This is a genomic window from Weizmannia acidilactici (genome assembly GCF_008974185.1).
GTDB lineage: Bacteria > Bacillota > Bacilli > Bacillales > Bacillaceae_C > Weizmannia > Weizmannia acidilactici.
Map to the genome: position 1 here is coordinate 1 of NZ_BKZP01000008.1, position 57671 is coordinate 57671.

The window sequence follows — 57671 nt, forward strand, 5'->3', positions numbered from 1 at the left end:
TTAATAAGGGTTTTTTTGCTTATTCCATTATTGACGATAATGAAATCATTTAGGCTACAGGCCAATACTCGTTTTCATGTAGTGGTGTTTACTTAGACATGAAGTTGTTTGGGACAGGCTCTTTTTTACAGGCGGAAAAATTTGTCTGGTTACCGGTTTCCCGCGAAAAAATCGATTATAATAGAGAAGACTATATTGAATAGAGTTGAGGTTGAGTCGAGTGAACAGACAGAAAAGCAAATACAGATGGGCAGTTTTCGCCGTGGTGCTTTTTTCTTACATGGTCATTGTCAGCCAGCGGACAGCGCCGGGGTTGATCCCGGATAAGCTGATGAGCGAGTTCCACATTACAGCATCCGTCATCGGTTTGTTGACGGGCGTGCAGTTTTTAGCTTATGCCGGCCTGCAAATTCCAATCGGGATTCTATCCGATCGTTTTGGACCCAACGTTTTTTTAATCACAGGGACATTATTCAGCGGGATCGGCACGTTTTTATACAGCATTGCGCCGAATGAAGCCGTTTTGCTCATATCCCGCCTGCTTACTGGGATGGGCGATGCGACGATTTGGGTCAATCTTGTCCTGATTTTAAGCCAGTGGTTTTATGCTAATGAGTTTGTCGGCCTTGTCGGATATGCCGGCATGACTGGAAGCGTCGGCTCTTTGCTGGCAACGGTTCCATTAACGGCATGGATATCGCTTGCGGGGTGGCGGCCTCCGTTTTTTGTGACCGGCATTATCCTGATCTTAAGCGCAGTGATGCTTTATGTTGTGCTGATTCAGCGGCCGAAAAAATGGGCTGAGCCGAAGAAGGCTTCTTCAAACGATAAGCATGAAAAAATGCTTTCGGTTTTGCGCCGTGTGCTTGCGAGCAGGCAGGCATGGGCTACTTTTTTATGCCACTTTGGAATTGTCGGCACATATGTCGGGTTTATCGGGTCATGGGCAGTGCCATACGGGATGCATGTATTCGATATGACGCGGTCCGGCGCCAGCCAGTTGGTCATGACTGGGCTAATCGGGGCGATCATTGGCGCTCCGCTCACCGGATGGATTGCCGGCAGGATCGGCTCAAGGAAAAAGCCGTACCTCATCATTCAATTATTCATATTTTTGGCATGGTCCGTTTTCTTTTTATGCAATGGCAAACCGCCTTTGTTTCTTGTCGTTCTTTTGTTTTTTGTTATTGGTTACGGAAACGGGGCAAGCGCGCTTACTTTTGCGGTGGTCCGCCATTCGTTCGAAGTGAAGGAAGTCGGTTCCGTGTCCGGATTTGCCAATACCGGCGGCTTTTTAAGCGCCGTTCTTTTGCCGAGCTTTTTCGGTAAAGTGCTCGACCATTTCCATTCAGCTGCCGCAGTCACCGGGTACCATTACGGCTTTTTAATCCCGGCTGTATTCTCCTTTTTTGGCGTGATGGGGAGTGCCATGATCCGGGAAATAAAGGAGGTGCCGGAGGAAGAACCGGCGGCATAACCGCACGATTGCTTAACGGAAGCCCAAATGATTTACTCTTCGTTAAGAATCTTTTAAACTATTTATAACTAAATAAAGCCGGCATGCCGTTTCGAAGTTTTTCAGATTTTTATTTATGAAAAAAATTTGCCAAATTAGTACACGGAACCCCTTAATTGTGTTATACTATATTTGCGTTGAGTATAACACAATTTCAGAACCATGCATAAAATAATATCGGGCAATGCGAGAGGGGTAATGGAAAAAACGAATATACATAAAGAGCAACTCATCGGCAATCGTGTCGCCTCAAAAAAAGGGTGTGGACAATACATGGAACAAAAAGAAATCGTGCATATCATTTCGGACTCGGTTGGGGAAACGGCCGAATTTGTCGTCAAAGCCGTTGCGGCCCAATTTAACGGCGGTTATATCGAAATCAGGCGGCATCCCCATGTGGAGGAAGTTGAGGATATCGATCCGGTCATCGAAGCGGCAAAACGGCAGAACGCCATCATCGCTTATACGCTCGTTGTCACATCATTAAAAGATTATTTGGACCGGCGTGCCGATGAAGAGGGGGTTATTGCGGTAGACCTGATGAACCCGCTCATGGAAGCATTTATGAAAAAGTTTCATAAAGAGCCGTACCACCGCCCAAAGTTAATGCGGAAACTGGACGAAGAATATTTTAAAAAAATCGAAGCAATCGAATTTGCGGTCAAATACGATGATGGCCGCGATGCAACCGGGTTGAAAAAGGCGGATATTGTATTGCTTGGCGTTTCCCGGACATCCAAAACGCCGTTGTCCATGTATCTGGCGCACCATAGCTTTAAAGTGGCCAATGTCCCGATTGTACCGGAAATCGATCCGCCAGAAGAATTGTTCACCATACCACGGGAAAAATGCGTCGGCCTGATGATTGCACCTGAAAAACTGAATGAAATCCGAAAAGAACGGATCAGGGCAATGGGATTGAAATCGGATGTCAATTACGCCAGCTACGACAGGATATACGAAGAACTCGCATATGCGGAAAAGATTATGAGAAAAATCAGATGCCCGATTATTGACGTCTCGAACAAAGCGGTGGAAGAAACAGCAAGTCTTATTATTGAAATGTTCAAGAATAGAGAGGAGCTGCTAAAATGACAAAATTCGTATATATGTTTAATGAAGGTAACAGCAACATGCGGGACCTTCTCGGCGGCAAAGGGGCCAACCTCGCGGAAATGACAAATATCGGCTTGCCGGTTCCGTACGGTTTTACGATTACAACACAGGCATGCAATGACTACTATGATAACGGCAAAAAAATTTCTAAAGAAGTAGAATCACAAATCGAAGAAGCGCTCGCAAAACTGGAAGAAAAAACCGGCAAAAAGTTGGGCGATACGGAAAACCCGCTGCTCGTTTCCGTCCGCTCCGGCTCGGTTTTTTCGATGCCGGGCATGATGGATACGGTGTTGAACCTCGGCATGAACGACCAAACGGTGGAAGCGGTCGCAAAATTAACGGATAACCCGCGGTTTGCGTACGATTCTTACCGCCGTTTCATCCAAATGTTCTCTGACGTTGTGCTGCAAATCGATGTGTACTATTTTGAACACTTGCTTGAGCATACGCGCACGCAAAAAGGCTACACAGCGGATCCTGAAATGACAGCCGATGACTGGAAGGAAATGATCGACGGCTACAAAAAAATCGTCAAAAAGCACGCGAAGCAGGATTTTCCGCAAGACCCGAAAACGCAATTGTTTTTGGCGATCAATGCTGTATTTGATTCATGGAACAACCAGCGCGCTATCGTGTACCGCCGCCTGAATAAAATTCCGGACCATTTGGGAACCGCTGTCAATATCCAAAGTATGGTATTCGGGAATATGGGAGACGACTCAGGCACAGGCGTTGCATTTACACGGAACCCGTCCACAGGGGAACGTGTGCTGTACGGTGAATACTTGATCAATGCCCAAGGCGAAGACGTCGTTGCAGGCATCCGCACCCCGCATCCGATCCAGGTACTTGCAAAAGACATGCCGGAAGTATACCGCCAGTTCGTAAAAACGAGCCAGCTTCTCGAAGAACATTACCAGGATATGCAGGACATTGAATTTACGGTTGAACGCGGCAAACTTTTCTTGCTCCAAACCCGGAACGGCAAAAGAACAGCACAGGCTGCGATCCGCATAGCCGTTGAAATGGTGAAAGAAGGTATTCTCGATAAAGAGACAGCGCTTTTACGCGTGGATCCGGACCAGCTCAATCAGCTGCTGCACCGTAGAATCGATGAATCAGCAGAGAAAAAACTTTTGGCAAAAGGGCTGCCGGCTTCACCGGGCGCAGCAACAGGCCAGGTCGTGTTCGATGCTGATGAGGCGGAACAATTGAGCAAAGAAGGCAAAAAAGTCATTTTAGTCCGCCCGGAAACGACACCTGACGATATCCACGGCATTGTCGCATCGCAGGCGGTTGTGACAAGCCGTGGAGGTATGACAAGCCACGCAGCAGTCGTTGCCCGCGGGATGGGGAAAGCTTGCATCTGCGGCTGCGAAGCAATGAAAATCGATCTGAAAGCGAAACAATTCTCGGTCGGCGATACGGTTGTCCGATACGGCGATGTGATCACCATTGATGGTTCGACAGGCGAAGTCATGCTCGGCGAAGTGCCGATGATTGAACCTGAACTTTCCGGTGAATTCAAAACACTGCTCGAATGGGCGGATGAGGCACGCGACCTCGGCGTCCGCGCCAATGCCGATAACCCGGTGGACGCGAAAAAATCGCTCGAATTCGGCGCTGACGGCATCGGGCTTTGCCGCACCGAGCATATGTTTATGGATATTAAACGTGTGCCGATAGTGCAGGAAATGATCCTTGCCGAAACGCTGGAAGAACGCGAAAAAGCTTTAGATAAACTGCTTCCGATGCAGCAGGGCGATTTTGAAGGCATCTTTGAAGAAATGGCCGGCCATCCGGTGACGATCCGCCTTTTGGACCCGCCAATGCATGAATTTTTGCCGGATAAAGAAGAACTGCTCGTTGAAGTAACGAAACTGCAAATCACGGCTCCTGACTCTGAAGAACTGAAGGAAAAAGAATACTTACTGAAAAAAGTCCAGCATCTCGCTGAATTCAACCCGATGCTCGGACACCGCGGCTGTCGCCTTGGCATGATTTTCCCTGAAATTTATGAAATGCAGGTCAAGGCAATCTTCTACGCTACAGCTGCGGTACAACAAAAAGGGATCCAAGTGCAGCCGGAAATCATGATCCCGCTTGTCGGCCATATGAACGAGCTGAAACGGATGCGTAAGTTGGTGAACGATGTCGCAAAACAAGTGATGGAAGAAAAAGGGCTAAGCTTTCATTACACTGTCGGTACGATGATCGAAATTCCGCGCGCGGCCCTCACAGCCGACCAAATTGCCGAGGAAGCCGATTTCTTCTCGTTTGGTACGAACGACCTCACGCAAACGACATTCGGCTTCAGCCGCGACGATGCGGAAGGAAAATTCCTGCAGCAGTACATTGAGCAAAAAGTCCTGCCGGAAAACCCGTTTGCCGTCCTTGACCAGGAAGGCGTCGGCAAGCTGATCGAAACCGGCGTCAATCTTGGCCGCCAAACTAAACCGGGCTTAAAAACCGGCATCTGTGGTGAACACGGCGGCGAAAAAAGCTCGATCGAATTCTGCTACAAAACCGGCTTGAACTATGTCAGCTGCTCGCCGTACCGCGTGCCGCTCGCAAGGCTCGCCGCTGCACAGGCCACCATCCGGAACAAGAAAGAAGACGCGGACAATGTTGCTGTTGCGTCAAAATAACGTTTTGATCAAGCACATGGGATTCGGCATGCCATGTGCTTTTTTGGTGCCAAAAGACAAAAACTGCAATTGGACAGGCAGAAAAGTTTCTGAAGAAGCGGGAAAAGGGGTAAAACGAGCGTCCGGCCAGAAAGAAATGTCTATAAGAGACTCGAGAGAAAAAACTGGAAACAGAAAAGAATTCATGTCTTGAATTCCACATTACAACATATTATCCGGACAAAAATGCATGCCTGCCCCGTGATTGGTTAAAGTAACAATTGGACCAACTGAAAGGAGGCAGAAAGATGGATAATACGCATGAGTATGTGCAGAAGCTGCAGGAACAACAAAAGAAACAGGAGCAAAACAAAAAGCGGCAGGGAAACGGGAGCCCGAGCGAAAAACTGCCGACCAAACAGCATTGACTCAAATGATTTTACATTTAAAATGGCGTGTGAAATTTCACGCGCCATTTTAGGCATTATGTTTACATAATAAAGTTATAGTCAAAACTTGTGCGTGTTTTGAATGATTTTTCAGGCATCACGTTTTATAAAACGGACAAAAATGGTCCTTTTTTATTTTTATTGGTTACCATTACTATTTTTTGTATTTCTTTGTTCATGCAAATTCCCCTTTCAAAGGATATCTAATCATATATTGTTGAAACCGATTTAACTTACTTAAAAAATACACGAGGTGCCTAGCTTTAATACAAGAGTATTTGATTTTTTATAAAAATTTTTAGATTAAATTGACAAAGCAAAAAATTACAAGAAAATTTAATCGATAAAAAATAATTTATCGATAATATTTATTTGGTGGAAGGGGAGTGGCCGTGAAATACGAAATGCTGATCGAAACGCCTGAGCAGTTGCATGCATTGTCCCACCCGTAAAGGCAGCGGATTTTATCGCAGTTGTTATACAAAGAATTAACCAATAAACAAATTGCCGAAGTCTTGGATGAGTCACCGCCGAAAGTTCATTTCCATGTAAGGGAACTGCTCGATGCAGGCATCATCGAACTGACAAAAGAAGTGGTCAATAAATCGATCGTTGAAAAATATTATACAGCTGCAGCTCGCTCTTTCCGACTTTCTCCTGCGCTTAAATTACAAAAGCGGATGAACATTCCCTTTATGAATCTGCGCTGCATGAGACATACAGGAATTTGATGAACAGCATCCACGAATTGATTGGGGTATTACCTGATTTCCAAATTTTACAGGAACAGGCGTGGTTGACGGAAAAAGAAATTGCCCGGAAACACCCCTCGAGTAGCCAAGTCATTTTAGAGGATGCCCGGCAGGAAAAAACAGAAGAGGACAGGAAGTTGTTTACACTTAGCAATTTTTTCATCCATTATCAGGAGATGATGAAAAGGGGAAACATGGAGATGGTGAAGGGTAAGCCAAGCAGCCTTTTCTCCAACAAAAACTTCCCATTATTTTTCTTCGGCCTGTCAAGTTCCGCATTTGGAGACGGATTCCAGCAAATTGCGCTGATTTATTTGATTACCAGCCTTGGCGGAGGCGGAACGGAAATGGCGCTTTCCCAGTTCTTTTTGATGTTTCCGCGCATTGTTGTGCTGCTGTTCGGCGGAGTTGCTGTGGATCAGCTAAGTGCCAAACAAGTGATTTGGGTGTCGGATTTTTTTTGCTTTTTCGTGATGTTCCTGCTGGCCGGGTTATCTTATTCTGCTGCAATATCATTTCCCATCCTGTATACATTGCTCGTTATATCAGGTATTGCGAGCGTTTTCTTTTATCCCACTTTTAACTCAATTGTACCGTCATTGGTGGAGAGGAAATTTTTGGAACGGACGAACGCATGGGTACAGGCCATTTCACAGGCCGCCATTTTTATCGGTCCGCCGCTTGTCGGAGTTGTCGTCAGAAAGCTCGGATTGGAAGCCGGTTTTGCAGTGAATGCCGCATCCTACCTTATAGCAGCTGCAACTGGAATGATGATAAAAATAAAACAACCGGTATTGACTGAGACAAAAAAACCGCATTTTTTATCGGATTTAAAAGAAGGGTTTCACCACGTTTGGACGGAAAAGTGGCCCAGTACAGTTCTCCTTGTTGAATTCATCAGTGGGCTTGCGGTTGTAGGGCCACTGCAGATTGCTTTGCCGCTGTACAGCGAGAAAAATTTGGCGTGTATCCTGAAGAAATGGGGTTTGTCATGGCTGCCTTCGGGATTGGATCGGTACTTGGAATGGTGTTTGTTAACAAAATAGCAATTAAGTTTAAAACAATCAAAAGCTTTTACCTACTGGTCACCATGCAAGGGATAATTTTATGCTTGACCGTCATTCCAAAACTTTGGGCGGTACTGCCGGCTTTAGGCCTTGTCGGTTTTCTAAGCATATTAAGCGTCATTATGATTTCTAAAATAACAGGAATACTTTCTAATAAACAGGCTCGGCAGAACGATGAGCATGGTGTCGCTTTCGTCTTACGGAGCAGTGCCAGTATCTCAGCTGCTGGCAGGCTTGGGATCAGAAATGCTTCCGCTGACACTCGTTTTTATTTTTGCTGCCGGATTATTAAGTTTAAGCTGATTTATCGGATGGCTCGTTTCAAGGAAATACACTTACCCAACATTTAAAAAGGGCAGCCAATCAAATTGCTGATTGGTTGCCCATGTTTTCTTCTTCCCTTAAGCTGCGGGCGATCTCCTTTGCATTAACTTTCGCTTCTTTGACGGATTTCGCCTTAACCGTAATCAATCGCCCGTCGATAATGAAGTTAAAAATTTTATTTCTCATCTGTAATCACCTCTTTTTTATACCCTTTGTATTTTTTTAAATTGTTGAGTGTTGCTTTAAATTGTACCCGTATCTTTTAGGAAACAGTGTGCTTGTTGGAGAATAACACATTATGGAATTACAGCGGCAGATGTTCACCGGGATGTCCGGTGGCAGGCGGGAACTGGAAGAGCAGGGATGCTTACATGTTTATTATTATAACTACACACGCGCCAAAATACAACATATTGAATTGCTATTAATTATATACCTATATATAGAAACAGTCAAACATTATGATGATATTACATCCAGCTAAACTGTACAGATTTAAATATTTCAGCAGAAAATGATGACGTTAAAAAGAATATATCTTATATCTTATCGTATGTTAATCAATTTATTACGGTTTGATTCCATTTACCCGTATCCTTTTATAATCCGCAATCCATTGTCCGTCTTTGAATAAAACGTCTTTCAATTGCTTTTTAGTATTCGAAATCATTTCGTCCTTTGTATGTACAGGGATGCCGTCAAACAGTCGGGGACAAAACATCGTGATCCAGTTTTTCAACCCTTCATCCCCATTCAGGGGTGTAGGCCGGTCAAAGTGCATTGCAAAAGTGACTCGGAATCCGGCTTTTTCCATTAATGTGGCATATTCGCCGATGCTTGGATAAAACCAAGGAAACTGCTCCACCTTAAAATCAAATCCGGCTACTTTGATCTGCTGAATAATCGTATTCGTAATTGTTTCGACATTGCCTTTCCCTCCGAATTCGGTCACAAATCTCCCGCCTCATTTTAAGTAGCGATAAATCCCGTGCAACACCACTTCTGCCTGCTTTATCCAGTGAAGGGCGGCGTTGGAGAAAACCGCCTCAAATTCGTTCTCAAATTTTAACTGTGTTGCATCTTGTATCAAAAACCGGATATGCGGGTATTTGCGGGATGCCTGCTGTATCATATTCTCAGACTTGTCTACACCAATTATCTTCGCACCGGTTTCAAAGATTGTATTGGTTAAATCTCCGGTCCCGCAGCCAAGGTCAAGGATTTTCTCGCCTTGCTGGAGAGCCAAGAGAGCCAATAATTTTCTACCAAGCTGTTTCCGTATCTTGAAACAAAAGCATACCTTGAATCATATAATTTTGCATTCCAATGATCAATGGATTTCATATTCATTCTCCCTTTCATGATTTAGTACATAACTGAATGTTTTCTTCCATTAAGTCTGCGATTTCAACGAAATGATATTTTTTAGCCATTCGTAAACCATTCACAACATTTTGCTGTCTTTCAATAGAATGGTTTTGGTTTAACTTCCATTTTCCCTCGACTTTGTTTATTGTGATTTTCAACATGACAATTCCATTCATCAGGCCATCAATAAATTTGGTGCCGAACGGCGCTGTCCAAGGCTCAGATAATCCAGATTCATATAAGTTGACCATTTGATCCATTAAATGAACCGTCTCTTCCTTGGATTTTACAATTTTAACTGTCCCATATACATGGGCGGCAACATAATTCGAGGTCGGAACCGTATTTCTTCGTGATACCAGGTTGGCGAAATATAAGCGTGCGGGCCTTGAAAAACAACCAAAACTTCTTTACCGTTTAAACTTTTCCAATGGGGATTCGCTTTTGCCATATGTGTGGATAGTTGACCGCTTTCATGAAGAAGAAAAGGCAGGTGCGTTGCCATCGGGCCGATGTCATCCTGCGAAAATAAAATACCAAAGCTATTGTTTTTTATAAAGTTATATAATTTCTCTTTTTCTGTCACTTCAAACGCTTTTGGTATATACATTCCCTTTTCCCCGCTTCCTATTTTATCATTTTGCATGCATATTGTTGAAAAATTATTGTTAAAACCAAGCTCCGCTTAAAATTTTTATTCCGCTTTGGATGTCTTTTTCGCTTAACCCGGCAAATCCGAGCAGGAGCTGTGGGTGCAGCGTTTGGCGCCCATTCATCCAATATTTTGATGTCGGATATACTCTGACGCCAGCATTCCTTGCCTTTTGAATCAAACAATCTTCCGTGTCGTTTTTCTTTACTTCCATAATAACGTGCAGCCCGGAGTTTTCGCCAATCATGCGAACATTGTTTCCCATGTGCTCATGTACAGCCTTGAACAGTACCTCGTGCTTTTTCTGGTAAATATGCCTCATTTTCCTTAAATGTTTCTGCCAGTATCCTTGCCGCATAAATAAGCACAATGTCTTCTGAAGAATTTTAGAGACCGGCTGCTCATATGATTGGAAGTTCTCATTGAACTTATTGATCAACGCTTCAGGTAAAACCATATATGCCACTCTAATCGAGGGTAAAAGCGCTTTAGAAAAGGTACCAAGATAAATGACCCTGCCATTTGGATCAATTCCTTGAAGTGCCGGAATCGGTTTTCCTCTGTAGCGGAACTCGCTGTCATAATCGTCTTCAATGATAAATCCGTCAACACGATTAGCCCACTGAAGCAATTTCATTCGGTTTGCAATCGGCATAATCATTCCCATTGGAAATTGGTGGGAGGGCGTTACATAAACGAACCGGGCACGGCTTTGCTCCAATTCTGCTATTTTCAGTCCGCATTGATCGATGCCAATAGACTTTAATTGAAAACCATGATGGAGAAATACTGCTCTCGCTCCATCATAACCTGGATTTTCAACGGCAATGCCTTTGTCTTTCACTCCAATGATGAAGCAAAGCAGGCTGATCAGCTGCTGAATTCCGCCGCCGATGATGATTTGTTCCGGTGAACAGGAAACGCCTCTTGATTCGTATAGATATTTAGCTATTTCCAGACGCAGCTCCGGCTCACCCTGCCTGTCCCCGTAAGAAAAGATATCTTTTTCAAACAATACCTGGTTGCTTATTTTTTTCCAGTCTGCAAACGGAAAATTGTCAGTGTCAATATTTCCGTGGCGAAAATCGTACCGGATATGATTCGGCAGCGGTTTCTTCAATTCAGGTATGTTTATTGTGCATGCACCATGTTTCGGTACAGTTAATAATTGTCGATCCAAATCAGCAACATAGTATCCGCTTCCGGGTTTACTCTCAATATATCCTTCCGCAGCCAATTGCTGGTATGCTGCATCAACAGTATTTTTGCCGAGTTCAAGATGAGCAGCCAACTTCCGGATTGATGGCAGTTTTGTGCCTTGAGGAATCCTGTCCGCTTCAATTTCATTAAGAATATATTTGTAAAGTTGAATATAAAGCGGTGTTTGATGTTTTGGATCTAAATGAGGTGTGATTTCAAACATGAACGGCACTCCATTCTAACTGTCCCTATAAATAAATAAAAACTGTACCTTTCAGTGGGGATACATTTAATTTAAGATCATTATAACATTTATAAAAAAAGGGGGAGGGAAAATGAGAAATTTTCTGATTAGAAAAGCAACCAAAGAAGATGTACCGCAGTTATGTGCATTAATGCAAACATACATCGTAGATTTTTACAAGCAGCCACAGCCGAAAGAAGATGATCTCATCAGCCTGATTCATGCATTACTGGACCACACTGAGAAAGGTATGCAGTTTGTCGCAGAAAAAGATGGACAATTGATCGGTTTTGCGACTTTGTATTTTACGTTCAGCACACTAAAAGTCAAGGGAGCTGCTATTTTAAATGATCTTTTTGTCGTACAGCACGAAAGAGGACAAAAAGCAGGGGAGCGGCTTTTTCAACAATGCCTGTCATACATTAGGGAGAACGGCTTTGCCAATATGACGTGGGAAACGGCAAAAGATAATCTGGTCGCGCAAAAATTATATGAAAAAATGGGGGCTAAGCAGTCAAAATGGCTTGCCTATGAAATCCATTAAGGGGGTAAAGCGGATGGGTGCACATTTTTTTACCTTTATTTTACTCGGCTTAAGTATTGCATTGCCGGTTGGCGCCGTGACCATTGAAATGGTAAAACAGGGTTTAAAAAACGGCTTTCTGCACGGCTGGTGTGTGGGGCTTGGCGGAATGACAGTTGATTTTATTTTCATCCTGTTGCTGTATTTCGGCTTTGCGCCATTGTTATCCCTATCTGTTGTCCAAACCATCATGTGGTTTGCCGGTTGTGTTTTTTTAGTTTATATTGGTTGTGAAAGTGTTAAAGATGCGGGAAAAGATATAAACCTGGGAAATGAGCAACCAACGAAATCACTAAAATCTTCTTACTTAAACGGTTTTTTCGTTGCCGTTTCTCCCGGAAGCGTTATGTTTTGGATGGGGATATTTGGCACCATCTTATCCAACTCTATGCATGTATACGGCATTTCAGGCTTTTTGTTTGCGTCAGCAGGGATTTTAACCGGGATCACTCTCCACGATATCACGTTAATGGCGGTGATTTCGAAAACGCGGACATTGCTGAATAAAAAAATCATTAAATGGGTTTCCGTTACAGCGGGATGCTTGCTGTTTGGATTCGCAGCCTATTTTATGTTTGAATTTTTTAAAAGTATTTTTAAGATAATGGGATAGGGGAATGGATATGAAACTCGTATTCATATTCGGTTAACAGGCGGTTGGTAAAATGACGATGAGGCAGGAATTGAAAAAATGACGTGATCAAAGTTATTTCACAACCACATGATGATGGATTTGCTTGCGCCTTTGTTTGATTTCAGCCGGGAATATGGAGACTGTCTGATTTGTGATTCGAGGCAAATATTTAAGTTTTTTGCAAAAAGCAACGAATACGGCATGATCTTTTCGTATGTATGGGCATTTGATCACAAAAAGGATTGGCCTACCATATGACCAGGTGTATGGTTTTGGATATAAGTAGTCAGTCACGCCGCTAATAACATAGCCCACTCCCAGGATAGGGCTGGGTACGGCGGGACAATCTATTCATCGGGTTTAATTTTACGTTTGAAAGAGGTGGGGAATTGGATCCAAGGACACAGGAATTTATTGAAATAGCGAAAAAGAAATTCGGCCTGAATAATTATTTTTTGAAAAGATACAGCTTTAGCCGTACTGTAAATATCTTCAATCAGACAGAGTATACATTAAGTATGGAATGGTTGCCGAACCATGCAGATCAATATGATGGTGGTTTTAATCCGGTAGGAACAGCGGCCATTGAGATGGATGTACAGAGCCGAAGATTTAAAAGTGTTATCTTTGTCGGCGGCAAGACTTCTGCTGATAACGGAGTAGTGTTTAAAAGCTCACAAGAAATTATCAAGTGGATTGAAGAAGAGACAGGTATGGTTAATGAAAGCCAGTTTTCTTTAGTAAGGCAGGAAGAAGGGGAGATGGAGTTCAGGAGTTGTTTCAACAGGATCCAAACATCGCCTCCCGGATTTATAGAGGTTCACTATGATATAGAAGGTCGCCTTATATTTTTTTCCGCCAACGGGTATTTTCCGCCTGAAGTGCCAGCAAAAAAAGAAAAATTTTCGATGTCAATCGCAGAAATTGAGCATTTGGCAAAAGAACATGTCAAATTGTACGAAATTCCACTGTACGAGCAGGAACGTTATATTTCCATTTATGGATTGGATGAAGTCTATATTGCGAATGGCCGGTTATCCATCCTTTCGTCTCCGGATGATAAACCAACAGTTGAAGTAAATAAAGTTCTTGAATGGAAAGCCCCTTTAAGGCATCCGTTCAAAAAGAAAATAGTACATTTACTGGAAAAAGTTACGTCTGAACAAGCATTTTCGGCCGAGCCAAGTCCAGATGTTTTACCTATAACAAAGGATCTGCAAGGGAAGTGCATTTCTGCAGTGGTGGACTTCCTGCGCTGCCAGTATCCGGAAGATTCCGGGAAATGGGTGCTGAGAACATTGCGACGTGATAAAGGATACATTCACGCAGAGCTGGGCTTGAAGCAGAGAGTCTGCCGGATACCACAAAGAAAGCTGAAAGTCATAATCGATGCAAAAAGTGTTCAAACTGTAAATGATATAGACAGTTTGACGCTGATGGAAGCGTTTGAGCATTTCCAGGCACCTGGTAAGATCATCATCACAATAGAAGAAGCGTTTGAAAAACTTGTTCCATTTATGACATTGAAGCCTGTTTATGTTTTTGACAATTCAAACCAAACGTATACTTTATGCGGAAAATTGGATTGTGAATATGGCGTGGATGCGGCGACGGGCGAAGTGTTCGCATTGGAAAATTTATAGTGAAAGAGAGTGATCCAAATTCTTTTTGTTTATTTTATCAATTGTGTTGATTGTTGCTGCTGTATGTTGTGATGCGGAGAAGAAAAAAGGCGGGGGATTACAGGGATTAGAAGTGCCTTAACCCTCAACTGCCTGATGCATGTTGCGGTAACAAATCTCGCGGCCTATGTGTTTTATTTCATAGGATTGGCAAGTACGTGCATTACCGTAATTTTGCTGCTGATTTTACGAAATATTTCCAGCCGGAAAAAAGTAAAAAACGGCCGCTTATTTGATGCCTCATATATCCGAAATTGGAAAAAACACCAGCTTGGTTTTTCCGACGATCTCCTGTTTGGGGATTAAGCCAAGGCCGTTTCTGCTGTCTTTGCTGTACAACCTGTTATCTCCCATAACAAAATATTTATTTTCCGGTACAGTGACCAGCCCAAAATTGCAGATTACTGCCTTCTTTATGGGCTGTTTTAAGATTATGTGCCAGATACGGTTCTTTGTGCAATTTGCCATCAATATAGAGTTTATCGTTTTTCACTTGAATGGTTTCCCCGGGGAGACCAATAATTCTCTTTACATAGTTTTCCGTCTTTAATGATCACAATGTCTCCCCGTTGATAATTTTCAGCCGGGTTAAATTTATAGACAAGAATTTTATCATGATTATGCAGTGTCGGTTCCATCGATTCGCCTTCTACCACATAAGGCGCGAAAAGAAAAGCCCTGACGATCACAACCAGCACCACGGCAATCAATAAAGATCTTATCCAGCTTTTTATCTCATTCTTCATTTGACCAGCTCCCATGCATTTTGTCATAGTATTCTATTCTTCTAAAGTAAGGTAAATCCTTTTTCATCGGAATGATAATGTTTCATTACATTATATGTAACATTAATTTATAATAAAAATAATTCAGAATAGATGGAGGTGATAAATATGAAATGAAAGCAGGAATGAATTGTGGAAAACATAGTAAAGTCTTTGGCGATTTATAGAGACGTTCTTGAATTTCATACACGAAAGAAATCAAAAGCGGATATGCGCCTGTTAAAAAAGGAAATGTCACAATAGGCCTTGGGGAAATGCAGAAGTTGTTTGAAAATCATCCGATTAAAGTTTCCGAATCCGGCCAGAAACCCGTTTTGGAGTTGAGGTTGTTCTGAAAATTGAAAATGTGCAAGATCTCAATAGAAAAGGATTATTCCATCGAGACTGAGTTGGCTGAAAGACCATAGTGCGTAGAAGATTTATGATTATTTGACCCGGATGGATATTATATACGGATTACTTCGATAGCAAAAGGCTCTTAAAAATTTGAAAGAGTGGATAGAAAGTGGAGTTCATTCCGATTAACGTAAACCAGCATCTTCAATTTATCCTCTCATTCCGGAGTGATTCATTTATAGTTAGCTTCGGAACGGATGAAGATTTTGATGAAAAAGAGTATCTCGAATGGCTGCAAAAGCAGTCAGCAAAATTTCCAGAAGGTTTTATGCTTGTAGCAGAAAATGCCGTTCCAATTGGGCAGCTGGAACTGACAGTGAAAGAATATGAAGGGAAGCCAATCGGCTATGTCAATCTTTATTACCTTGTCCCGGAGAAACGCGGATTGGGACTGGGTGCCCTTTTGCATGCGTACGCAATGAATTTTTTTAAAAAGAGAAAAGTAAATGAGTATCATCTGAGAGTTTCGCCGACAAACAAACAAGCGGTTGCATTTTATCAGAAAATGGGCATGAAACAGTTGAAACCTGAAATGGATGGAAAAGTCATCAGGATGGCGGGGAAGGTTTAAACCTTCAAGGCCATTTTTTGAACTGATTTTTGAATAATCTCTTATCTTCATCATTTTTCCTCAGAAATTTTTTAAAAAAGAATTTTTGCTTACGATTGGGTAGAACAACTTGGCGTCAAAATCATTTGTGGTAAAATAAAGAAAATATTTTCAAATGTTGAATTGCTGGAGGAAATATGAATATACAAATAATGATTGTTTTTATCCTGAATTTTATCATTTCATTAGTCGGAACACTGGAATACTCAGGATGGTAGGGGTGAGAACCGGCAAAATCGCAGTTTCTTTTGCTGTTTTTAATATTTTGGCGCTGGTGTCGAGAATCGCAGTAACGTTCCAAGTCCCGATTTTAACGAAATATGTGGATCACCACACTTGGGGAAAGCAACTTATTACATATCTTTAATCTTATTATCATTATATCGGGAATCGCAACGGTTGCAGGCGCTTTTTTGATTCCAACATTTCAAAGGATTTTTTACCGGGGCGTTTTATATTTTTCTGTTGATCGCTCGATTCCAAAACTGATCATGCACAGTTTTTCAAAAGCCGGCCTTTATTTTATGAAGGACTGTATGGCCGTTCCTGTAAAAGAAAATATCTTAAACCTTAGTTACAGGAAATTGCCGGTCAAAATTATTCTGTATAATTTTGTCACAGTCGCTTTGTTGATGATCGGTTCATTGGCGCCGATTTATGCCGGCAGCCTTGAACCCGATTTAAGGGCGACATGTGTCACGCTATCTTCCATCGTCAATGGTTTTGCAACGATTTTGATGTCCATTTTTATTGATCCGCAGTTGTCTACCATGACGGACGATGTGATTGACGGCAAATGCACTGAAGAAGACTTCCGGAAAGTCGTTGTTGCAATGGTGGGAAGCAAAACCCTGGGACTTTCGCTTCACTGTTATTGATCGTTCCTTCTTTGTATGCCATTGTGTTTGTAGCTAAAATGATATAATCATCCAATCTGTCGCAACTTTCGATGATGACGGTAGTGGGGTTTCCTGGAATATCATTTTATTTACCACTTATGAATCTTTTCATATGTAGAACCGTATGATGAGCGGGGTGGGATGTTATTGAAAAATATCAGCAAATACCTGCTTCTATACAAACTAACAAAAAATAGAACAATGCAGTAGTCTTTTAAGAAAGAGCTGATTAAAGCATACGAAAAGAAACAAAAAAAGATAAGTAAGAGAATGACGTCGACAGAACTGGGCTTTTAGTCTGGGTAAGGGGGTTATTATGTTAAAAAAAGGTTGTTGATCCTTTCAGCGGCTTTAGCGGCTGCTGATGGGTATATTTTGTATTTATGGCTTATGGATTGGAAAAGTCTAGAAACCAAAACAGGCGTGTTGGGTTGGGGCGCTGCGATTCTGATTGGCTTTATTTTATACGTTTTTTACCGGAAATTAGATTTGAATGATAGAAGTATATTAATTGGCTGGGGTCAACAATCATGGTAGCCGGTTTAGCGATTCTAAGCTTCTTGATTGTGTATACTGTCCGTTCGATGCCATAAATAATGGACATTATTATGGAAATAAAATTTGCCAAGCCGCCTGATGCGCCGATTATACATGAAATCATGATCGAAAGCAGCTCTCATGGAATATCCAAATGAAGTACCGCCATCAAGCGCTTTGAAAGAAACGGCTCAATCCGTTTTATCCGCACAAAGGGAGAAGCCCTTAATCGTGTATGTGGATCCATAAAACCGGTAGGAATGGTCCGTTTTCTAGCGGATAAGGAAAAGCTTTATTTTTCATGCTTTCCGTGATTCTTGAGATGCAGGGAAACGGAATTGCCAAATAATTATTAAAAGCACTTGAAAATGATGCCGTTGAAAAAAGAGGTTCCAAAGCTGCATTGTAAAGTGTATATGGCATCCTTAAAAATAGGCATCTATACAGTTCTCTAAGGTACAAAATATGCTGTGAAGAAATGATCCATTAAAAAACGGCATGAAAATCAAAGTTGCAACGATACAGAAAATGTTAGAATGGTAAAAGGTTTGATCAACTTTACCGTTCCACTTTACTTCAAGAAATGTATCTCATATTCCTTTGGCGTTGGTGCGTCAATATTTTTATCATCACTGAATTTTAGCCTGCCGTTTTTTCCAATCTGAATACTCCCCATGCCCCGCGGATAATGGGGGTGGCAGCATAAATTCTAAATCCTTTACTTCATCTGTACTTTTTCCTTGTAGTTTGGGGGTTCTACTTCAAGATGAGCGTTTAAGTACTTGCTTTTTCCTGAAAAACCAATTATTTTCTCCTTACGCTGTCAGGCTGCTAAAAAAGCGAGATAAAAAATATTAGGATGTTGTTCTATCATCCATAAGCATGTATCCTTCCCCATCTTTGCATATCGATATTTATTATGCAATTCCTGCTTTTTGTAATTTTTGTTCCTCTGTACTGAATACTTTTAGAAAAACCTCTACAACAAATTTTGATAAATTGATAGAGTAATCGATAAAATCATAGCATAATATACTCACATAAAATGTCATATTTTATCACATAAAAAGTTGAGGCTTGTTGGAGGTTGTCGAATGTTTGGATGGTTAGGTTGGAAAACGGGATGGCCGCTTTGGCGTGCGTATCGGCGGAATCAGTATTTAAAAGAAGATGTAGAAGAAATTTTCGAAGGCATCGCCGAAACGAGAAAGCAGCTTTTGTTCCACTGGACGGAAGAAAATTGGTCATTATTGGAAAAGATGGAGCAGCAGTTAAGCAGTACGGAAGAAAAGAATGATGAGAATCTTGAACGCTTATTTTCATCATACTTAAAGCGCGGACAGGATTTTTCGGAACTGTTCTTGCTGGATATGAACGGTCGGTTGTTACATATTCAACTTATCGTCAGCATATCGGCACTTCCTATGCAGGGAGATCCCCTTGCCAGCCTGGACTGGAAGAACCAAAAAGGGAAAGAATTGCCTATATGGTCCATTTGCAGATCCACTGACTTTGAAAATTGGGCCAAGCACATCTAAATTTCACGATGAAATAACGCTGCTTTTCATTTTGCCGCTCATGGAAAACGGAAAATGGAAAGGGGCTTTATGCGGCAGGGTGCCGAACGATGTGCTTGGGGACCTGATCCAGAGGGAATCCGGTCATGTATATCCCGATTCAGGGGACAATTATATTTTTATGGCCAAATCGAATTTGAATCCTGATATTGTACCGGGGACGGCCTTATCGAGCAGCCGTTTTGAAGATTTAACGTTTACTCACGGTGATAATTTGAAAGATGGAGTTAGGACTCCTTACGGTACTGTAAAAATGAAAAATCACACGGAACTGGAATTGATTTTTACCGATCCTGCCACGGGTGAACTACACCCTGGTGTGATGAATACAATTCGGAATGGAAGCAACCTTTTTGTAACGTTTCCCGGTTACCCGGATTACCGGCATATCTGGTCATCGGAAAAGGCGTGACATTCCAGCTGCCGCATTGCCCGGATGTTTGGGGTATGATGTGTGAAGGGGATTTGGAAGAAGTATATCGGATGCACGGCGTGAACTGGCGATACAATTTTCTATATCGGCAGCTTACAATCGGGTTTATTATACTAAATGAGGTTTATTACATAACATTATTCGGCCTGCTCCCCCGCTTGGCCGGTGTTATTGGGCTCATTTTATTCAATACTGTGTACAGTTTGCTTGCCGGCCGTTTCCTCAACTGGAAATTATTCCAGCCGCTTGAAAATCACCTTCATATGATCAACCGATTTATCCGGATGAATGCCAAAGGGGAAGGAGACTTAACGAAACGGTTACAAGCAGATCAATTTCCTAATGATGAAACAAAGTCTCTCGCGATCTGGATTAACAATATGATCGATTCTTTGGAAGGCATTATGGTGCGGGTGAAGCGGGCTGCAGCGGATGTCCAGGAAAGCCAGCGCCAATTGAACGAGTCGACCCGTTCGACAGAGGCTTCCGCGGAACGGGTGAGCAGTAAAATGGCCGTCATGCTGAAAGGCACCCGCCAGCAATTGAGTGATTTGGATGTGGCTAAAGATGCTTCCCGGCAAATGAGTGAAACGCTGCGGAAACTCGAGAAAGCAGCATCCAAGCAGCTTGCGGTGGCCCAGGATGAAGTATCACGTATCGGAAATAAAATGGATCATATCCAATCAACTGTGAAAGAAACAAATGGGACAATTTACTCTTTTATCGGAACAACGGAAAAAATTAAACAGTTGTTGCAGGTCATTGACGAAATTTCCACGAAAACAAATCTGTTGTCTTTGAACGCTTCCATTGAAGCAGCGTGAGCAGGGGAGGGGCTTTGCCGTCGTGGCCAATGAAATCCGCCAGCTTACCGAATTGACAAAACAGTCAGCTCTTGTAAAAGGAGATAACCACCTGATTGACGAACAGACCCGAAAACAATTTCTGCATCTGCGGCAAACCGGAGACGGATTTGAAGGCATCACAAATCAAAAGAAAGAAGTACTGGAACGGATGCCTGGCGTACTGATGGAAAGGCCTACAATTGAGGACATCATGCTTGCATATATTGGGGGTGGGAAGAATGTTGCTGCCGCTCGTTAAAAAAGATTTTCTCCTTGTTAAAAAATATTTGTTGTTTCTGCTCATCTTTACAGCTGTTGCGCCGGTTTACCTTTCATCCCAATTACCGGAAGGCAGCGGTGAACTTGCATTTTTTGTAACGGTTCTTTACTTGGAGTATATTTTATTCAACTATGTATCGGAATTGAAGTCAATTTTGATTTGTTCATTTTCTTGGCCGGCTTTTTCATGTAACTGTTGATGGAAAAGCACGGTTTCCGGGAGGAGATCATTTTTGAAATCCGCAACAAATATCCCTTTTCGCGGCCTGCTTTCTGCATAGCTTTCCGCCGTCAATTGTTCGTAGGCCGATTGAATCGTATTGATGCTTAACCCGAGATATTCAGCCAGTTTCCGTTTGGACGGTAATTTTTCACCCGGGCGGATGTTGCCGGATAAAATTTCCTGCTTGATAAAATCAACAAGCTGCATATACAGCGGGATATTGCTTTCTTTGTTTAGAAACGGCGTTAATTCAATTATTTTTCTGCCTCCAATCTGCATTACTGGATCCTATCAAAAATTCGAATCTGGACCTTTTGATTATACCAGATTGTGATTAAATGAGTGTGAGCCAGTATGAAAGGAGATGTTGAAAATGGAAATAAAGGAATTGACAAACCGGGAGGAATGGAAATCAGCTTTTCCGGTGATGAAACAGCTGCGCGTGCATTTGGATGAGGAGCACTATCTTCAATTGGTCGAAGAAGCAGCCCGATCGGCAAATTATAAAATGTTTGCTGTATATGAAGGCGGAAAAATCGTTGCGGTAACAGGTTTTATGCCGATGATGACCCTTTACAACGGACGGTTTATCTGGGTGTGCGACCTGGTTACGGATGCAGCATGCCGGTCAAAAGGTTACGGGGCCAGGCTGATTGGATATGTAGAACAGTGGGCCAAAGAAAAGGGGTATGGCATTGTTTCCCTCTCATCCGGCCTGCAGAGAAAAGACGCACACCGGTTTTATGAAAAAATGGATTACGATAAAGTAAGCTATGTGTTTTTGAAAAGATTGTAAGACTTTACTTTGAATTTCAATATTATTTCAGATTGTGATTTTCAAATGATTCCAGATGTATCATATTCAATACACGGCTTGATATGGAGTGATGGGCATGGTATGCTAGTTAGCATTGTTTTCTTCTCGCCCCATTGCCATCAAGCTAAGCCCACAGAAGCTCCATGTCAAGCCACTAAAGGCATAATGATTCGTAATATAGAGTGCATATGTTAATTTTTCGCGAAAAATCCGGAATAATTCGAAAAAATTTACTGTTTTTTGCCGAATAATGTGCCCGTGTACACTTTACAAGGGAAAATAAAAAGCATATAATTGGTAAAAAGTAAATATTTCAGACTACTAGGGGTGCCCAAATGGCGGGCTGAGAGAAAAACATTTGTTTTTCAACCCTTTGGACCTGATCCGGATCATACCGGCGTAGGAAAGTAGGATTTTGAATGAACAATACTTTTTGCTGATCAAGTCAGGTCTTTACGGGCCTGGCTTTTTTGCATTGGAAAGGATGGGATAAATGAAACTGGAAGAACAAGTGGTGCTTGTAACAAGCGGAAGCAGGGGATTGGGAAGGGCAATTGTAAAAGCTTTTGCAAGAGAGGGGGGCGAAAGTTGTCATTTACTATTTTGAAAGTGAGCAAAAAGGAAAAGATTTACAGGAACATTTAGGAGAAAATACTTAAATAAATAGAAGCAACAACGCTGCTATAAAAAAATCACGGAATCGGAAAGATGATGCAGAAGCAATGCTATTTTTGCATTTCCATGGGCAAGAGCCGTGACCGGGCAAAAACTTGTCGTCGCCGGTGGACTCGTAATGGATTAGGAGGAGATCAAAATGGAAAAAACAAAACCGATTGAACTGCTTGAAAAAATCAGGGCGGTAAATCCGCTCATCCATAATATCACCAACATTGTCGTTGCCAATTTTACGGCAAACGGGCTTTTGGCCCTCGGGGCTTCGCCTGTGATGGCAGATGCCGTGGAAGAAACGGCCGAAATGGCGAAAGCAGCAAATGCGGTTGTACTGAACATCGGCACTTTAAATGAAAGAATAGTCGATGCGATGATTTTAGCGGGAAAATCCGCAAACGAAAACGATGTTCCGGTTGTGCTCGATCCCGTTGCTGCAGGGGCAACGCATTTCCGGACGGAAACTGCACAGAAACTTTTGCAGGAAATAAATTTTACCGCCATCAGGGGCAATGCGTCGGAAATCGCAAATCTGATCGGAATGAAGTCGAAGATTAAGGGAGTGGATGCAGGAGAAACCAACTTGGATGCCGGCGAACTGGCGCTAAGAGCTGCGAAAGAACTCAACACAACGGTAGTGGTGAGCGGGAAAACGGATGCGGTGTCAAACGGGTCTGATGTCTATCTCGTACATAACGGCCATCCAATATTAACAAAAGTGACTGGAACCGGGTGCCTCTTGTCTGCCGTTTGCGGCGCGTTTTTGGCTGTGGAAAAAGATCCGGTTACAGCTGCCGTATCGGCACTTGTTATGTACGGTACAGCTGCCGAAATCGCACGGGAAAAAGCAAGAGCGGATTTGCCGGGAAGTTTTCAAATCGAATTTTTAAACCAGCTTGCAACGCTTAGTGCCGAGGATTTGGAAGCGTATGGTTCGTTTGAAAAGAAAGCAGGGATTATTCAATGAAAAAAGCGTTGACGATTGCCGGTTCCGACTGTGGCGGCGGTGCAGGCATTCAGGCGGACTTAAAAACGTTTCAGGAACTGGAAGTGTATGGCATGTCGGTGATTACCGCCGTAACCGCCCAAAATACGCTCGGTGTCCAGGGCGTTTTTCCATTAGGGACGGAAGCGGTGGTCCGTCAAATCGATTCGATTGCGGAAGATATGGGGACGGACGCATTAAAAACAGGAATGCTGTTTGATTCTGCCATTATTGAGGCTATTGCGGAGAAAATCAAGGAATATCATTGGGAAAAAACCGTTGTCGATCCGGTGATGATTGCCAAAGGCGGGGAAACGCTGCTGCAGCAGGAAGCGATACACGCTTTAAAAAATAAGCTGCTCCCCCTTGCATTCATTGTGACACCGAATATTCCCGAAGCAGAAGAGCTTTCAGGAATTAAGATCCATCATTTCCCGGATATGAAAGAAGCAGCCCGGATCATTTCAGATTCCGGGGTCCGGTATGTCATGATTAAAGGCGGCCACCACGAAAATTCCCCGGTATCCCGCGATTTGCTTTTTGATGGGCGGAACTTTTACGAGTACACCGCCAAAAGATTCGTAACGAAAAATACACATGGAACCGGCTGCACGTTCTCATCCGCCATTACGGCAGAGCTGGCAAAAGGCGCGGACGTTTTCGATGCAGTAGCAACAGCGAAAGATTTTATTACGGCTGCGATTGAAGACGGCATCCAAATCGGAAACGGGCACGGGCCGACAAACCACTGGGCGTACAGGAAAAGGAGCATGGTAAAATGATAGAGGAGAAAGATTTGCGCGCTGCATTGAAATTGTATTTCATTATGGGCAGCCCGAACTGCCAGTCCCGCCCGCAGCAGGTGTTGGAAGATGCTATCAATGGCGGTGTTACTTTATTTCAGTTCCGGGAAAAAGGAAAAGGTGCGCTTAAAGGAGATGAAAAGAAAGCACTTGGAGAGGAATTGCAATGGATATGCAAAAACCATGGCATTCCTTTTATCGTAAATGATGATATTGATTTGGCTTTGGAACTGGATACGGACGGCGTGCATATCGGGCAGGAAGATGAGCCGTTGGAATCGGTTCGCGAAAAAATCGGGAATAAAATCATCGGTGTTTCAGCTCATACTGTCGAAGAAGCAAGGCAAGCAGTAAACGGCGGGGCGGATTATCTCGGGGTAGGCCCGATTTTCCCGACGAAATCGAAAGAAGATGCAAAAGCGGCGCAAGGAACATCTGTGATCACTGATATGCGGAAAAACGGTATCCGGCTGCCAATCGTCGGGATCGGCGGAATTGGCCGCGGCAATGCAAAAAGCGTCATAGAAGCCGGCGCTGATGGCATCTCGGTGATTTCTGCAATTGCGGGTGCTGGAGATGCAGCAATTGCTGCGGCAGCCTTGAAAAAAGAGTTAACTTGATGATCTAAATGTTCCATATGTAAACCGGCTGACCGAGATCGGAATCTCCAATGGTTGTTGTTTCTTTTTTCATAGAAATAACGGGAGGGGTTTCTTCAAATCCATCTACAAGTATGGTTCAAACCCCTTCTTTTTCATTTGTGTGAATAATGCTTCAACCAGTTCCTGCCAGGTACTTTAGCGCCGGGATTCTTTTAAAATATAGATGGCTATTAAATAACCGGAGCTTTCTTGTTTATTTGCTTTCGTTTTACCGCCGCCGGTAAAACTGATCATTTTCCCTTTTTGATTTTCAGTCATAAATACAGTTTGGTGGGAATCGGCCAGCACTTGATTCCAAAGTGTTATTTTTTCCTCGTATGTCAGGGTGTCCAGGCAGGCATCAGGCACGATCCCTTTGTAAGTCGTTTTCCACGCATCCACATGCACTTTCGCAATCCCTTCCACCTTTTGGTGCAGCTTTTCTAAATTTCATATCATCCTCCGGTTCATCGTATCTTAATTAAATTTTAGCATTATAAATTCACAAAAAAGTAAAATTTGACAGGGGATGGTGATGTTCAATCATAACATTGATGGTCAACTATACGTAGAATTTCTGCAGCAACATCATAAGGAAGCGTTATTTAATCTGATTGACAGACAGGTGAAATGCGACTGGCATTCAGGGACTGCATGATTTCGCACCAAGACAAGAACAGCGGAACATCCAGTTAAAAGAAGTATTGGAAACATTACCATTTGATATCGAAAACCATGTGGAAGATAAAAATGAATATATGAGGGCGGTTGATGAAAAAGTGAAATATTCGTGTTTAAATTAAGGGATCCCGTTCCATTTTCATATTCTTTTTTCAATTGTTTATCAAACCGGATTTCCGTTATGGTAAAATTTAGACAAACAGTTTAAAAAGGAGCGATGATGAATGGCAAAGGGCGTTGTCGTTTCGGTAAATGTTGGCAAACCGCAGCCACTGCCGTATAAAAAGAAAGTTGTGCAGAGCGGGATTTTTAAAGCACCGCAGGACGGCCCGGTTTTTTTAGCAAAAATCAATTTTGAGGGCGACGAGCAGGCGGATATCGTCCATCACGGAGGCGAAGACAAGGCGGTCTGTGTCTATATTGCTGACCATTTTCCTGTATGGGAAAAAAAGTTCAACCGCACGTTTGAACCCGGGGCGTTCGGCGAAAATATTACACTTTCCGGGCTGACGGAAGCGGATATACATATCGGGGATGTTTTTCAAATGGGGGAAGCGGTTGTACAAGTGTCCCAGCCGCGTGAACCGTGCTATAAAATTGCGGCAAGATACGAATTGGATCGTTTTCCGGCTGATATCATAGAAACCGGCTATACCGGCTTTTACATGCGCGTCTTGAAAGAAGGCTTTGTCCAAAAAAATGATCGGTTCATTTTGCTGGAAAAAGGGGAAAAGCAGCTTTCCATTTTGTATCTCAATCAAATCAGATATCATGATAAGACGAATTATGCTGCGATGGCGGAAATTTTAAGCGTAGAAGCGCTGGCCGAAGCTTGGCGGAAGCCGTTTCGGAAATTATTGTATCAACAATAAGTGGAGAGGAAAACGATCTGTTGGACATTAAAATTCTTGATGATTTTTCACAGGCAAATTTGGATGAAATGGTAGAAATCTATCAATCTGTCGGCTGGAATAATCATACGAAAGCGATCATTACACAGGTTTTTCAAGCAATGTGACTGCATTGGCGTCGGAGCAGGATTGTCGGTTTTGGCCGGGCACTGTCAGACTGCGTTTTTAATGCTGCCATTTACGATGTCGTCGTACACCGCGATTTTCAAGGCCGCGGCGTCGCAAGGTACATCATGGAATATTTGCTTCGTGAACTGCGCGGTGTTTCCTGCGTCCATTTGATCTCCACCATCGGGAAATGAAGCATTTTACCGAAAATTTGGCTTTAAAAAAATTAAAACCGGTATGGCGCATTATCTTCGTGAAAGCTTGGCGGACGAGTATTTGGAATAACCTTACATGAAAGGGGAGAAAGCACATCCAAATTATGGCCGAAAATAAAGTTTTACACACGGGTCATCCAATCCGCTATACGCATGCCAAAACAGATTCTGATCGGATTTGCTTCATGTTCTCCGGCGACGGGTATACATACGAAAAACCGCTCCTTTACTATGCTACGATGGTGATGTTGGAAAACCGTATCGATGTTGTCCAGATCCATTACGCGTATGAAGCCGATCTGCTGAAAAAGCCGCTTGAGGACGTTACGGAAACGCTTATGGCTGACATTGATACGGTGATCGAAGAAGTGCTCCAAAACGGGGAATATCAAGATAGTGTTTTTCTCGGAAAGTCGCTCGGGACGATTTCCATCGCGAATGCACTGATGAAAAGGCAGGGTTTTTCCGGTTCGAAAATTTTGCTTACACCGCTGTTAAATATTGTACCGGTTTTTGAATCGCTTTTGAAAAGCGGACATGCCGGCCTGCTCGTGATCGGGGATCAGGACCTGCATTTTGATATTGACAAAATTGAACAGCTGCGCCAAACCCGTTTTCAAATCGAAGTGATCCCGAACGGCAACCATTCTTTGGAAATCGGCGAATTTGATACGCCAGCGTCCATTTCTGCTTGGCCAATATAATGGAAAAAATAAAAGAAGCAGTGCATGAAGCATGCATTGCTTCTTGAAGGCGGCTAAATGTACTTTTCTAAAATGATTTTGGCTCTTTCGTCCAAATTGTAGGCAGTTGTTTAAGCGAAAAATATTTTAGGTGTAAGCTCTCGCCGTCTTCCATGGCCAATTCGCCTGTGGCCCCTTCAGCGATCTAAACGCCGATGACATTGTTATTTCATCTCTGTTTGGATACCGGAAATATAATTCTTTTCCGGGCAACAGATCAACAAACCGAAAAGATGCTTTCGCGCAGGCCGGTTTCCTCATACAATGCGCGGGCTTTCCGTTTCTTCAAAACTTTCACCTATTTCCATCGCACCCGCCCGGAAACTCCATTCTTTTGTATCGGAGCGGAACTGGAATAACATCTCGCGCTTTTCGTTCATGACAATGACGGTTGAGCCGGCGAAAATAATTGGTATGCTTACAATAAATTTTCTGGATTCTTTTACATATTCAGCCGTGATTGCCCACTCTTTCTAAAGTTTTTTTACCAACAGTATTTCATCCCGGATCGGTATTCTGTTGTCTGCAATAAGCGGGATCCCCGGCTTTCTTTTTCTTGCCTCTTCACCGGCATTTATAAACAATTGGCCAACCTGTAACCCTTTTTTTGGTAAAACTTCAGCGCATGCAAATTATCATTCGTTGTGATCAGTTTGATTTGCGAACATGATTTTTCTTTTTCCGCTTTTTCAACTTCCTTCAGGAGGGCGGATCCGACTCCTTTGTCTTCCACGATACTGTCCAGTGAGATCATCTCGCATTCGTTTTCTCTTATTATATAAGTAACTAAACCAATCATCTTGTTATCTTCGCTGACTGCGGCAAAACCATCCAGTTTGTCACATTTATATATGCCGCTTGAAATCACCATTTCCGAGCATCCCAATGTTTGGTAAAAAATGCACTTACAACAGCTTCCGGCATATCGCTTTTTGGAATGACATTCATTTTCCCACCCCATTATTTTTATAGCTTTAAGTTATTTTGATATTCCATTTCCCAACCGCTTTGCGGCAGGGGCTTTATCGGCAGCATGGTGCCCAGGAGCGCGATAACTGCACATCCAATAAAAATATAGCATATGGAATCTTACCTGTTGATGATCGCGAAATTTACGAGACTCCTGCGGGATAAGCGAGCAAGAAGAGCCCCCTCGTGCTAAGGTACGAGCGAGGAGGCTAGCGATGCGTGTGGAAAGCGGAAAGTGCGTGAATTTCTCGATCATCAACATTCTTCGATAAAAAAGGACCCCTAAGTCTGTTTACCGATTTTTGGGCCAGCCACGTTAGAGGAAAATTTTCCCGAAGAAATGGTTTTAAGAAGCTTTGTCAGGACCGTTCGAGCAAAATAAAACTCCTGAAACAGTCCTTAGAAGCTTTATAAAGACCATTTGAGTAACATTTCTGCTTAAAAGGGGCTTTTGGGCCGGCACCGGTAATGATGGCGGGAAGGCCGCGCCCGTTCCCGTGGGGTATAAACATCTTCCCATTAAATATTACCGAACTCTCAACAAAATTAAAAATGCCAACTGTATTTTTGCACATTATTTGGTACAATTATTAAAAAATGCGAGATGAATAAACATGGTTAATCAACTTTCATTAAAAGAACACTTAGAGCAGCTAGAAGAAAAATTATTACAGCCGGAAGTCCGGGGATCACGGGAAGAACTAAAAAAATTGCTTGCCGACAATTTTTTCGAGATCGGCAGTTCCGGAAAAATTTTATACAAAAACGAGGAAATCGGGGAAGAGGGAATCGGAAAGGTGGAAATGGTTTTGAGTGATTTTGAAATCCATCCCTTGTCCGAAGAAATTGTACTTGTGACTTACCATATTTTTAATAAAGAAAACGGGCAGCATTCCCTGCGCAGCTCGATATGGAAGCATACAGAAGGCAAGTGGAAGATGCGTTTCCACCAAGGAACGAAGACGGGTGATTCAAACTGACCATCCGAACCGCGGAACACAACATTTATAAGACAATTTCCAAATATGTTTTCGAAAAATAATTGACTATTGGGCAAATTAACTATATAATAGTTTTCAATGATTTCTAAATAATTTTTATTACTTCTTATCAAGAGAGGTGGAGGGAAGGGCCCTTTGAAACCTCGGCAACAGGTTGAAAAACACTGTGCCAATTCCTGCAGACATTTGTCTGAAAGATAAGAATAGTTGAATCGCGTGGATCGCAACTCTTCTTATCTTTCGGTAAGAAGGGTTTTTTAGTGGGATAGGCACAAAAACAAGGAGGTAGCTGTTACTGCAAATCCAAGTAAACATCCCTGTCTATTTGGATTAAGAATCGATAGATAACACAAACATACATATAAGGCATTGCGATAAAACAAGTTTGTGTGAGGTGGAAATCTTGCCATTAAGCGTACAAAACAGCCCATTTAGTAAAGAACAGGCAGAACAATTGAACCGATTGCTGGAAACCTTATCGGATCAGCAAAAATTGTGGTTGAGCGGTTATTTAACTTATCCGCTCGCTGAACAAGCGGCGAATGATACAGGTTCCGTTGCAGTTGCGGAAAAAACAGTGCAGCTTGCTACGAAAGAAGTTACGGTTCTTTACGGTTCAGAGACCGGAAATGCCCAGTCCCTTGCCGAAGAATTTTCCGCTAAGTTGAAAGAAAAACAGTTCAAAGTATCTTTTTCACCGTTGGATGCTGTAAAACCGAGAGATTTAAAGAATGCCAAACACCTGTTGATCATCACAAGCACTCAGGGAGAAGGGGATCCGCCGGACAACGCCTTATCTTTTTATGAATTGATCCACAGCAGAAAAGCCCCGAAACTGGATGGAGTCAAGTTTTCTGTATTGGCACTCGGGGACCAGTCTTATGAATTTTTCTGCAAAACCGGAAAAGATATCGACAAAAAATTGGAAGAGTTGGGCGGAGAACGGTTTTATCCGCGTGTTGATTGCGATGTCGATTATGAGGAATCGGCAGCGGAGTGGTTTGAAGGCGTTACAGGCGTGCTGGAGGCGTCCGAAAGCCTGTATCCAGCAGGCGGAGAGACTGCAGGGGCAGCTCCAAAAGCGCAGGAAACCGCTTTTTCAAAATCCAATCCATTCCATGCGGAAGTACTTGAAAATATCAATTTAAACTGGGAAGGTTCGAATAAAGAGACACATCATCTTGAATTGTCGCTTGAAGGATCAAACTTCACGTTTGAACCTGGGGACAGCATAGGGATCTATCCGGAAAATGAACCGGAACTGGTTGACCGGCTGATCCAAAAGCTGAACTGGAACCCTGAGGAACCGGTCACGATCAATAAAAAAGGCGATGTCCTGCCGATAAGGGAAGCTTTGCTTTACCACTATGAAATTACGAGATTAACAAAACCACTGCTCCAGCAGGCGGGAACGCTTTTCGAAAACAGCGCTTTGGCGACATTGCTCGAAAAGGAAGATGAGGCAAAAGCTTATCTTAACGGCCGTGATCTGGTCGATTTGGTGGAAGATTTCCCGCCGCAAAAAGTGAAACCGGAAGTTTTTGTGAAAATCCTCCGGAAAATGCCGCCGCGGCTTTATTCGATCGCAAGCAGTTATAAAGCGAATCCGGACGAAGTGCATCTTGTGATTGCCTTAGACCGGTTTGAGGCAAACGGAAGGCTGCGTTCGGGCGTCTGCTCCGGGCAAATTGCCGGCCGGGTTAAGCCGGGCGACCGCCTGCCGGTTTACGTCCACCGGAATCCGAATTTCAAACTCCCGGCTGACCAGGATGCGCCAATTATCATGATCGGGCCGGGCACCGGTGTCGCGCCGTTCCGTTCATTCTTGGAGGAAAGGGAAGCGGAAGGCATTACCGGAAGAACATGGCTGTTTTTCGGCGACCAGCATTTTTCGACCGACTTTCTTTATCAGCTCGATTGGCAAAACTGGATGAAAAACGGTGTGCTCGAGCGGATGGACGTTGCTTTTTCCCGCGACCAGGAGGAAAAAGTATATGTCCAGCACCGGATGTTTGAAAAGAGCAAAGATTTTTATGCGTGGCTGGAAGACGGTGCCTATGTTTATGTCTGCGGCGATGAGAAGCATATGGCTCGCGATGTCCATGAAGCTTTGATCGAAATTCTTGAAAAAGAAGGAAATATGACGAGGGAAGAAGCAGAAGGTTATTTAAAAGACATGCGCCAGCAAAAACGTTACCAGCGTGATGTTTATTAACAGAAAGGAGCAGAATAATGTCTGGTAAAAAACTTGATCCGCTTGAAACAATAAAAGAAAACAGCCGATTTTTAAGGGGAACAATTGCGGAGGGACTTAAAGACACTTTAACCGGCGCCATTTCGGATGACGACAATAAATTGCTGAAATTCCACGGCAGCTACCAGCAGGATGACCGCGATGTCCGCAATGAACGGCGCAAAAAGAAACTCGAGCCTGCTTACCAGTTTATGGTGCGGGTACGCATCCCGGGCGGCGTTGCGACACCGGAACAGTGGCTCGTAATGGATGAACTGGCCCATAAATACGGGAATGGAACGTTGAGAATGACTACGCGGCAGACTTTCCAAATGCACGGCATATTAAAAAAGAATTTGAAACAGGCGATCCGGGAAATGAACGAGGCGCTGATGACAACTTTGGCCGCCTGTGGGGATGTCAACCGCAATGTGATGTGCAATCCGAATCCATACCAGTCGGATGTGCATGCAGAAGTGTACGAGTGGGCGAAAAAAACGAGCGACCACTTGCTGCCGAGGACTTCCGCTTATCATGAAATTTGGCTGGAAGATGAAAAAATCATCGACACCAAAGAAAAGAACGATTCCGAACCGCTTTACGGCCCGACGTACCTGCCTCGAAAATTTAAGATCGGTTTTGCAGTGCCGCCTTCCAATGACGTTGATATTTTTTCACAGGATTTAGGGTTTATTGCCATCTTAAATGACGGTAAGCTGGAAGGGTTTAATGTCGCAGTCGGCGGCGGGATGGGGATGACCCACGGGGATCCGAAGACTTATCCGCAGCTTGCGCGTATCATCGGTTTCTGCGCGCCGAACCAGGTCATTGAAGTGGCGGAAAAAGTTGTATCCATCCAGCGCGATTACGGCAACCGCGCAAACCGGAAAAATGCGCGCTTCAAATATACCATTGATGCGCGGGGCCTCGACTGGATCAAAAATGAGTTGAATGAAAGGCTCGGTTGGGATCTCGGCGAAGCTCGCCCGTTCCATTTTGACCATAACGGAGACCGTTACGGCTGGATTAAAGGCGACGGGAAATGGCATCTTACGTTATTTGTCCAAAGCGGAAGGATCAAAGATTTCGACGGTTATCCGCTGATGACGGGACTGCGTGAAATTGCAAAAATCCATCAAGGTGAATTCAGGCTTACGCCGAACCAGAATGTCATCATTTCAAATGTGACAGATGAAATGAAAGGAAAAATAGATGAGCTGGTAGAAAAATACCATTTAACGGACGGCAAGCATTATTCCGCCCTCAGGAGAAATTCGATGTCCTGTGTGGCATTCCCGACTTGTGGCCTGGCCATGGCGGAATCCGAACGATACTTGCCGACACTGCTCGGAAAAATTGAGGAAATCTTGGATGATGCAGGATTGCGCGAAGAAGAAATCGTGATCCGGATGTCCGGATGCCCGAACGGTTGCTCACGTCCGGCACTAGCGGAGATTGCTTTTATCGGGAAAGCCCCGGGAAAATACAATTTGTATTTAGGCGGCAGTTTCACCGGAGACCGGCTCGCATGCCTGTACAGGGAAAACATTGGGGAAGAAGAAATCCTGGCTTCCCTCCGCCCGATCCTGCTGCAATACGCGAAAGAAAGGCAGGAAGGCGAGCATTTCGGCGATTTCGTCATCCGCGCCGGCTATGTCGAAGCCATCCATGACGGCCGCGATTTTCATAAAGCAACAGCATTGAACTGATAAGCATTTTCAAATACTGCGCTGAAGGCTTATGTCCTTGGCGCATTTTTTCGCTTTACAACTCTTATAAAAATGGGACATACTGAGTGGTAGAAGAATAATAAAGGATGAAGGCTCATGCTAAAGACAAACCTGAAAAAATATATCACAAATCATAAGGATTCTATAATTATATTATGTAAACAAGAGTTCGACTACATTGATCGCCATGCCGGTTTTTTCGGTGATATAATGCAGAAGGTGAAGTTTATTGAAAAAGAAAGCACAGCCCGTTTTTTCGATGCCTACATAGAACGGTGCAACAAAGAAACAGATGAAACGATCGCAGTTGAAACCCCGCAGTTTTTAAACGAGCCGGTTGTTTATTTAAAAAAGCATAGGAAAGAGTATCTTTATGTCGAATCTGACTGGTTTGACATTATTGGGATAGACGGCATTTCGCTCGAGCTGGATGATGTGTTCGGCCATTACAATTGCATGCTCGGGCTGAAGATGCAGAAAAAATACGGCGAGGCGATTCAATCGGCATTATCGGAACTGCTTGTGGGGGAAATAGCTGGTGAATTGATGTTTGAAGGAAATGAAGGCATCTGGGATGTGAATTTTGGCCTGAATGATGTGCCGGGTTACGATGAAGAGATGACTTTGATGGATGCCTTTGTAAAAATTTACGAAGTTTTATTTGCGTTAAATGAAAAACTCGAAAAATCGTCTTGACCCTCTCGCTGCGTCACCCTTTATAGTGGTGATCGAAAGGGGCATTAATGATGAGAATTAAATAAGCGGCAAATCTTGCCGGCGTCAGTGTCAGTACGTTGCGCCATTATGACGCGATCGGGCTGTTAAAGCCGGCGGAAATTTCACCGTCCGGCTACTGGCAATATTCCGATGAAAATCTGGAAACCCTGCAGCAAATTTTATTTTTCAAAGAATTGGGCTTCCCTTTGCAAAAGATCAAGGAAATCATCGATAGCCCTTCGTTTAACAGGCTGGAGGCGCTGCAACTGCAGCGGAACATGCTGATCGAAAAACGGAACCGGCTTAACAAGATGATCAACTTGATCGAAAAAAAATCCAATCGGAGAAAGGGGAAATCCAAATGTCCAATGAAGAAAAATTTAAAGGGTTCCGTTTTAAAGGAAATCCGTATGAGCAGGAAGCACGTGAAAAGTGGGGAGATCAGGCGGTGAATAAAGCAAACGCTAATCTTAAAAAGCTTTCCGCTGATGAAAAATCGGATTTAGCGGATGAAATGAACGGCATTTACCGCGAACTCGCCCGCATTCGCCATACCGCGCCGGACTCGACGGAAGCGCAGGACGCCATCCGCAAATGGTACGAATATTTAAACCGCCATTTCGGCCATTATTCTCCGGAGTCTTTTAAAGGGCTTGGCCAAATGTATGTGGATGATGAGCGGTTTACGAAAAACATCGACAAGTTCGGTGAAGGGCTGGCAGCATTTATGGCTGCGGCAATGGCGGTATTTGCGGAAAGAAATAGCTGAAAGAAAAAGGCAGAAGCTTACTGACGGCTTCTGCTTTTTTAGTTTTTTTGTATATTGAAGGATCTTAATCAAAAGAATAAACTTAAAATTATAGTGATTTCAAAAAGGGGATGTTTTCATGTGGCATGAAACAAAGGCGTCAATAATTTTATCCGTTCAATTTCCGATCATTCAAGCAGGTATGGCAGGCGGTGTGACGACGCCAGAACTGGTTGCGGCTGTGTCCAACGCGGGTGCGCTCGGCATGATCGGTGCCGGGTATATGACAGCGGATGCTTTGAAATCGGCGATTCAAGCGGTAAAGGCGGGGACGAATAAGCCTTTCGGGGTAAATTTGTTTGTGCCGGAAATTCCGAAAGTAAAGGATGGAGAACTGCAAAGGGCAAACGAATTGCTTGATCCAGTTCGCGAAAAACTTGGAATGGAAAAGGTTCATATGAAACCGGCTGTGGATGTTTCGGTTTTTTTTGAACAAGTCGAGATCGTCATCCGTTATCAGGTGCCAGTTTGCAGTTTTACATTCGGTATTCCGCCGGAATCTGTTATTAAAAAATTAAAAGCGCGCGGAACCATTTTGATTGGTACGGCCACTACAGTAGAAGAAGCCATTTTAAACGAAAAATCCGGAATGGACCTTGTCGTTGCGCAAGGGAGTGAAGCAGGCGGGCACCGCGGCAGTTTTGAGGGTGATTTCGCACATGCGATGATCGGCACGATGGCGCTTGTCCCTCAGGTTGCAGATGCGGTAAGCATCCCTGTCATTGCAGCGGGTGGTATCATGGACGGCCGCGGAATCCTTTCCTCGCTGATTTTAGGCGCGGAGGCGGTGCAGATGGGAACGGCGTTTTTAACGACGGCGGAAAGCGGTGCACATGCTTTACATAAAAAAGCGGTGTTGTCGGCCACTGAGGATCGGACGGTTGTCACTTCTACTTTCAGCGGCAAGCCGGCACGCGGAATTGAAAATGGATTTATCCGGGAAATGACGGAATATGAAAAAGAATTACCGCCTTATCCGATTCAAAATATACTTACGCAGGAAATCCGAAAAACAGCAGCCAAACAGGGAAACGCAGACTACCTTGCAATGTGGAGCGGTCAAAATCCGCGGCTGAGCCGGGAGCTTCCTGCCGATGAGCTTGTCCACCGGCTGGCCGGGGAGGTAGACGTATTAATTGGCAGAATAAAAGAAAAATAGCGGGGGAGATATGGATGTTTGGATATCAAATTGATGGTGAAGTTTCATTAAAACTTCCTGAATTAAGAGATGCAGAAACCGTATTTAAGCTGACAGATCAGTCAAGGCAGTATCTTCGCAAGTGGCTGCCATGGCTTGATGGAACAACGAGTGTGGAAGATACAAAAAATTTTATCCGGGCTCCACTGAAAGATTATGCAGAAAATAAAGGCATGACCGCGTTTGTTCTATTTAACGGGGAGATTTGCGGTACGGTAAGTTATAATTCAATCGATTGGACAAACAGGGCTGTCCATATCGGCTACTGGTTCGGTGAACCGTATCAGGGGCACGGCATCATGACGAAAGTAGTCAAAGCAATGACGGATTATGCTTTTAAACAATTAAATATGAACCGGGTTGAAATCCGGGCTGCCACTAATAATTCAAAAAGCAGGGCAATTCTCGAAAGGCTTGGATTTAAGGAAGAAGGCATTATCCGGCAGTCCGAATGGCTGTATGACCACTTTGTTGATCACGTAGTATACGGCATGCTGGCATCGGAGTGGAAAACAGGTAAAAAACCTGATATACGTTGAGAAAGACATGCGGGCAAAAAGATGCTAAATCATTTCAAAGATGAAATAACGGGAATTACGCTATTGTAATTTTTATAAAATTGGATATAATTCTTTAAAAAAGTTAAATTCAATGAAAAAGAGAGTATTGATTTGTGAAATTCAAGAGAGCCGGGGATGGTGGAAACCCAGTATGGAGCAAATCATGAAGCGAACTTTGGAAGGGCTTTCCTGAACAGAAGTAGGGAAAGACGGGAAGATTTCCGTTATCACATGAGGAACGGTTTTTATTTTCTTAAAAACAATAAGAGTGGTACCGCGGGTTGAATAAACGCCCGTCTCTTTACAGGATTGGTAGAGAGACAGGCATTTTTTATTTGGAGGGATAAAAGTGAATCATTGTATTTGCCGGGTTATTAAGTAAGGCTTTGGATGTCTTGCTTCAAAAAGAAATGATCGTCAACATGATCGAAAAACCTAAATTTAACCATTTGGGGAATTTCCAGTACAAGATGCAGAAGCTTGGTCTATTGTTACAGAGCTTATGGCTTTTCCGGATGTTATTCATCGTTGGAGGAGTATGATCCGTCGCAAATTGCCAAATATTTGATTGAGCGTGCAAAGGTATTTAATAAGTATTATGCGTCTGTCCGGATTTTGGAAAATCAAAACTTGAGATATTCGAGACTGGCACTTGTTTTATCGGTAAAAATAGTATTAAAAGAAGGCCTGAGATTATTGGAGATAAAGGCGCCGAAAGAAATGTAAGAGTCCATGCGCTTTTGAATGATATAAGTTACCGAATTTTTAAAAATGGAAAAACAATGCAACTTGGTTTACAATAATAATGTGAAATTAAAGGAGGTACCATTATGCCACAAACTTACCAACAGTATTTACAGGAGCACCGTGAACAGCATCTTAAGGAACTGTTTGACTTTCTTAAAATCCCGAGCATCAGTTCCTTATCTGAATATAAAGAAGATGTCAGGAATGCGGCAGAATGGTTAAAAGCGGAACTGGAGAAAACCGGAATGGAACATGCGGAGGTCATGAAAACGAAAGGGCATCCCGTTGTTTATGCTGACTGGCTGCACGCGGATGGGAAACCAACTGTCCTTATTTACGGGCATTACGATGTCCAGCCGGTTGATCCGCTGAACTTATGGGAAAGCGATCCCTTTCAGCCGGAAATTCGCGATGATAAAATTTATGCCCGCGGTGTGAGCGATGATAAAGGGCAGATTTTTATGCATGTCAAAGCAATCGATGCGTTCCTGCAAACGGATGGCAAGCTGCCTGTCAATATAAAAGTGCTTTTCGAAGGAGAGGAAGAAATCGGCAGCCCGCACCTGCCGGCCTTTGTGGAAGAACATAAGGATCTTTTGGCGGCGGATTTGATCGTCATATCCGATACTGGCATGCCGGAAAAAGATAAGCCAACGATCTGTTACGGGCTGCGCGGGTTATGCGGCCTTCAAATCAATGTGAAAGGAGCGACAAGCGATCTGCATTCGGGTGAGTACGGCGGCGGTGTCCAAAACGCAGCAACGGCACTTGTCGAATTATTGGCGTCTTTCCATGATAGAGACGGCAAAGTTTTAGTGGAAGGATTTTACGATAAAGTGGAGGAACTGACAGCTGAAGAAAAAGAAGCCTTCGCCAAATTGCAGGTGGATGAGGAAAAACTGCGTAAACAACTTGGCGTACCGGAGCTTTTCGGGGAAAAAGGATATTCGTATACGGAAAGGACATCCGTCCGCCCGACGCTTGAAATCAACGGCATGCAGAGCGGCTTTACCGGGGAAGGGCTGAAAACCGTGCTGCCGTCCGAAGCGTTTGCCAAAATGACATGCCGGCTCGTGCCGAAGCAGGATCCGTATGAAATTCTGGAACTATTGAAAAAACATATCCATGCCCATACCCCAAAAGGTGTAACCGTTACGGTAACCGAGTTTGATAAAGGCTATCCGTATGTTACACCATTGGACCACCCGGCCATCCAGGCTGCCGGCAGGGCGTATGAAAAAGTGTACCAAGTGCCGGTGACGTATACCCGTGGCGGCGGTTCGATTCCGATCGTGGCGGCCTTTGATAACATTTTAAAACTGCCGGTAGTGCTGATGGGGTTTGCGCTTCCGACCGAAAATGCCCATGCGCCGAACGAACATTTCCATCTAGAAAACTTTGGCAAAGGTTTGGAAACAATTTGTGCCTATTGGAATGAGCTGCAAACGTTAATCTTTTCATAAAATATTGATGGGGAGAGCCCCCTCATAGGGACTTTTCGATTTTTCTGTATTCCAAAACTGCTGGGACAGGAGTGTGGGAGGAATGCGCCCGGTCATATTGGGAGTATGTGCCGCCTTCTTTTTTGCGATGACATTTATTTTAAACCGTTCGATGGAGCTGTCAGGGGGAAGCTGGATTTGGAGCGCTTCTTTAAGGTATATTTTTATGGTGCCTTTTCTTTTGACGATTGTATTCGCGAGGAAGAAATTTAGCGGGCTTTGGAAGGAAATGCGAAAGCGGCCTTTTCAGTGGCTGTTGTGGAGCTTTTCAGGCTTTGTGCTTTTTTATGCGCCGTTATGTTATGCGGCAGCATTTGCGCCGGGCTGGCTTGTTGCGGGCACCTGGCAGATTACGATTATCCGGGTCGCTGCTGGCGCCTTTCTTTTTTAAAACCGTCCAAACAAAAAAAGGGCAGGTAAAAATGCGGAAAAAAATTCCGTTCCTGGGGCTGCGCTGGTCGCTTTTGATTTTATTAGGAGTTTTTCTTATGCAGCTGGAACAGGCCGGCCGCATTTCATTGCATCAAATTGCTTTGGGCGTATTGCCGGTGCTCGTGGCAACTTTTGCATATCCATTGGGGAACCGCAAAATGATGGAAATTTGCGAAGGGCGTCTTGATACATTCCAGCGCGTGCTCGGCATGACGCTTGCAAGTCTGCCTTTTTGGTTCATCCTTTCCCTTTACTGTCTGTATACATCCGGGCCGCCTGCTGAAACGCAAATCATCCAGTCGGACATCGTCGCAATTTTTTCCGGGGTGATCGCAACGGTACTGTTTTTTAAAGCAACCGATCTTGTCCGTGGTGATATGGCAAAATTATTACTCGTAGAGGCGACCCAGTCTTTAGAAGTACTGTTTGCGCTTTTTGGGGAAATGGTTTTTTTATCAATTCCAATACCCCGTTAATTTCCTGGATTGGAATCATGACCGTTATTGCCGGAATGGTGCTGCATAGCCTCACTTCCCGTAGAGTTGAAACGCCTGCTGCTTACGATGTGAAAGAAACCGAGACAAGTGTATAATTTGATCGGGAAAATTTGAGACAAAATGAGACACTTTGAGACTGTTGTCCCAATTTGTCTCATTTTTTGTTTCTGTAATTTTTGAAAAAACCGCCGCAGCAAGGCTTTTTCATTTGGCATACTTTTTGCGTATATATTAGGCGAAAGAATTATGACAAGGAGGATGGGTTGGATGGAAACATTAAAAGCAAGTGAACTGCAGTTAAGCAGGGAAAAGGCGCATTGGATGATCCAAAAAATGTTTGAAATCCGCAAATTTGAAGACAAAGTGCATGAAGTGTTTGCGACCGGAATTTTGCCGGGATTTGTCCACTTGTATGCCGGTGAAGAAGCGGTGGCCGTCGGAGTTTGCGCCCATCTGAACAATGAAGACACGATAACGAGCACGCACCGCGGCCATGGTCACTGTATTGCCAAAGGCTGCGATTTAAAAGGGATGATGGCGGAGATTTACGGAAAAGCAACTGGCCTGTGCAAAGGAAAAGGAGGATCGATGCATATTGCCGACCTGGATAAAGGGATGCTCGGGGCAAACGGGATTGTCGGTGGTGGATTTCCGCTTGCATGCGGAGCAGCGCTGACAGCGAAGTATAAAAAGACCCGAAATGTAAGCGTTTGCTTCTTTGGCGACGGCGCGAACAACCACGGCACTTTCCACGAAGGCATCAATTTGGCGGCAGCTTGGAAGCTTCCGGTTGTGTTTGTTGCAGAAAATAACGGCTACGCAGAAGCTACGCCTTTCTCCTATGCATCCAGTTGCAAAACGATCGCAGACAGGGCCATTTCCTATAATATTCCTGGTGTGCGCGTCGATGGGAAAGATGTTGTCGCTGTGTACCAAGCTGCGAAGGAAGCGGTGGAAAGGGCGCGCAACGGGGAAGGCCCGACTTTAATTGAATGTGTGACTTATCGGAACTACGGCCATTTTGAAGGCGATGCGCAGACCTATAAAGCGGAAAAAGAAAAAGCAGAGCAGCTGAACGAAAAGGATGCCATCTTGCAGTTTAAAAAATATTTGATTGAGCAAAATTTGATGACCGAATCGGTAATCGACAGCCTGGAACAAAAAGTAGACAACGAGATTACCGAAGCCGTGAAATTCAGCGAAGAAAGCCCTTATCCGGATTCGTCCGAGCTGTTGACGGATGTATATGTATCTTACTAATCCATGAAAAAGGAGGGATTTCAAATGGGAAGAATAATCACGATGTCACAGGCGATCAATGAAGCGATTAAACTTGCAATGAGGAAAGACGAAAATGTCATTCTAATGGGGGAAGATGTTGCAGGCGGCGCGGAAGTCGACCATCTGCAGGACGAGGAAGCATGGGGCGGTGTGCTCGGCGTCACAAAAGGCCTTGTCCAGGAATTCGGCCGTGAACGCATTCTCGATACACCAATTACGGAAGCGGGCTATATGGGGGCTGCGATGGCCGCGGCGTCAACTGGCTTAAGGCCGATTGCAGAGCTCATGTTCAACGATTTTATCGGCAGCTGTTTGGACGAAGTGCTGAACCAGGGCGCAAAGTTCCGCTACATGTTCGGCGGGAAAGCGCAGGTGCCGGTCACGGTGAGGACAATGTATGGCGCGGGATTCCGGGCGGCGGCCCAGCACTCGCAAAGCCTGTATGCGCTTTTTACCGCAATCCCGGGCTTAAAAGTGGTTGTCCCGTCCACGCCTTACGATGCAAAAGGGCTCCTGCTCGCTGCGATCGAAGACAATGATCCAGTGATCTTTTTCGAAGATAAAACGCTTTACAACATGAAAGGGGAGGTGCCGGAAGATTATTATACGATCCCGCTCGGCAAAGCGGATATCAAGCGTGAAGGCAGCGACTTAACCATTGTTGCGATCGGAAAGCAGGTCCAGACAGCGCTCGAGGCAGCGGAAACCCTTGCCAATAACGGGATAGAAGTTGAAGTGGTAGACCCGCGCAGCTTATCGCCGCTCGATGAAAACGTGATTCTCCAATCGGTTGCAAAGACGAACAGGCTGATCGTCGTCGATGAGGCCAATCCGAGGTGCAATGTTGCGACTGATATTGCGGCACTTGTTGCGGATAAAGGATTTGACGATCTTGATGCCCCGATCAAACGTATCACTGCGCCGCACACGCCGGTTCCGTTCTCGCCGGTGCTGGAAGACTTGTATTTGCCGTCACCGCAAAAAATCGTGCAAGCTGTATCGGAAATTTTAGGGGAACCAATCGGACAATAACAGACAGATAGAAAGAAAGGAGTGATCGGCATGCCGGTTGAAGTCATCATGCCAAAGCTGGGGATGGCCATGAAGGAAGGAACGGTTTCACAATGGAATAAAACGGAAGGTGATCCTGTCAAAAAAGGCGATCTAATCGCCAATATCAATTCGGAAAAAATTGAAATGGAGATTGAATCACCGGCTGATGGGACCATTTTAAAAATCAATGTGCCGGAAGGAGAAGGGGTGCCGCCCGGAACGGTGATCTGCTATATCGGAAACCCAGGTGAAAAAGTTGAAGCAAGCAAAACCGCGGTGCAGGCAGCCGAGGAGAAAAACGAAGAACGGGGCGTGAAAGTGGATAATATTGGAAAATATCCGTTAAGGCAGGAAAAAGAGCGGGTCAAAATCTCCCCGGTTGCGCGGAAAATGGCGGAAGCAGCGGGCCTTAAACCGGAAGACATCCAAGGCACCGGACCGGGAGGAAGAATTACAAAAGAAGATGTTCAGCGGGCAATGAAAGCATTAAAAGAAAATTCGGCGGAAACACGGATCGAAAAGGCTGAACCTGCGGCGGAAACGGCGAAACGGACACCGGTTTCCGGCATGCGTAAAGTGATTGCCGGCCGAATGCTCGACAGCCTGCAAAGCACAGCGCAGCTTACGATTACAATGAAAGCCGACGTAACAGAACTGGTTGCTTTGCAAAAACAATCAAAAGAAACGGTGGCTAAGCGTTACGGCGGCAAATTGACGATGACCGATTTTGTCGCGAGGGCCGTTATTCTGGCACTCAAGCAGCATCCGATTATGAACAGCGCGTACATTGATGATTCGATTGTCACCTATCCGGACGTTCATTTAGGCATTGCGGTTGCGCTTGAAAAAGGACTCGTTGTTCCGGCCATCCGCAACGCGGGAAGCAAAACGCTGATCGAGCTGTCAAAAGAAATAAAAGAAAAAGCACTAGCGGCACGGGAGGGAAAACTACTAACCGACGATTTGCAGGGTTCGACATTTACAATTTCAAGCCTCGGAGCAAGCGGCGTTGAATTTTTCACCCCAATTTTAAATCCTCCGGAAGCCGGCATTTTAGGCATCGGTGCGGTTTCGGACGAAGCTGTGTTTATTGGTGATACGGTAAAAAAAAGGAGCCGGTTGCCGCTCAGCCTGACGTTTGACCATCGCGCGCTCGACGGGGCGCCTGCAGCAGCCTTTTTACAAACTGTAAAACAATATTTGGAAGAGCCGATTACGATGCTTTTGTGAAGAAAGGAGGGAGAAAAATTGGCAACGATCGCGATTATCGGCGGCGGGCCAGCCGGGTACGTCGCCGCCATTACAGCGGCACAGCAGGGGGCAGGTGTCATATTGATTGAGCAGGCATCTTTAGGCGGCACCTGCTTAAATGAAGGATGCATACCGACCAAAACGCTTTTGGAAAGCGCCGGACGATACAGGGACATACAGCATGAAGAAACATTCGGCATCCGGTTAAACGGTCGGGATGTTACAGTTGACTGGACGGCAGTGCTTGACAGGAAAAATGCCATTGTTTCGCATCTTGTGCAGGGCGTTCAATACTTAATGAAGAAAAATAAGATTAAAGTGGTGCAGGGAAAGGCAGTCTTCCAATCGAGCTGCTCCGTTTTAGTGGAAACGTCGAACGGCACTGTTGAGATCGAAGCGGACCGGTTTATCATTGCAACGGGGTCGGAGCCAGCCGCGCTCCCGTTCGCCCCGTTTGACGGAAAATGGGTGATCGACAGCACGCAGGCTATGTCCCTGCCCGGGATTCCATCTTCCTTATTGATTGTCGGCGGCGGTGTAATCGGGTGCGAGTTCGCCAGCATTTACAGCCGGCTTGGCGTAAAGGTTTCAATCGTGGAAATGGCGGACCAGATTTTGCCGGGTGAAGATGCCGATATCGCGGCAATTTTAAAGGAACAGCTGGAAAAAGACGGGGTGAACATTTACAAGTCTGCAGCGGTGAAGGAATTGGATCCGGAAAAGAATTGCGCTGTTGTAGAACATGCAGGTCAAAATGTTGAGATGTATGCGGATTACGCGCTTGTTTCCATCGGAAGAAAACCGAATACACAAGGCCTGGGGCTGGAAAACGCCGGTGTGGAGTATTCAAAAACTGGGATTATGGTGAACGAAAAAATGCAGACGACCCATCCGGATATTTATGCATGTGGAGATTGCATCGGCGGCATCCAGCTTGCCCATGTCGCCTTCCACGAAGGCAAAGTTGCCGCGTTAAATGCGTGCGGCATCGAAACTTCAGCCAATTACCGGGCCGTTCCACGCTGCATTTACACTTTTCCTGAAATTGCCGGCGTCGGCTTGACTGAAAAGCAGGCAAAAGAGATGTATGGTTCGGTCCGGATCGGCGAATTCCCGTTTTCGGCAAACGGAAAAGCGATGATTTCCGGGGAGCAGGCGGGAAAAGTCAAAGTCGTAATTGAACTGGAATATGAAGAAGTGGTCGGTTTGTCCATTGCGGGCCCGCATGCAACGGAATTGATCGGGCAGGGGGCGCTGATGCTGAATGCGGAAATGACGGCCGATATGCTTGATCAGTATATTGTCGCCCACCCGACTGTTTCGGAAGCGATCCATGAAGCGTTGCTGAATGCAACAGGCCAGGCCGTGCATATATTATGATTTCCCGGCAGTCGGAAAACTGCCGGGAAATCTATTTCAATTTTTTTTATAAAAACGATTAGCCACTTTGTTATATTGAAAACGCTTTCTAGATTCGTTTATAATAGAAAAGTAGTCACCACGAACTTCATTCCTGTTTCGAAACATTTCTATTATAAATCGGGAGGGATGAAAGATGGCGGTATGTTATTTGAATACTTGGAAACGGTTTGTACAGGAAGGAACATTGGATCCGGCCAGGCTGAACAAAAGAATCGCAGAATCATGGTACCGTTGCAAAAAGCGGGATGTCAACCCTTATTTGCGGAAAGGGCAGCATATCCTGCCGGACTATAAACTTGCAAAAAAGCGGGAATTACATAAAGTATTTTTGGATACTATGGCAAAACACCTGAAGCAAATGGAGCATATGATTCGTGAAGCCGGGATGATGGCGCTGATCATCGACCCCGAAGGCTATGTATTGTCGATTTCAGGAAGCCTGAGAACGATCCATGAAGCCGAAAAAATTAATTTTGTCGAAGGCGTTTGCTGGACGGAAGAACAGGTGGGGACAAACGCGATCGGAACGTCGCTGCAGACAGGCGAAGCCGTTATGGTCAATGGCACCGAGCACTTTTCGATTGCTTCCCACCAATGGAGCTGCGCTGCCGCACCGATTTACGACAGCCGCAAAAATTTATTGGGTGTGATTGATTTATCCTGCCCGTATGAACAGTCTCATCCTTTTATGCTCGGCATGGCTTCTTCATTGGCTTATGCCGTGGAACAGGAAACATTCCGTCTTGCCTCCCTCCGGCATGAAGTATTGGTCCAAAAGGCTGTTAAATTGGCGGAACAATATACGGATCAGCCGTTTGTGATTGTGGATCAGGAAGGAAAAGCCGTTGCGGCAAGCCGGCCTGTCCGCGAAAAGGTGCCGGGTTATTTCGGGAGACCGCTTGAAGAAATCACCTCTAAAGCATTCACCATTTTAAAACAGTCTCCACTTTTGTCTTCCTATCAGGAAAAAATTGGTACATGTTTCTTACTATCGGAATATCCAAATCAGTTAATCCGTAAAAACCAAAAAGAAACATTCCATTTTCAAGGTGCAGCAGGCATTAATAAAAGTTTTCAAGATACATTACAAAAAACAAAGCTCGCGGCATTATCCGATACCACCTGTTTTATCACGGGGGAGACAGGCACTGGAAAAGAGCTTATTGCGAGCGCTATCCATGAAAACAGCAGGCGGAAAAACGGGCCGTTTGTTGCGGTCAATTGCGGCGCCATTCCCCGGGATTTAATGGAAAGCGAGTTTTTCGGCTATGCGGAAGGGGCTTTTACCGGCGCAAAAAAGCACGGTTACAAAGGGAAATTTGAACAGGCAAACGGCGGTACGTTATTTTTGGATGAAGTGGCTGAACTGCCGTTTTCGATGCAGACGGCATTATTACGCGTAGTGCAGGAAAGAAAAGTGGTTCCGGTCGGCGCGGCGAAAGAAGTAGCTGTCGATGTCCGGATCGTGGCCGCCACCCACAGGGATTTGCCGAAGCTCGTGAAAGAAGGAAAGTTCCGCGAGGATTTATACTACCGCCTTTTTGTCTTTCCGATCCATGTGCCGCCCCTGAGGGAGAGAAAAGAAGACATCCCGGCACTCATAAGGTATTTATGCAAGCAGCGGAATTGGGATTTTGTTGTGCCGCGATTCGCCATGGAAAAGATGCTGGATTATGATTGGCCGGGCAATATCCGCGAACTTATGAACGTTCTTGAAAATATGCAGTTGCTCAACATGGCAGGTGAGGAAGAAGTGGAGCGGTACGTCCGCAATTATTTTTCCGCCCAAAAAGGGTTGCCCGAAGCGGAAAAACAGGCACCGGAACTGAGCGCCAGGGAGAAAATCGAGCGCGATATGATCATTGAAACGTTAAAGCATACGAAAGGTAAAGCGGCAGCTGCGGCGAAATTACTGGACATTCCGCGCAGCACTTTTTACAGGAAACTGCGGAAATACGGCCTGTGATAAGGGTTTGACGCCCCGTTTCAGGGGGTAGAAACATATATAGTGAAGAAACCGGGTGATTCAGTTGCTTGATGTATGATATAGAAAGAGATCAAAGGTATACGTATTTTGAGTTTTTTATAAAAAATTGCATTGCTTTTATATTACTGCAGGCGAATTTAAGGTGGAAACCGCGAAACATAGAATAAAAGAACTTCCGCTGGCGCCTGACCGATTTTTGCTGGATGCTATTGATTATGGTTCGTTTCGATTCGTCGGACCTAAAGTTTCAGGGACCGTCTATTGCGGAACACTAAGGCAGTATATTTGAAAAATTATAAAAATCATTTGCCGATTTTCTCCTGAAAAGGTATTCTAAATGTGAGGAGGGATGGATTTGGCAAATTTTGCAGAGAAAACGGAAAGATGTGCCGGGGATAGATTAACGAAAGTGGCAGAAAATGTCTACAAGCTGGTTGTCCGTTTTCCGTTTGGTATGCGGGCGGTCAATTGTTATCTGTTTAAAGGGGAAAAAGGATATACCGTTGTCGATACAGGGGATTACCATGAAGGCGCAATGAACACCTGGGAAGCGTTGCTTGAACCTGGCTTCCCGCTTGAAAAACTTGTATTGACCCATGCGCATCCCGATCATCTCGGGCTTGCGAAGTGGCTAAAAGAACAGTATCATGTGCCCATTTTCATGTCGGATTTAAGCTGGCAGGTGGTGCAGGAAACAAAAGCGCGGTTTACAGCTTCGCATGATAAGTATGACCATATTTTACAAAAACACGGCGGGCCTGCCTTGCCGAAGCGGAATTACGCAAGGGAAATCCCGAAATACGACTTTGAGCCGGATGGACTTTTTACGAATCGTGAAATGATTTTCTTAGGGGACGATGAATATGAAACGATTTGGACGCCGGGCCATGCACCGGACCATTTTTGTTTTTACAACCGCGAAAAGAAAATCATGGTGCTCGGGGACCATGTATTAAAAGACCTGTCTCCGATTGTGGCGGCATGGTCGGAAAAAGATGAGAATCCGTTACAAGATTATTTTGACTCCTTGGACCGGATCAAAGACTTGCCGGCAAATGTCGCACTGCCGGGGCACGGCGGTTTGATTGGCGATGTAAAGGAGCGGGCGGAAAGTATCCGTATGCGCCATGAGCACCGGTTGGATCAAATTCTGGAGTCGCTGGAAACGGGCCGGAAAACAGCTGCCCAAATCTGCCGCGAAGTCTATGGCGACGTCGGGATCAAAAAATTTTTTTCACCGTTTATGGCAACGGTTACAAGATGCATCTATCTTGAATCGGCCGGGAAAATTTCCAGTGAGATGGTTGGCGGGAATATTTTTTATTTTATCCGGTAGTAGTTTTTCAAATGGTCTGCTTTGGAATCCGCTGCAATGGATTTTAAAGCAGATTATTTTTTTACAGTTTGACAAGAAATCAAAAAATTGCTGCTATAATTGACTTAATAGATTTTAAAAGAATTTGGAGTTGATCGCATGTACAGTTTCAAAAATGATTACAGCGAAGGGGCACATCCCCGTATTTTGAAAGCGTTAATGAAAACAAATTTTGAACAGGAAGCCGGATACGGGGAAGACCGGTATTCACAGCAGGCGGTTGAACTGCTGAAGAATAGGCTTGGGCGCAATGATGTGGATATTCACCTATTATCGGGTGGGACGCAAACCAACCTGACGGCCATTTCTTCATTCCTAAAGCCCCACGAAGCGGCGATTGCAGCTGAAACCGGCCATATTTTTACCCACGAAACAGGTGCGATCGAAGCAACTGGCCATAAAGTTGTTGCAATGAAAACGGCCGATGGGAAATTGACCCCTGCCCATATCCAGCAAATTCTCGACGGTCATCCCGACGAACATATGGTAAAACCAAAGCTTGTATACATATCAGAATCAACCGAAATCGGTTCAGTTTATCATAAGCGAGAACTTGAGGAATTGAGCGTTTTTTGCAAAGAGCATGATTTGCTCTTGTATATGGACGGGGCAAGGCTGGGATCGGCATTATGCGCGGACGGCAGTGATTTAAGGCTTGAAGAGATTCCCGATCTTGTTGATGCTTTTTACATTGGCGGAACAAAAAACGGCGCGTTGCTCGGTGAAGCATTGGTGATTTGCAATGATGTACTGAAAGCAGACTTCCGTTATTTGATGAAGCAAAGAGGAGCGCTGCTGGCAAAAGGGAGGCTGATTGGAATCCAGTTTGTGGAGCTTTTCCGGGACAATCTTTTTTTTGAACTGGCCATGCAAGCGAATCAAAAGGCGGCCTTGCTTCGGGAAGGAATCAGTGAAGCGGGTTTTGAATTTCTTACTGATTCCCCTACCAACCAGATTTTTCCGATCTTTCCGAACGCGCTGATCGCTGAGCTTGAGAAGAAATATGCGTTTCTGGTATGGGAAAAAGTTGATGGCGGGCATTCCGCCATCCGGCTTGTTACTTCATGGGCGGCGAAAGAGGATATGGTGCGGGCTTTTATTGCAGACGTAAAGACTAACAGGGTACCGGGAAAAGCGTAATCATCCGAATGTGAATAAAAACGCCAGTGGGCTAAACACCGGAGGAAAAGGCAACATATAGTGCAGAGCAGCGCATGAATGAAAACTGTTTTTAAGTAATCCGCTTCAATTACAGCCACTACCATGGCATATGAAGTGGACGATTTTTTCCGTCCAACAGCATGAATACGCCATCCCCGGTCTGTAAGGGGTCGCTGTCCGATCGTATGTTTCATATCTCGCCAGTTTTTATTATACCGGATATATGTGATAATAGAACGTATGTTTGTGCGTGAGGTACTTCAAAAAAATAAGCGGAATCATGAGGAGAAATCTGATTCCGTTTTTTCGTATGCCTGTTTTGTCCGTTCGTCAAAGCAAACCATCCAAACTTCCTGGACGCGTTCGGATGTTTCAAGGAACCGATGGATTGTACGGACAGCGATCTTGGCGGCCTGATCGAGCGGGAACTGGTAAACGCCGGTACTGATGGAAGGGAATGCAACGGTTCGGCATCCGTGCAATTCCGCCAGTTTCAGGCTGTTTTTGTAACTGTTTTCCAGCAATTCGGCTTCACGATGGTCGCCTCCCTGCCATACCGGACCCGGTGTATGGATTACGTATTTTGCCGGCAGCCGATAGCCCTTTGTAATTTTTGCTTCTCCGGTTGGGCAGCCGTTCAATTTCCGGCATTCTTCCAACAGTTCAGGCCCTGCTGCCCGATGGATTGCCCCATCAACACCCCCTCCGCCGAGCAATGTCGTGTTTGCCGCATTAACAATCGCATCTGCAGCAACCGTCGTAATATCGCCAAGCATTATTTGAAAAGATTTCATTTGCCGACCTCCCCGTGTCTTCCTTGTACTATTTTACCACAGGCAAGGGGAACACACCTTTTCCAAAATAACCGGTATAGTAAAAAACGTTTACATCCATACTTTTATTGTAAAAATACAACGGGAGGCACCTTATATGGACATACAACGCGCGCAAGAAATTATGAATTCTTCGGAGATGGTGAATGTTACCTTGAATGGCGAGAGAATTTATATTGAACATGTCGACCGGCAGAAAGGGACAGCAACCGTCCATCTACTCGATAAACCGGATGAAAAGATGAGTGTATCCGTAACCAATTTGCTTGAACATTAAAAACGCCGCTCAAAATAGCGGCGTTTTTTCTGAAAAAAATCAGCTTGACACAAAAAAATCAAACATTTAGAATTTTAAGTACGGATTGGTCGCCATGATAGAAAGCCAGTTTACAAATCACTGAATGGCTTTCAATTTTTCGCAAAGGGGTTTGGGAAATGGATATCGGAAACTGAACAAGCGTGATGGGCGTGGCGTCAGGACTCGGCGAAGCAACGGTAAGAAGGATTGCCGCAAGTGGCGTGAAGGCATATATTTTGGACCTTCAGAAAGAAAAAGGAGAGAAGCTCGCAGAAGAACTGGGGGATCAAGTTCGCTTTATCCAAGCAAATGTGGCCGATGAGGAAAGTGTGCACGCCACCTTGGAACGAATTGAAAGCGTTAACATTTTAGTAAACTGTGCCGGGAGCGGCGAAGCCAAAAAACTTGATTTCTCTGGGATGCCACCGGCGCGCACTGCAGGCGCAAAAAGAAGGCCGTTTCAACCGTGAGATCATGCCCGCTTGAGGTCGTTTTACCGGGCGGTATGAATACGATCGTGGATAAAGACGAAGGGCCACGGGAAGATACATCGTTAGAAAAACTGTCAGGATTGAAGCCGGCGTTTAAAGAAGCCGGAAATATTACGGCTGGAAATTCGAGCCAAATCGGCGACGGCGCAGCGGCGATTTTGCTGATGTCGCGCGAAAAAGCGGATGACCTTGGCCTGAAACCCCGGTTCAGGGTGGTAGCACGTTCTGTTGTCGGGTCTGATCTGACATTGATGCAGACGGACCCGACCGAAAAAGTGCTGAAAAAAGCGGGACTTACGATCCAGGATATTGATGTGTTTGAAGTGAATGAGGCTTTTGCTTCCGTACCCCTTCCCTGACTGGCCGAAACTGACGCTGATGCTAAGAAGCTGAATCCGAATGGGGGTGCGATCATGCTTTGGCATCTGCTTGGCGCAAGCGGGGCCAGGCTGATGACAAATTGATGGATGCTTGAATTGGAGAGGACAGGCGACAGATATGGCCTGCAGACGATGTGCGAAGGGCATGGAATGGCAAATGTCACCATAATTGAAAGATTGGATTAAAGGTGCTTTTTTCTCATTGAGAGGAGGAAGTTGTATTTTTCCATTAATCGATATTGTTGTATTGGATTTGTCAAGGCTTTTGCCTGGCCCGTTCTGTACAATGATCCTTGCTGATTTCGGAGCGGAAGTGATCAAGATAGAAGCGCCAGGGGCTGGAGACTACGCGCGCCATTTTGAACCGAAGCTCGATGAAAACAGTACGATGTTTCATTCCTTGAACCGGAACAAAAAAAGCATTGTGCTCGATTTAAAGTCTGAGGAAGGCAAAAAGGAATTTTTAAAAATGGCGGAAACAGCCGATGTAGTGGTGGAATCATTCCGCCCCGGGGTCATGAAACGGCTCGGTCTTGATTATGAAACATTGAAAAAAGCAAATCCAGGCCTTGTTTATTGCGCCATCACGGGGTATGGGCAGACCGGCCCCTATGCCCAAATGCCGGGTCACGATATTAATTATATTAGTTATGCCGGCCTCCTGAATCTCATGGGAGAAAAAGGCGGGAAACCTGTTGTCCCTGCGGTGCAGATCGCGGATATCGGGGGCGGGGCTTATCCGGCAGTGGTGGGGATTCTGCTCGCGCTTTTGGAAAGGGAAAAATCCGGGAAAGGCCAGTTTGTCGATATTTCAATGATGGACGGGGTGCTTTCCTTCATGCAGGCAACACTCCCAAACTACTTGATGAAAAAGATTGATGCGAAACGCGGGAAGCAAATGCTATCCGGTGCGCTTGCCTGCTACGGGGTGTATGAAACAAAGGACGGGCGATGGCTGGCAGTTGGCGCCTTGGAGCCGAAATTTTGGGCCAATTTTTGTAATGGCATTATGAGACCGGATCTGATCCCGCTGCAAAACGAACCAATTGTACAGGAAAAATTAAAACGGGAAATCGAAACAATTATACTTCAGAAATCACTTTCTGAATGGATGGAGATTTTTAAAGATACGGAAGCCTGTGTTACCCCGGTACTGGATTTTTCCGAAATGGAGCATCATCAGCAAGTCGTCGCCAGGAAAATGATCCAGACGGTTCCGGTTGAAAATGTTGGCGAAGTAAAGCAAATCGGCATTCCGATTAAGTTATCCGACACACCGGGAAAAATTCGTTTCGAAGCACCAAAACTGGGGGACTCCCGGACGTTACATGAATAGAAAATATCCGAAAAGGAGTGGCGGCCATGTTAGTAGCAGAGCGGCTGGAACTACACGCGAAAACACAGCCCGACCGTATCATTACATCTTACCAGGAAAAGGAATTGACATACGCACAGTTTTTCGGATAGGCGAAAAGCCTGGCCGCGTATTTTCAGCAAAAAGGTTACAAAAAAGGCGACATTATTGCCCTTTTCCTTCACAATTCCGATGCGCTGTTAATTTCTTATTATGCCTGCCATCTCGGAGGTTTTACAGTCATGCCCGTCAACGCGAAACTTGCCCCGCCGGAAGTACAATATATTTTTACACATTCCGAAGCAAAAGTCCTCATCTATGATTATCGTTTTCACGATGCATTACAGGAAAACAAGCAAGAATTTGAGAAATTTCATGACCGTTTGGTAGTCGGCGGCGAAAATACTTTTTCAGCTGCTGCCGGGCAATATGGAAACTATTATCAGAGACCTTATACGGATGCTGAAGATACGGCTGTCATCTTTTATACTTCCGGCACAACTGGAAAACCAAAAGGAGTGATGCTATCTGCTGCGAATGTCCGTGCTGCAGCGCAAATTTGGTCGGAAGCGATGGATTTATCCGCCAAAGACCGCGTGCATATTGTAACGCCGCTTTTTCATTGTGCGGCCTGCCATGTCTTCAGCATACCGGTCATTTACCAGGGTGGCACAATTATCATAGAAGAACATTTTTCGCCTGAGAAAACGCTCGATACGATGGAAAAAGAGAAGGTGACGGTTTTTTTTGGTGTGCCGGCGATGTACAGCATCCTGCTCGGCACGCCGAAAATGGCACAAGCCGATTTATCCCGTCTGCGTCTGTTCTGTTACGGGGCTGCGCCGATGCCGTATGAACTCGTACGGCAGCTGAAGACGCGTTTTCCAGAAGTGAAAGTGCAAAACCTTTACGGCCAAACGGAAAACTCGCCTGCTGCTTCCACATTAAAAGACCATTATGCCTTGGAAAAAATCGGTTCTGTCGGCGAAGTGCTGCCGCAAACGGAGATCAGGGTGGTGGATGACTACGGCAATCCGGTCTCAGTTGGAGAGGTTGGCGAAATTGTTGTAAAAGGTCCGCAAGTGATGAAGGGCTATTTGAAAAATGACGAAGAGACCCGTCGGACGCTGCAGAACGGCTGGCTGTACAGCGGGGATCTTGGCCGTTTTGATGAAGACGGATTGCTGTATTTGGTTGACCGTAAAAAAGATATGCTAATTCGTGGCGGAGAAAATGTGTATCCTGTTGAAGTGGAAGAAGTGCTGTATGAAATGCCGGAAATATTGGAAGCTGCAGTGATCGGCATCCCGCACGAAGTATATGGGGAAGTCCCGAAAGCTTATATTGTTCTGAAAGAAGGGAGAAATCTTAGCGAAGAAGCTGTGCTTGCTTATTGCGCAAAGAAGCTTGCGAAATATAAATGGCCTGCCGAAGTGCAATTTTTGGACGCGCTTCCCCGCAATGCGAGCGGTAAAGTCATGAAACATGTTTTACGAAAACAAAATTCATAAAAAGGAGTGTATGATCTGTATGTTATCTGCCTTAACGCCGTTGGATTGGAAACGCAGGGCTGTCAAATACTATCCGGACAAAGTGGCGGTGGTTGACGGAGAAAAGCAATTTACGTATAAAACTTTCGGGATGCGTGTTGACAAGCTGTCTATTGCGTTGTATCGGGCCGGCATTCGCGCGCACGACCATGTAGCGGTGATGCTGCCGAATACACATTACATGCTGGAGTGCTTTTACGGTATAGGGCAGCTCGGCGTTGTCATGGTGCCATTAAATTATCGTCTGTCGACGGACGATCTAAAATACATCATTAACCACAGCGATGCCAAAATTTTAATTGTGGATGAGGAATTTTGCAAACCGATCGAGCAGGTGAAGGATGAACTTTCGCTTGATCAAATCATAATAGTTTCGGTTGATGGATTTCAAACTTCATTGCAAGGCATTGATTACGAGGCGTTTATCGATCAGGTGCCGGATGATGCCGTCGTGCCGTCCGTTGAAATTGATGAGAATCAACTGCTTACGATAAACTACACGAGCGGCACAACTTCCAAACCAAAAGGCGTGATGTTGACGCACCGGAATAATTATATCAACGCAGCTGATTTTCTGTACCATCTCAATGTCCGCCATGATGATGTGTATTTGCACACACTTCCGATGTTCCATGCAAACGGCTGGGGCGGTGTGTGGGCGATTACGGCAGCGGGTGCGACTCATGTCTGCCTGCGGAAAATTGACCCGCCTGTAATTCTTGATATGTTTGAAAAGAAAGGCATCACGATGCTTTGCGGCGCGCCGACAGTTGTCAATATGCTTGTGAACGATCCGAAAGCAATAGAAATTCAGATGAAGAACAGCCTGCGCATGGCGACAGCCGGTGCCCCGCCGGCAGCGGCATTGATCCAAAAAGCCCAGGAAATTCTCGGATTAACGATGATGCATGTTTACGGGCTGACTGAAACGACGCCTTTCATTTTATACTGTGAATGGAAAAAAACGTTTGATTCCAAGAAAGCGGAGGAACAGGCCGCGATTAAAGCAAGACAGGGCATTGAACTGGCTTTTAACGGTGAAACGAAAGTGGTGCGCCAGGACGGCACAGAGGTCGAATGGAATGGCAAAGAACTGGGGGAAATTGTGACGCGTGGAAATGTGGTAATGAAAGGTTATTATAAAGATCCGCAAATGACGGAGGTTGCCTTCCGGGGAGGATGGTTCCATACCGGTGACTTGGCGGTAACGCATCCGGACGGTTATATCGAAATCCGCGACCGCGCAAAAGATATGATAATATCAGGCGGCGAGAACATATCTTCAACCGAGGTGGAGGGCATCCTTTATAAGCATCCGGATGTCCTAGAGGCAGCCGTGATCGCCATACCGGACGAGAAATGGGGAGAAGTGCCGAAAGCCATCATCGTCCGGCAGGAAAATGCAACGGTGACGGAAGAAGAAATCATCCGGTTCTGCCGGGACAATATGGCACATTTTAAAGCGCCGAAAGCCGTTGAATTTGTTGATTCGCTGCCCAAAACGGCAACAGGTAAACTCCAGAAATATCGCTTGCGGGAAATGCATTGGAAGGGACCGAAAAAAGTAAATTAAAAAAATTGAAAACCGGCGTATGCCGGTTTATTTAGCGAATAGATAAACCAAAATACACTATGTGCGGACAACACAAACTTTCACATGGCGCCCAAAATGTGTGGATCAACCTTTCAGACAAGATAATATCTAACTGTTTTATGTGCTAATAACACAAAAATTATTAAAAGATACAGCATGCAGTGCAAAAAACGGCAGCAGAAATCCGCTGATTAAGGAATAATTTCAAACAGTACTATGTGCTAACAACACATCTAAAAAAAACAAGGACACAATTAAGATAACGTCTGTTCGATTCAAAATTTTTGTGTGCCAGGAACACACTTTACTATAATAAAAGAAAAAGAGGTGATCGAAATGGCAGAGAGGCGGCAAAGGGAAAGCACCGGTTTTTTAATCAAGCAGCGTGCTTTTTTAAAATTATATATCATCACCAATATTGAAAACGGGCGCTGGTACGGGCTGCAATTATTGGACGAATTGAAAAAAGAATTCAAACCGTTCGGGTTCGAACCGCAGCATTCCGAAATTTACCGGGCGCTTCATGAACTGGAAGATGATGAGCAAATTTTAACAAAAATGAAAGTAAAACAGGACGGGGCGAAAAGAAAAGAGATTGTAGTATATAAAATTAAAGACAGTGAAAAAGCGAAAGCTTATAAAAAGCTCGTGAAAGCCGATTTGGAACGGTGCGAACAGCTTTTGCGGAAAGCAATCCGCGATAATTTTCCATAAAAAAGTCGGTTGGGGTGTCCAGCCGGCTTCCGTTATTTTACGAGCCCGAGTGTTTTTAATCCATTATAAATGCCGGAATCTGTTACACTTGCCGTCCGCCGTTTCGCATAAGGAAACAGTTCAGGGTCGCTGTTGCCCATGGCAAAACTTTCGCCGGCAGCCAGCAGCATTTCTTTGTCATTCATGCCATCGCCGAATGCTATTGCATTTTCTTTCGGGATGCCAAGCAAGCCGAGCGCGTTTGTGACGGCGATCCCTTTGTTGACCGTATCGAGAATGACATCATAACAGTGCCCGAACCCTTCGAGATTGACCTGGGATAAATGCAGCCCAGGGTATGTTTCATACAGCGATGCTTCATCCCCGTGGATGTTTACGAACGTAATTCCCAATATTTGGTCATGTACCTCAGGTGTGTATAAAACATTCTGGCGGAGATGCAGTTTTTTCAAAAAGCTGTCCAGGACGGGGGAATCAAAAGACGTAATAAAATTTTGCCGGTCCGTATACAAAATCGCTTCATGGCTGTGCTTTGCGGCAATTTCGATAAATTCATCCACCATACTGCTGTCCATCACGGTTTTAAAAAGATTTTTGCCCCTGTGGACTGCTAACGCGCCATTATACCCGATCATGGATTGGATATTCAGTTCGTCCGCAAGCCAGGAAATTTCATGGATCGGCCTTCCGGTTGCAAGAAATACTTCCACTCCCTGCTTCTGTACTTCGGCAACAGCCTGCTTTGTTGAGGGCTGGACCGTGTCATCAGGTGTTAAAATCGTTCCGTCAATATCCAAAAACAATGCTTGATATTGTGCCATCATTTCGCTCCAATATGTAAGAATTTACAATTCATACTTTACCATGATCAAAAAGATGTGAAAATCCTTTGTAATTGTTTGCCGGTAATTTTTCATGTTATGATAGGGTTAAACAGCTGGATACCATCCATAAAATAATATACGGGGTGCTAATAAAAATGGACAAAGGAAACCATCAATCTTATCAACCGAAAAGCGATAAAAATTTTACTGCGCTGATTATCACCGTCTCGATTATCGCAAATATTATTATTTTGCTTTTATTTTTTACAAACATTGGGTATAAAGGAAAAGTAAATTTTGATATTTATATTCTTCCAAGAATGAATGCCATTTTT

Annotated in this window: 50 protein-coding genes, 10 pseudogenes, 2 riboswitches and 1 other annotated feature (1 of these 63 running past the window's edge); of the genes and pseudogenes, 49 read left to right on the top strand and 11 right to left on the bottom strand. The window is 44.6% G+C overall.

Annotation, left to right across the window (positions count from 1 at the left end; all coding sequences use genetic code 11):
• The first annotated feature begins 220 nt into the window (after nt 1-220).
• The 7 genes from BpJC4_RS05010 (at nt 221) to BpJC4_RS05040 (ending at nt 7880) form a co-directional block, all read left to right on the top strand.
• On the top strand, nt 221-1477 hold the full coding sequence (locus tag BpJC4_RS05010; RefSeq protein ID WP_151681735.1) for an MFS transporter: 1257 nt from the start codon (nt 221-223) through the stop codon (nt 1475-1477).
• A 312-nt stretch (nt 1478-1789) separates the two neighbouring features.
• A complete protein-coding gene (locus BpJC4_RS05015; protein WP_151681736.1) occupies nt 1790-2611 on the top strand; it encodes a pyruvate, water dikinase regulatory protein in 822 nt (273 codons plus the stop codon).
• The gene (ppdK, locus tag BpJC4_RS05020; protein ID WP_151681737.1) at nt 2608-5283 is read left to right on the top strand and encodes a pyruvate, phosphate dikinase; all 2676 of its coding nucleotides are present in this window, start codon (nt 2608-2610) and stop codon (nt 5281-5283) included. The genes BpJC4_RS05015 and ppdK overlap by 4 nt, the downstream gene beginning before the upstream one ends.
• Nucleotides 5284-5570: 287 nt before the next feature.
• Entirely contained in the window at nt 5571-5690 is a 120-nt protein-coding gene (locus BpJC4_RS05025; protein WP_151681738.1) for a DUF4023 family protein, read from the top strand.
• Nucleotides 5691-6172: 482 nt separating this feature from the next.
• Nucleotides 6173-6442, top strand: coding sequence for a winged helix-turn-helix domain-containing protein (locus BpJC4_RS05030; protein WP_151697601.1), 270 nt, complete (start codon nt 6173-6175; stop codon nt 6440-6442).
• A complete protein-coding gene (locus BpJC4_RS05035) occupies nt 6442-7509 on the top strand; it encodes an MFS transporter (RefSeq protein WP_151697602.1) in 1068 nt (355 codons plus the stop codon). Before BpJC4_RS05030 ends, BpJC4_RS05035 begins: the two co-directional genes overlap by 1 nt.
• Nucleotides 7455-7880: a hypothetical protein gene (locus tag BpJC4_RS05040; protein ID WP_151681453.1), complete on the top strand. Its 426-nt coding sequence runs from the start codon at nt 7455-7457 to the stop codon at nt 7878-7880. The genes BpJC4_RS05035 and BpJC4_RS05040 overlap by 55 nt, the downstream gene beginning before the upstream one ends.
• Before the next feature lie 13 nt (nt 7881-7893).
• On the opposite strand, the gene BpJC4_RS16070 is transcribed toward BpJC4_RS05040, so the two are convergent.
• The 5 genes and pseudogenes from BpJC4_RS16070 to pdxR all read right to left on the bottom strand — a co-directional run bounded on the left by BpJC4_RS16070 (nt 7894) and on the right by pdxR (nt 11297).
• On the bottom strand, nt 7894-8040 hold the full coding sequence (locus BpJC4_RS16070; protein WP_172967494.1) for a hypothetical protein: 147 nt from the start codon (nt 8038-8040) through the stop codon (nt 7894-7896).
• 382 nt (nt 8041-8422) lie between these two features.
• Nucleotides 8423-8806, bottom strand: a complete 384-nt coding sequence (locus BpJC4_RS16920) for a hypothetical protein (RefSeq protein WP_308689650.1) — start codon at nt 8804-8806, stop codon at nt 8423-8425.
• A 12-nt stretch (nt 8807-8818) separates the two neighbouring features.
• Complete coding sequence (locus BpJC4_RS16925; protein ID WP_308689651.1) at nt 8819-9109, bottom strand: class I SAM-dependent methyltransferase; 291 nt, start codon at nt 9107-9109, stop codon at nt 8819-8821.
• A gap of 103 nt (nt 9110-9212) precedes the next feature.
• Nucleotides 9213-9868, bottom strand: a pseudogene (locus BpJC4_RS05050) (FMN-binding negative transcriptional regulator).
• A 22-nt stretch (nt 9869-9890) separates the two neighbouring features.
• Complete coding sequence (pdxR, locus tag BpJC4_RS05055) at nt 9891-11297, bottom strand: MocR-like pyridoxine biosynthesis transcription factor PdxR (protein ID WP_151681454.1); 1407 nt, start codon at nt 11295-11297, stop codon at nt 9891-9893.
• Nucleotides 11298-11409: 112 nt separating this feature from the next.
• Between pdxR and BpJC4_RS05060 the strand changes: the two genes are divergently transcribed.
• From BpJC4_RS05060 to BpJC4_RS05070, 3 genes are all read left to right on the top strand, one after another.
• Nucleotides 11410-11862, top strand: coding sequence for a GNAT family N-acetyltransferase (locus tag BpJC4_RS05060; RefSeq protein WP_151681455.1), 453 nt, complete (start codon nt 11410-11412; stop codon nt 11860-11862).
• 13 nt (nt 11863-11875) lie between these two features.
• Nucleotides 11876-12514 carry a LysE family translocator gene (locus BpJC4_RS05065; RefSeq protein ID WP_151681456.1) on the top strand — a complete coding sequence of 213 codons (639 nt, stop codon included), beginning with the start codon at nt 11876-11878 and terminating at the stop codon, nt 12512-12514.
• A gap of 410 nt (nt 12515-12924) precedes the next feature.
• Nucleotides 12925-14178 (top strand): hypothetical protein, encoded by a 1254-nt coding sequence (locus BpJC4_RS05070; RefSeq protein WP_151681457.1) that lies wholly within the window; start codon nt 12925-12927, stop codon nt 14176-14178.
• A 279-nt stretch (nt 14179-14457) separates the two neighbouring features.
• Here the strand turns inward: BpJC4_RS05070 and lepB are convergent.
• Nucleotides 14458-14963: pseudogene (gene lepB, locus BpJC4_RS05075) on the bottom strand (signal peptidase I).
• Nucleotides 14964-15507: 544 nt separating this feature from the next.
• On the opposite strand from lepB, the gene BpJC4_RS05080 reads away from it, so the two are divergent.
• The 7 genes and pseudogenes from BpJC4_RS05080 to BpJC4_RS05100 form a co-directional block, all read left to right on the top strand.
• A complete protein-coding gene (locus BpJC4_RS05080; protein WP_151681458.1) occupies nt 15508-15969 on the top strand; it encodes a GNAT family N-acetyltransferase in 462 nt (153 codons plus the stop codon).
• A gap of 259 nt (nt 15970-16228) precedes the next feature.
• Nucleotides 16229-16375 carry a lipid II flippase family protein gene (locus BpJC4_RS17305; RefSeq protein ID WP_503827276.1) on the top strand — a complete coding sequence of 49 codons (147 nt, stop codon included), beginning with the start codon at nt 16229-16231 and terminating at the stop codon, nt 16373-16375.
• Nucleotides 16329-16886, top strand: a complete 558-nt coding sequence (locus BpJC4_RS05085) for a lipid II flippase family protein (RefSeq protein ID WP_503827277.1) — start codon at nt 16329-16331, stop codon at nt 16884-16886. The genes BpJC4_RS17305 and BpJC4_RS05085 overlap by 47 nt, the downstream gene beginning before the upstream one ends.
• 1652 nt (nt 16887-18538) lie before the next feature.
• Nucleotides 18539-18982 carry a hypothetical protein gene (locus BpJC4_RS16480; protein ID WP_151705959.1) on the top strand — a complete coding sequence of 148 codons (444 nt, stop codon included), beginning with the start codon at nt 18539-18541 and terminating at the stop codon, nt 18980-18982.
• On the top strand, nt 18957-19433 hold the full coding sequence (locus tag BpJC4_RS16485; protein ID WP_253693883.1) for a hypothetical protein: 477 nt from the start codon (nt 18957-18959) through the stop codon (nt 19431-19433). Before BpJC4_RS16480 ends, BpJC4_RS16485 begins: the two co-directional genes overlap by 26 nt.
• 35 nt (nt 19434-19468) lie before the next feature.
• A complete protein-coding gene (locus tag BpJC4_RS16490; RefSeq protein WP_253693886.1) occupies nt 19469-20278 on the top strand; it encodes a methyl-accepting chemotaxis protein in 810 nt (269 codons plus the stop codon).
• A gap of 52 nt (nt 20279-20330) precedes the next feature.
• Nucleotides 20331-20558, top strand: a pseudogene (locus tag BpJC4_RS05100) (sodium ABC transporter ATP-binding protein); the annotation flags it as partial.
• Between the two features lie 150 nt (nt 20559-20708).
• Here the strand turns inward: BpJC4_RS05100 and BpJC4_RS05105 are convergent.
• A complete protein-coding gene (locus BpJC4_RS05105) occupies nt 20709-21080 on the bottom strand; it encodes a GntR family transcriptional regulator (RefSeq protein ID WP_253693894.1) in 372 nt (123 codons plus the stop codon).
• 94 nt (nt 21081-21174) lie between these two features.
• On the opposite strand from BpJC4_RS05105, the gene BpJC4_RS05110 reads away from it, so the two are divergent.
• The 4 genes from BpJC4_RS05110 (at nt 21175) to thiE (ending at nt 24695) form a co-directional block, all read left to right on the top strand.
• A complete protein-coding gene (locus tag BpJC4_RS05110; protein WP_151681459.1) occupies nt 21175-21597 on the top strand; it encodes a GNAT family N-acetyltransferase in 423 nt (140 codons plus the stop codon).
• A 334-nt stretch (nt 21598-21931) separates the two neighbouring features.
• A riboswitch (TPP riboswitch) is annotated at nt 21932-22041 on the top strand.
• A 391-nt stretch (nt 22042-22432) separates the two neighbouring features.
• Complete coding sequence (gene thiM / locus BpJC4_RS05120; protein ID WP_151681460.1) at nt 22433-23254, top strand: hydroxyethylthiazole kinase; 822 nt, start codon at nt 22433-22435, stop codon at nt 23252-23254.
• Complete coding sequence (gene thiD / locus BpJC4_RS05125) at nt 23251-24054, top strand: bifunctional hydroxymethylpyrimidine kinase/phosphomethylpyrimidine kinase (RefSeq protein ID WP_151681461.1); 804 nt, start codon at nt 23251-23253, stop codon at nt 24052-24054. The genes thiM and thiD overlap by 4 nt, the downstream gene beginning before the upstream one ends.
• On the top strand, nt 24051-24695 hold the full coding sequence (gene thiE / locus BpJC4_RS05130) for a thiamine phosphate synthase (protein ID WP_172967492.1): 645 nt from the start codon (nt 24051-24053) through the stop codon (nt 24693-24695). Before thiD ends, thiE begins: the two co-directional genes overlap by 4 nt.
• Nucleotides 24696-24872: 177 nt before the next feature.
• Here thiE and BpJC4_RS05135 read toward each other — a convergent pair whose 3' ends face one another.
• Nucleotides 24873-25142: a hypothetical protein gene (locus BpJC4_RS05135; RefSeq protein WP_151681462.1), complete on the bottom strand. Its 270-nt coding sequence runs from the start codon at nt 25140-25142 to the stop codon at nt 24873-24875.
• Nucleotides 25143-25621: 479 nt separating this feature from the next.
• On the opposite strand from BpJC4_RS05135, the gene BpJC4_RS05140 reads away from it, so the two are divergent.
• The 3 genes and pseudogenes from BpJC4_RS05140 to BpJC4_RS05150 all read left to right on the top strand — a co-directional run bounded on the left by BpJC4_RS05140 (nt 25622) and on the right by BpJC4_RS05150 (nt 27382).
• A complete protein-coding gene (locus tag BpJC4_RS05140; RefSeq protein WP_151681463.1) occupies nt 25622-26269 on the top strand; it encodes an MOSC domain-containing protein in 648 nt (215 codons plus the stop codon).
• Nucleotides 26270-26289: 20 nt separating this feature from the next.
• Nucleotides 26290-26701, top strand: a pseudogene (locus BpJC4_RS05145) (GNAT family N-acetyltransferase).
• A gap of 34 nt (nt 26702-26735) precedes the next feature.
• Nucleotides 26736-27382, top strand: a pseudogene (locus tag BpJC4_RS05150) (alpha/beta hydrolase).
• Between the two features lie 465 nt (nt 27383-27847).
• Here BpJC4_RS05150 and BpJC4_RS05155 read toward each other — a convergent pair.
• Nucleotides 27848-28322 (bottom strand): annotated as a pseudogene (locus BpJC4_RS05155) (GNAT family N-acetyltransferase).
• A gap of 635 nt (nt 28323-28957) precedes the next feature.
• On the opposite strand from BpJC4_RS05155, the gene BpJC4_RS05160 reads away from it, so the two are divergent.
• The 17 genes and pseudogenes from BpJC4_RS05160 (at nt 28958) to BpJC4_RS05240 (ending at nt 49277) form a co-directional block, all read left to right on the top strand.
• Complete coding sequence (locus tag BpJC4_RS05160) at nt 28958-29323, top strand: nuclear transport factor 2 family protein (protein WP_151681464.1); 366 nt, start codon at nt 28958-28960, stop codon at nt 29321-29323.
• A 124-nt stretch (nt 29324-29447) separates the two neighbouring features.
• Nucleotides 29448-29548: riboswitch (SAM riboswitch) on the top strand.
• Between the two features lie 199 nt (nt 29549-29747).
• Entirely contained in the window at nt 29748-31559 is a 1812-nt protein-coding gene (locus BpJC4_RS05165; protein WP_172967419.1) for an assimilatory sulfite reductase (NADPH) flavoprotein subunit, read from the top strand.
• Nucleotides 31560-31576: 17 nt separating this feature from the next.
• Nucleotides 31577-33286, top strand: coding sequence for an assimilatory sulfite reductase (NADPH) hemoprotein subunit (cysI, locus tag BpJC4_RS05170; RefSeq protein ID WP_151681466.1), 1710 nt, complete (start codon nt 31577-31579; stop codon nt 33284-33286).
• Between the two features lie 117 nt (nt 33287-33403).
• On the top strand, nt 33404-34003 hold the full coding sequence (locus tag BpJC4_RS05175) for a hypothetical protein (RefSeq protein ID WP_151681467.1): 600 nt from the start codon (nt 33404-33406) through the stop codon (nt 34001-34003).
• A gap of 98 nt (nt 34004-34101) precedes the next feature.
• Nucleotides 34102-34793, top strand: a pseudogene (locus tag BpJC4_RS05180) (MerR family transcriptional regulator).
• Between the two features lie 118 nt (nt 34794-34911).
• Entirely contained in the window at nt 34912-35991 is a 1080-nt protein-coding gene (locus BpJC4_RS05185) for an NAD(P)H-dependent flavin oxidoreductase (RefSeq protein ID WP_151681468.1), read from the top strand.
• A 14-nt stretch (nt 35992-36005) separates the two neighbouring features.
• Nucleotides 36006-36569: a GNAT family N-acetyltransferase gene (locus tag BpJC4_RS05190; protein WP_151681469.1), complete on the top strand. Its 564-nt coding sequence runs from the start codon at nt 36006-36008 to the stop codon at nt 36567-36569.
• Between the two features lie 103 nt (nt 36570-36672).
• Nucleotides 36673-36894: a binding site (T-box leader), on the top strand.
• Nucleotides 36895-37118: 224 nt separating this feature from the next.
• On the top strand, nt 37119-37316 hold the full coding sequence (locus BpJC4_RS05195) for a DALR anticodon-binding domain-containing protein (RefSeq protein ID WP_253718581.1): 198 nt from the start codon (nt 37119-37121) through the stop codon (nt 37314-37316).
• Nucleotides 37317-37420: 104 nt separating this feature from the next.
• Nucleotides 37421-38800 (top strand): dipeptidase, encoded by a 1380-nt coding sequence (locus BpJC4_RS05200; RefSeq protein WP_151697603.1) that lies wholly within the window; start codon nt 37421-37423, stop codon nt 38798-38800.
• An 82-nt stretch (nt 38801-38882) separates the two neighbouring features.
• Nucleotides 38883-39863 (top strand): annotated as a pseudogene (locus tag BpJC4_RS05205) (DMT family transporter).
• 172 nt (nt 39864-40035) lie between these two features.
• A complete protein-coding gene (locus tag BpJC4_RS05210) occupies nt 40036-41028 on the top strand; it encodes a thiamine pyrophosphate-dependent dehydrogenase E1 component subunit alpha (protein ID WP_151680500.1) in 993 nt (330 codons plus the stop codon).
• Nucleotides 41029-41052: 24 nt separating this feature from the next.
• Nucleotides 41053-42081, top strand: a complete 1029-nt coding sequence (locus BpJC4_RS05215; RefSeq protein ID WP_151680501.1) for an alpha-ketoacid dehydrogenase subunit beta — start codon at nt 41053-41055, stop codon at nt 42079-42081.
• Nucleotides 42082-42111: 30 nt separating this feature from the next.
• Nucleotides 42112-43332, top strand: a complete 1221-nt coding sequence (locus BpJC4_RS05220; protein WP_151697604.1) for a dihydrolipoamide acetyltransferase family protein — start codon at nt 42112-42114, stop codon at nt 43330-43332.
• Between the two features lie 18 nt (nt 43333-43350).
• Entirely contained in the window at nt 43351-44733 is a 1383-nt protein-coding gene (lpdA, locus tag BpJC4_RS05225) for a dihydrolipoyl dehydrogenase (protein WP_151680503.1), read from the top strand.
• Nucleotides 44734-44908: 175 nt separating this feature from the next.
• Nucleotides 44909-46741 (top strand): sigma-54-dependent Fis family transcriptional regulator, encoded by a 1833-nt coding sequence (locus BpJC4_RS05230; RefSeq protein WP_151680504.1) that lies wholly within the window; start codon nt 44909-44911, stop codon nt 46739-46741.
• A 376-nt stretch (nt 46742-47117) separates the two neighbouring features.
• Nucleotides 47118-48098 carry an MBL fold metallo-hydrolase gene (locus BpJC4_RS05235; RefSeq protein WP_151680505.1) on the top strand — a complete coding sequence of 327 codons (981 nt, stop codon included), beginning with the start codon at nt 47118-47120 and terminating at the stop codon, nt 48096-48098.
• Nucleotides 48099-48236: 138 nt separating this feature from the next.
• Nucleotides 48237-49277 (top strand): threonine aldolase family protein, encoded by a 1041-nt coding sequence (locus tag BpJC4_RS05240; RefSeq protein WP_151680506.1) that lies wholly within the window; start codon nt 48237-48239, stop codon nt 49275-49277.
• A 299-nt stretch (nt 49278-49576) separates the two neighbouring features.
• On the opposite strand, the gene BpJC4_RS05245 is transcribed toward BpJC4_RS05240, so the two are convergent.
• Complete coding sequence (locus BpJC4_RS05245; protein WP_151680507.1) at nt 49577-50092, bottom strand: O-acetyl-ADP-ribose deacetylase; 516 nt, start codon at nt 50090-50092, stop codon at nt 49577-49579.
• 136 nt (nt 50093-50228) lie between these two features.
• On the opposite strand from BpJC4_RS05245, the gene BpJC4_RS05250 reads away from it, so the two are divergent.
• The 7 genes and pseudogenes from BpJC4_RS05250 (at nt 50229) to BpJC4_RS05280 (ending at nt 56512) form a co-directional block, all read left to right on the top strand.
• On the top strand, nt 50229-50408 hold the full coding sequence (locus BpJC4_RS05250; RefSeq protein ID WP_151680508.1) for an H-type small acid-soluble spore protein: 180 nt from the start codon (nt 50229-50231) through the stop codon (nt 50406-50408).
• A 185-nt stretch (nt 50409-50593) separates the two neighbouring features.
• Complete coding sequence (locus tag BpJC4_RS05255) at nt 50594-50899, top strand: SDR family NAD(P)-dependent oxidoreductase (RefSeq protein ID WP_151680509.1); 306 nt, start codon at nt 50594-50596, stop codon at nt 50897-50899.
• A pseudogene (locus BpJC4_RS05260) lies at nt 50841-51486 on the top strand (thiolase family protein); the annotation flags it as partial. The gene BpJC4_RS05255 and the pseudogene BpJC4_RS05260, both read left to right, overlap by 59 nt.
• Nucleotides 51487-51502: 16 nt before the next feature.
• Nucleotides 51503-52636, top strand: coding sequence for a CaiB/BaiF CoA transferase family protein (locus BpJC4_RS05265; protein WP_253718582.1), 1134 nt, complete (start codon nt 51503-51505; stop codon nt 52634-52636).
• 26 nt (nt 52637-52662) lie between these two features.
• A pseudogene (locus BpJC4_RS05270) lies at nt 52663-54165 on the top strand (class I adenylate-forming enzyme family protein).
• A 19-nt stretch (nt 54166-54184) separates the two neighbouring features.
• Complete coding sequence (locus BpJC4_RS05275) at nt 54185-55777, top strand: long-chain-fatty-acid--CoA ligase (RefSeq protein WP_151697605.1); 1593 nt, start codon at nt 54185-54187, stop codon at nt 55775-55777.
• Between the two features lie 357 nt (nt 55778-56134).
• A complete protein-coding gene (locus tag BpJC4_RS05280) occupies nt 56135-56512 on the top strand; it encodes a replication termination protein (protein ID WP_151680511.1) in 378 nt (125 codons plus the stop codon).
• 32 nt (nt 56513-56544) lie between these two features.
• Here the strand turns inward: BpJC4_RS05280 and BpJC4_RS05285 are convergent, their stop codons facing one another.
• Nucleotides 56545-57333: an HAD family hydrolase gene (locus BpJC4_RS05285; protein WP_151680512.1), complete on the bottom strand. Its 789-nt coding sequence runs from the start codon at nt 57331-57333 to the stop codon at nt 56545-56547.
• 158 nt (nt 57334-57491) lie between these two features.
• Between BpJC4_RS05285 and BpJC4_RS05290 the strand changes: the two genes are divergently transcribed.
• A protein-coding gene (locus tag BpJC4_RS05290) for a DUF420 domain-containing protein (protein WP_151680513.1) crosses the window boundary here: on the top strand, nt 57492-57671 show its start. It continues 381 nt past the right edge of the window; 180 of the gene's 561 nt are visible here — the first part of the coding sequence; its start codon is at nt 57492-57494; its stop codon lies beyond the right edge, outside the window.

What these genes read in the sequence shown, in the direction of transcription:
- BpJC4_RS05015 (WP_151681736.1), top strand. Translation starts at nt 1,790, where the DNA reads ATGGAACAAAAAGAAATCGTGCATATCATTTCGGACTCGGTTGGGGAA.
- ppdK (WP_151681737.1), top strand. Translation starts at nt 2,608, where the DNA reads ATGACAAAATTCGTATATATGTTTAATGAAGGTAACAGCAACATGCGG.
- BpJC4_RS05025 (WP_151681738.1), top strand. Translation starts at nt 5,571, where the DNA reads ATGGATAATACGCATGAGTATGTGCAGAAGCTGCAGGAACAACAAAAG.
- BpJC4_RS05035 (WP_151697602.1), top strand. Translation starts at nt 6,442, where the DNA reads ATGAACAGCATCCACGAATTGATTGGGGTATTACCTGATTTCCAAATT.
- BpJC4_RS05040 (WP_151681453.1), top strand. Translation starts at nt 7,455, where the DNA reads ATGGCTGCCTTCGGGATTGGATCGGTACTTGGAATGGTGTTTGTTAAC.
- BpJC4_RS16070 (WP_172967494.1), bottom strand. Translation starts at nt 8,040, where the DNA reads ATGAGAAATAAAATTTTTAACTTCATTATCGACGGGCGATTGATTACG.
- pdxR (WP_151681454.1), bottom strand. Translation starts at nt 11,297, where the DNA reads ATGTTTGAAATCACACCTCATTTAGATCCAAAACATCAAACACCGCTT.
- BpJC4_RS05060 (WP_151681455.1), top strand. Translation starts at nt 11,410, where the DNA reads ATGAGAAATTTTCTGATTAGAAAAGCAACCAAAGAAGATGTACCGCAG.
- BpJC4_RS05065 (WP_151681456.1), top strand. Translation starts at nt 11,876, where the DNA reads ATGGGTGCACATTTTTTTACCTTTATTTTACTCGGCTTAAGTATTGCA.
- BpJC4_RS05085 (WP_503827277.1), top strand. Translation starts at nt 16,329, where the DNA reads ATGTGGATCACCACACTTGGGGAAAGCAACTTATTACATATCTTTAAT.
- BpJC4_RS16480 (WP_151705959.1), top strand. Translation starts at nt 18,539, where the DNA reads ATGTTTGGATGGTTAGGTTGGAAAACGGGATGGCCGCTTTGGCGTGCG.
- BpJC4_RS16490 (WP_253693886.1), top strand. Translation starts at nt 19,469, where the DNA reads ATGATGTGTGAAGGGGATTTGGAAGAAGTATATCGGATGCACGGCGTG.
- BpJC4_RS05105 (WP_253693894.1), bottom strand. Translation starts at nt 21,080, where the DNA reads ATGCAGATTGGAGGCAGAAAAATAATTGAATTAACGCCGTTTCTAAAC.
- BpJC4_RS05110 (WP_151681459.1), top strand. Translation starts at nt 21,175, where the DNA reads ATGGAAATAAAGGAATTGACAAACCGGGAGGAATGGAAATCAGCTTTT.
- thiM (WP_151681460.1), top strand. Translation starts at nt 22,433, where the DNA reads ATGGAAAAAACAAAACCGATTGAACTGCTTGAAAAAATCAGGGCGGTA.
- thiD (WP_151681461.1), top strand. Translation starts at nt 23,251, where the DNA reads ATGAAAAAAGCGTTGACGATTGCCGGTTCCGACTGTGGCGGCGGTGCA.
- thiE (WP_172967492.1), top strand. Translation starts at nt 24,051, where the DNA reads ATGATAGAGGAGAAAGATTTGCGCGCTGCATTGAAATTGTATTTCATT.
- BpJC4_RS05140 (WP_151681463.1), top strand. Translation starts at nt 25,622, where the DNA reads ATGGCAAAGGGCGTTGTCGTTTCGGTAAATGTTGGCAAACCGCAGCCA.
- BpJC4_RS05160 (WP_151681464.1), top strand. Translation starts at nt 28,958, where the DNA reads ATGGTTAATCAACTTTCATTAAAAGAACACTTAGAGCAGCTAGAAGAA.
- cysI (WP_151681466.1), top strand. Translation starts at nt 31,577, where the DNA reads ATGTCTGGTAAAAAACTTGATCCGCTTGAAACAATAAAAGAAAACAGC.
- BpJC4_RS05175 (WP_151681467.1), top strand. Translation starts at nt 33,404, where the DNA reads ATGCTAAAGACAAACCTGAAAAAATATATCACAAATCATAAGGATTCT.
- BpJC4_RS05185 (WP_151681468.1), top strand. Translation starts at nt 34,912, where the DNA reads ATGTGGCATGAAACAAAGGCGTCAATAATTTTATCCGTTCAATTTCCG.
- BpJC4_RS05190 (WP_151681469.1), top strand. Translation starts at nt 36,006, where the DNA reads ATGTTTGGATATCAAATTGATGGTGAAGTTTCATTAAAACTTCCTGAA.
- BpJC4_RS05200 (WP_151697603.1), top strand. Translation starts at nt 37,421, where the DNA reads ATGCCACAAACTTACCAACAGTATTTACAGGAGCACCGTGAACAGCAT.
- BpJC4_RS05210 (WP_151680500.1), top strand. Translation starts at nt 40,036, where the DNA reads ATGGAAACATTAAAAGCAAGTGAACTGCAGTTAAGCAGGGAAAAGGCG.
- BpJC4_RS05215 (WP_151680501.1), top strand. Translation starts at nt 41,053, where the DNA reads ATGGGAAGAATAATCACGATGTCACAGGCGATCAATGAAGCGATTAAA.
- BpJC4_RS05220 (WP_151697604.1), top strand. Translation starts at nt 42,112, where the DNA reads ATGCCGGTTGAAGTCATCATGCCAAAGCTGGGGATGGCCATGAAGGAA.
- BpJC4_RS05230 (WP_151680504.1), top strand. Translation starts at nt 44,909, where the DNA reads ATGGCGGTATGTTATTTGAATACTTGGAAACGGTTTGTACAGGAAGGA.
- BpJC4_RS05240 (WP_151680506.1), top strand. Translation starts at nt 48,237, where the DNA reads ATGTACAGTTTCAAAAATGATTACAGCGAAGGGGCACATCCCCGTATT.
- BpJC4_RS05245 (WP_151680507.1), bottom strand. Translation starts at nt 50,092, where the DNA reads ATGAAATCTTTTCAAATAATGCTTGGCGATATTACGACGGTTGCTGCA.
- BpJC4_RS05250 (WP_151680508.1), top strand. Translation starts at nt 50,229, where the DNA reads ATGGACATACAACGCGCGCAAGAAATTATGAATTCTTCGGAGATGGTG.
- BpJC4_RS05255 (WP_151680509.1), top strand. Translation starts at nt 50,594, where the DNA reads ATGGGCGTGGCGTCAGGACTCGGCGAAGCAACGGTAAGAAGGATTGCC.
- BpJC4_RS05275 (WP_151697605.1), top strand. Translation starts at nt 54,185, where the DNA reads ATGTTATCTGCCTTAACGCCGTTGGATTGGAAACGCAGGGCTGTCAAA.
- BpJC4_RS05280 (WP_151680511.1), top strand. Translation starts at nt 56,135, where the DNA reads ATGGCAGAGAGGCGGCAAAGGGAAAGCACCGGTTTTTTAATCAAGCAG.
- BpJC4_RS05285 (WP_151680512.1), bottom strand. Translation starts at nt 57,333, where the DNA reads ATGGCACAATATCAAGCATTGTTTTTGGATATTGACGGAACGATTTTA.